The sequence below is a fragment of the Agarivorans sp. DSG3-1 genome, from assembly GCF_046774965.1.
Classification (GTDB): domain Bacteria; phylum Pseudomonadota; class Gammaproteobacteria; order Enterobacterales; family Celerinatantimonadaceae; genus Agarivorans.
Window position 1 is genome coordinate 3454495 of record NZ_CP177241.1, and the last position, 57142, is coordinate 3511636.

Annotated in this window: 59 protein-coding genes and 1 tRNA gene (1 of these 60 cut by a window edge); 42 read left to right on the top strand and 18 right to left on the bottom strand. The window is 43.9% G+C overall.

Annotated elements, in window-relative coordinates:
- Positions 1 to 37 precede the first annotated feature (37 nt).
- The 5 genes from nifK to cowN all read left to right on the top strand — a co-directional run bounded on the left by nifK (position 38) and on the right by cowN (position 3392).
- On the top strand, positions 38 to 1609 hold the full coding sequence (nifK, locus tag ACLD71_RS15950) for a nitrogenase molybdenum-iron protein subunit beta (protein ID WP_411991315.1): 1572 nt from the start codon (positions 38 to 40) through the stop codon (positions 1607 to 1609).
- Positions 1610 to 1663: 54 nt separating this feature from the next.
- Positions 1664 to 1876 (top strand): putative nitrogen fixation protein NifT, encoded by a 213-nt coding sequence (gene nifT, locus ACLD71_RS15955; RefSeq protein WP_411991316.1) that lies wholly within the window; start codon positions 1664 to 1666, stop codon positions 1874 to 1876.
- Between the two features lie 44 nt (positions 1877 to 1920).
- A complete protein-coding gene (locus ACLD71_RS15960; RefSeq protein WP_137673264.1) occupies positions 1921 to 2595 on the top strand; it encodes a NifB/NifX family molybdenum-iron cluster-binding protein in 675 nt (224 codons plus the stop codon).
- The gene (locus tag ACLD71_RS15965) at positions 2583 to 3026 is read left to right on the top strand and encodes a hypothetical protein (protein ID WP_411991317.1); all 444 of its coding nucleotides are present in this window, start codon (positions 2583 to 2585) and stop codon (positions 3024 to 3026) included. Before ACLD71_RS15960 ends, ACLD71_RS15965 begins: the two co-directional genes overlap by 13 nt.
- An 81-nt stretch (positions 3027 to 3107) precedes the next feature.
- Positions 3108 to 3392 (top strand): N(2)-fixation sustaining protein CowN, encoded by a 285-nt coding sequence (gene cowN, locus ACLD71_RS15970; protein ID WP_411991318.1) that lies wholly within the window; start codon positions 3108 to 3110, stop codon positions 3390 to 3392.
- 78 nt (positions 3393 to 3470) lie between these two features.
- On the opposite strand, the gene ACLD71_RS15975 is transcribed toward cowN, so the two are convergent.
- On the bottom strand, positions 3471 to 4676 hold the full coding sequence (locus tag ACLD71_RS15975; RefSeq protein WP_411991319.1) for a multidrug effflux MFS transporter: 1206 nt from the start codon (positions 4674 to 4676) through the stop codon (positions 3471 to 3473).
- A gap of 142 nt (positions 4677 to 4818) precedes the next feature.
- On the opposite strand from ACLD71_RS15975, the gene ACLD71_RS15980 reads away from it, so the two are divergent.
- The 17 genes from ACLD71_RS15980 to ACLD71_RS16060 all read left to right on the top strand — a co-directional run bounded on the left by ACLD71_RS15980 (position 4819) and on the right by ACLD71_RS16060 (position 21778).
- The gene (locus tag ACLD71_RS15980; protein WP_411991320.1) at positions 4819 to 5304 is read left to right on the top strand and encodes a MarR family winged helix-turn-helix transcriptional regulator; all 486 of its coding nucleotides are present in this window, start codon (positions 4819 to 4821) and stop codon (positions 5302 to 5304) included.
- A gap of 537 nt (positions 5305 to 5841) precedes the next feature.
- On the top strand, positions 5842 to 7863 hold the full coding sequence (locus ACLD71_RS15985) for an RICIN domain-containing protein (RefSeq protein ID WP_411991321.1): 2022 nt from the start codon (positions 5842 to 5844) through the stop codon (positions 7861 to 7863).
- Between the two features lie 237 nt (positions 7864 to 8100).
- Positions 8101 to 9504, top strand: coding sequence for a nitrogenase iron-molybdenum cofactor biosynthesis protein NifE (gene nifE / locus ACLD71_RS15990; protein WP_303552800.1), 1404 nt, complete (start codon positions 8101 to 8103; stop codon positions 9502 to 9504).
- Position 9505: 1 nt separating this feature from the next.
- Positions 9506 to 10903, top strand: a complete 1398-nt coding sequence (nifN, locus tag ACLD71_RS15995) for a nitrogenase iron-molybdenum cofactor biosynthesis protein NifN (RefSeq protein WP_411991322.1) — start codon at positions 9506 to 9508, stop codon at positions 10901 to 10903.
- Positions 10904 to 10912: 9 nt separating this feature from the next.
- Positions 10913 to 11383 (top strand): NifB/NifX family molybdenum-iron cluster-binding protein, encoded by a 471-nt coding sequence (locus tag ACLD71_RS16000; RefSeq protein ID WP_137673257.1) that lies wholly within the window; start codon positions 10913 to 10915, stop codon positions 11381 to 11383.
- A gap of 41 nt (positions 11384 to 11424) precedes the next feature.
- Positions 11425 to 11730, top strand: coding sequence for a ferredoxin III, nif-specific (fdxB, locus tag ACLD71_RS16005; RefSeq protein WP_137673256.1), 306 nt, complete (start codon positions 11425 to 11427; stop codon positions 11728 to 11730).
- A gap of 12 nt (positions 11731 to 11742) precedes the next feature.
- On the top strand, positions 11743 to 12219 hold the full coding sequence (locus tag ACLD71_RS16010; RefSeq protein ID WP_303552797.1) for a SoxR reducing system RseC family protein: 477 nt from the start codon (positions 11743 to 11745) through the stop codon (positions 12217 to 12219).
- Between the two features lie 257 nt (positions 12220 to 12476).
- The gene (gene nifU, locus ACLD71_RS16015) at positions 12477 to 13337 is read left to right on the top strand and encodes a Fe-S cluster assembly protein NifU (RefSeq protein ID WP_411991323.1); all 861 of its coding nucleotides are present in this window, start codon (positions 12477 to 12479) and stop codon (positions 13335 to 13337) included.
- Between the two features lie 12 nt (positions 13338 to 13349).
- Positions 13350 to 14585 carry a cysteine desulfurase NifS gene (nifS, locus tag ACLD71_RS16020; protein ID WP_411991324.1) on the top strand — a complete coding sequence of 412 codons (1236 nt, stop codon included), beginning with the start codon at positions 13350 to 13352 and terminating at the stop codon, positions 14583 to 14585.
- A 39-nt stretch (positions 14586 to 14624) separates the two neighbouring features.
- Positions 14625 to 15776 carry a homocitrate synthase gene (nifV, locus tag ACLD71_RS16025; protein ID WP_411991325.1) on the top strand — a complete coding sequence of 384 codons (1152 nt, stop codon included), beginning with the start codon at positions 14625 to 14627 and terminating at the stop codon, positions 15774 to 15776.
- 11 nt (positions 15777 to 15787) lie between these two features.
- Complete coding sequence (locus tag ACLD71_RS16030; protein WP_137673251.1) at positions 15788 to 16069, top strand: nitrogenase-stabilizing/protective protein NifW; 282 nt, start codon at positions 15788 to 15790, stop codon at positions 16067 to 16069.
- Positions 16070 to 16084: 15 nt separating this feature from the next.
- Positions 16085 to 16543: a nitrogen fixation protein NifZ gene (locus ACLD71_RS16035; protein WP_137673250.1), complete on the top strand. Its 459-nt coding sequence runs from the start codon at positions 16085 to 16087 to the stop codon at positions 16541 to 16543.
- The gene (gene nifM / locus ACLD71_RS16040) at positions 16533 to 17420 is read left to right on the top strand and encodes a nitrogen fixation protein NifM (protein ID WP_411991326.1); all 888 of its coding nucleotides are present in this window, start codon (positions 16533 to 16535) and stop codon (positions 17418 to 17420) included. The genes ACLD71_RS16035 and nifM overlap by 11 nt, the downstream gene beginning before the upstream one ends.
- A gap of 296 nt (positions 17421 to 17716) precedes the next feature.
- Positions 17717 to 19762, top strand: coding sequence for a PhoX family protein (locus tag ACLD71_RS16045; protein ID WP_411991327.1), 2046 nt, complete (start codon positions 17717 to 17719; stop codon positions 19760 to 19762).
- Positions 19763 to 19840: 78 nt separating this feature from the next.
- Entirely contained in the window at positions 19841 to 20056 is a 216-nt protein-coding gene (gene tatA, locus ACLD71_RS16050) for a twin-arginine translocase TatA/TatE family subunit (protein WP_303552791.1), read from the top strand.
- Positions 20057 to 20475: 419 nt separating this feature from the next.
- Positions 20476 to 20907 (top strand): hypothetical protein, encoded by a 432-nt coding sequence (locus ACLD71_RS16055; RefSeq protein ID WP_137673246.1) that lies wholly within the window; start codon positions 20476 to 20478, stop codon positions 20905 to 20907.
- Between the two features lie 370 nt (positions 20908 to 21277).
- The gene (locus ACLD71_RS16060; protein ID WP_411991328.1) at positions 21278 to 21778 is read left to right on the top strand and encodes an N-acetyltransferase family protein; all 501 of its coding nucleotides are present in this window, start codon (positions 21278 to 21280) and stop codon (positions 21776 to 21778) included.
- A gap of 39 nt (positions 21779 to 21817) precedes the next feature.
- Here ACLD71_RS16060 and ACLD71_RS16065 read toward each other — a convergent pair whose 3' ends face one another.
- Positions 21818 to 22462, bottom strand: coding sequence for a DUF3157 family protein (locus ACLD71_RS16065; protein ID WP_411991329.1), 645 nt, complete (start codon positions 22460 to 22462; stop codon positions 21818 to 21820).
- 278 nt (positions 22463 to 22740) lie between these two features.
- Between ACLD71_RS16065 and ACLD71_RS16070 the strand changes: the two genes are divergently transcribed.
- The 3 genes from ACLD71_RS16070 to ACLD71_RS16080 all read left to right on the top strand — a co-directional run bounded on the left by ACLD71_RS16070 (position 22741) and on the right by ACLD71_RS16080 (position 24325).
- A complete protein-coding gene (locus ACLD71_RS16070; protein WP_411991330.1) occupies positions 22741 to 23217 on the top strand; it encodes a YcxB family protein in 477 nt (158 codons plus the stop codon).
- 114 nt (positions 23218 to 23331) lie between these two features.
- Positions 23332 to 23775 (top strand): hypothetical protein, encoded by a 444-nt coding sequence (locus ACLD71_RS16075; RefSeq protein WP_411991331.1) that lies wholly within the window; start codon positions 23332 to 23334, stop codon positions 23773 to 23775.
- A 13-nt stretch (positions 23776 to 23788) separates the two neighbouring features.
- Complete coding sequence (locus ACLD71_RS16080; RefSeq protein WP_411991332.1) at positions 23789 to 24325, top strand: GNAT family N-acetyltransferase; 537 nt, start codon at positions 23789 to 23791, stop codon at positions 24323 to 24325.
- Between the two features lie 60 nt (positions 24326 to 24385).
- Here ACLD71_RS16080 and ACLD71_RS16085 read toward each other — a convergent pair whose 3' ends face one another.
- From ACLD71_RS16085 to rsxA, 8 genes are all read right to left on the bottom strand, one after another.
- Positions 24386 to 24925, bottom strand: coding sequence for a flavodoxin (locus ACLD71_RS16085; RefSeq protein WP_137673240.1), 540 nt, complete (start codon positions 24923 to 24925; stop codon positions 24386 to 24388).
- 244 nt (positions 24926 to 25169) lie between these two features.
- Entirely contained in the window at positions 25170 to 25436 is a 267-nt protein-coding gene (locus ACLD71_RS16090) for an RnfH family protein (protein WP_303508955.1), read from the bottom strand.
- 2 nt (positions 25437 to 25438) lie between these two features.
- Entirely contained in the window at positions 25439 to 26122 is a 684-nt protein-coding gene (locus ACLD71_RS16095; protein WP_411991333.1) for an electron transport complex subunit E, read from the bottom strand.
- Between the two features lies 1 nt (position 26123).
- On the bottom strand, positions 26124 to 26732 hold the full coding sequence (locus ACLD71_RS16100) for an RnfABCDGE type electron transport complex subunit G (protein WP_411991334.1): 609 nt from the start codon (positions 26730 to 26732) through the stop codon (positions 26124 to 26126).
- Between the two features lie 2 nt (positions 26733 to 26734).
- On the bottom strand, positions 26735 to 27739 hold the full coding sequence (locus ACLD71_RS16105) for an RnfABCDGE type electron transport complex subunit D (RefSeq protein WP_411991335.1): 1005 nt from the start codon (positions 27737 to 27739) through the stop codon (positions 26735 to 26737).
- Positions 27732 to 29207, bottom strand: a complete 1476-nt coding sequence (gene rsxC / locus ACLD71_RS16110) for an electron transport complex subunit RsxC (protein WP_411991336.1) — start codon at positions 29205 to 29207, stop codon at positions 27732 to 27734. The genes ACLD71_RS16105 and rsxC overlap by 8 nt, the downstream gene beginning before the upstream one ends.
- Before the next feature lie 8 nt (positions 29208 to 29215).
- Positions 29216 to 29740: an RnfABCDGE type electron transport complex subunit B gene (locus ACLD71_RS16115; protein WP_411991337.1), complete on the bottom strand. Its 525-nt coding sequence runs from the start codon at positions 29738 to 29740 to the stop codon at positions 29216 to 29218.
- A gap of 13 nt (positions 29741 to 29753) precedes the next feature.
- Positions 29754 to 30332: an electron transport complex subunit RsxA gene (rsxA, locus tag ACLD71_RS16120; protein WP_411991338.1), complete on the bottom strand. Its 579-nt coding sequence runs from the start codon at positions 30330 to 30332 to the stop codon at positions 29754 to 29756.
- 310 nt (positions 30333 to 30642) lie between these two features.
- On the opposite strand from rsxA, the gene nifL reads away from it, so the two are divergent.
- The 9 genes from nifL (at position 30643) to modC (ending at position 39610) form a co-directional block, all read left to right on the top strand.
- Positions 30643 to 32199, top strand: a complete 1557-nt coding sequence (gene nifL / locus ACLD71_RS16125; protein ID WP_411991339.1) for a nitrogen fixation negative regulator NifL — start codon at positions 30643 to 30645, stop codon at positions 32197 to 32199.
- Positions 32199 to 33746: a nif-specific transcriptional activator NifA gene (gene nifA, locus ACLD71_RS16130; RefSeq protein WP_411991340.1), complete on the top strand. Its 1548-nt coding sequence runs from the start codon at positions 32199 to 32201 to the stop codon at positions 33744 to 33746. The genes nifL and nifA overlap by 1 nt, the downstream gene beginning before the upstream one ends.
- A gap of 147 nt (positions 33747 to 33893) precedes the next feature.
- Positions 33894 to 35198, top strand: coding sequence for a nitrogenase cofactor biosynthesis protein NifB (gene nifB / locus ACLD71_RS16135; RefSeq protein ID WP_411991341.1), 1305 nt, complete (start codon positions 33894 to 33896; stop codon positions 35196 to 35198).
- Positions 35198 to 35464 carry a ferredoxin gene (locus ACLD71_RS16140; RefSeq protein ID WP_411991342.1) on the top strand — a complete coding sequence of 89 codons (267 nt, stop codon included), beginning with the start codon at positions 35198 to 35200 and terminating at the stop codon, positions 35462 to 35464. The genes nifB and ACLD71_RS16140 overlap by 1 nt, the downstream gene beginning before the upstream one ends.
- 8 nt (positions 35465 to 35472) lie before the next feature.
- A complete protein-coding gene (locus ACLD71_RS16145; RefSeq protein ID WP_411991343.1) occupies positions 35473 to 36096 on the top strand; it encodes a nitrogen fixation protein NifQ in 624 nt (207 codons plus the stop codon).
- Positions 36097 to 36578: 482 nt separating this feature from the next.
- Complete coding sequence (locus ACLD71_RS16150) at positions 36579 to 37412, top strand: TOBE domain-containing protein (protein WP_411991344.1); 834 nt, start codon at positions 36579 to 36581, stop codon at positions 37410 to 37412.
- Between the two features lie 18 nt (positions 37413 to 37430).
- Complete coding sequence (modA, locus tag ACLD71_RS16155) at positions 37431 to 38198, top strand: molybdate ABC transporter substrate-binding protein (RefSeq protein ID WP_411991345.1); 768 nt, start codon at positions 37431 to 37433, stop codon at positions 38196 to 38198.
- Positions 38199 to 38225: 27 nt separating this feature from the next.
- On the top strand, positions 38226 to 38906 hold the full coding sequence (modB, locus tag ACLD71_RS16160) for a molybdate ABC transporter permease subunit (RefSeq protein ID WP_411991346.1): 681 nt from the start codon (positions 38226 to 38228) through the stop codon (positions 38904 to 38906).
- Positions 38897 to 39610, top strand: a complete 714-nt coding sequence (modC, locus tag ACLD71_RS16165) for a molybdenum ABC transporter ATP-binding protein (protein WP_137673224.1) — start codon at positions 38897 to 38899, stop codon at positions 39608 to 39610. The genes modB and modC overlap by 10 nt, the downstream gene beginning before the upstream one ends.
- Before the next feature lie 42 nt (positions 39611 to 39652).
- Here the strand turns inward: modC and ACLD71_RS16170 are convergent, their stop codons facing one another.
- The 6 genes from ACLD71_RS16170 to ACLD71_RS16195 form a co-directional block, all read right to left on the bottom strand.
- The gene (locus tag ACLD71_RS16170; protein ID WP_411991347.1) at positions 39653 to 42757 is read right to left on the bottom strand and encodes an efflux RND transporter permease subunit; all 3105 of its coding nucleotides are present in this window, start codon (positions 42755 to 42757) and stop codon (positions 39653 to 39655) included.
- On the bottom strand, positions 42757 to 43869 hold the full coding sequence (locus tag ACLD71_RS16175) for an efflux RND transporter periplasmic adaptor subunit (RefSeq protein WP_411991348.1): 1113 nt from the start codon (positions 43867 to 43869) through the stop codon (positions 42757 to 42759). The genes ACLD71_RS16170 and ACLD71_RS16175 overlap by 1 nt, the downstream gene beginning before the upstream one ends.
- 327 nt (positions 43870 to 44196) lie before the next feature.
- Positions 44197 to 45648 carry a catalase gene (locus ACLD71_RS16180; RefSeq protein ID WP_411991349.1) on the bottom strand — a complete coding sequence of 484 codons (1452 nt, stop codon included), beginning with the start codon at positions 45646 to 45648 and terminating at the stop codon, positions 44197 to 44199.
- A 338-nt stretch (positions 45649 to 45986) separates the two neighbouring features.
- A tRNA-Val gene (locus ACLD71_RS16185) sits at positions 45987 to 46063 on the bottom strand.
- 232 nt (positions 46064 to 46295) lie between these two features.
- A complete protein-coding gene (locus ACLD71_RS16190) occupies positions 46296 to 47294 on the bottom strand; it encodes a DUF3080 family protein (RefSeq protein ID WP_411991350.1) in 999 nt (332 codons plus the stop codon).
- Positions 47291 to 48688, bottom strand: a complete 1398-nt coding sequence (locus ACLD71_RS16195; protein ID WP_411991351.1) for an MATE family efflux transporter — start codon at positions 48686 to 48688, stop codon at positions 47291 to 47293. Before ACLD71_RS16195 ends, ACLD71_RS16190 begins: the two co-directional genes overlap by 4 nt.
- On the opposite strand from ACLD71_RS16195, the gene ACLD71_RS16200 reads away from it, so the two are divergent.
- On the top strand, positions 48687 to 49307 hold the full coding sequence (locus ACLD71_RS16200; RefSeq protein ID WP_137673218.1) for a riboflavin synthase subunit alpha: 621 nt from the start codon (positions 48687 to 48689) through the stop codon (positions 49305 to 49307). The genes ACLD71_RS16195 and ACLD71_RS16200 overlap by 2 nt on opposite strands.
- Here the strand turns inward: ACLD71_RS16200 and ACLD71_RS16205 are convergent.
- Positions 49304 to 49507, bottom strand: coding sequence for a CPXCG motif-containing cysteine-rich protein (locus tag ACLD71_RS16205; protein ID WP_137673217.1), 204 nt, complete (start codon positions 49505 to 49507; stop codon positions 49304 to 49306). The two genes, ACLD71_RS16200 and ACLD71_RS16205, sit on opposite strands and share 4 nt — an antisense overlap.
- A gap of 206 nt (positions 49508 to 49713) precedes the next feature.
- On the opposite strand from ACLD71_RS16205, the gene thrS reads away from it, so the two are divergent.
- From thrS to ihfA, 7 genes are all read left to right on the top strand, one after another.
- On the top strand, positions 49714 to 51639 hold the full coding sequence (gene thrS / locus ACLD71_RS16210; protein WP_411991352.1) for a threonine--tRNA ligase: 1926 nt from the start codon (positions 49714 to 49716) through the stop codon (positions 51637 to 51639).
- Between the two features lie 3 nt (positions 51640 to 51642).
- Positions 51643 to 52185 (top strand): translation initiation factor IF-3, encoded by a 543-nt coding sequence (gene infC, locus ACLD71_RS16215; protein WP_137673215.1) that lies wholly within the window; start codon positions 51643 to 51645, stop codon positions 52183 to 52185.
- A 100-nt stretch (positions 52186 to 52285) separates the two neighbouring features.
- Positions 52286 to 52483 (top strand): 50S ribosomal protein L35, encoded by a 198-nt coding sequence (gene rpmI / locus ACLD71_RS16220; RefSeq protein ID WP_137673214.1) that lies wholly within the window; start codon positions 52286 to 52288, stop codon positions 52481 to 52483.
- Between the two features lie 18 nt (positions 52484 to 52501).
- Positions 52502 to 52855: a 50S ribosomal protein L20 gene (gene rplT / locus ACLD71_RS16225; RefSeq protein ID WP_137673213.1), complete on the top strand. Its 354-nt coding sequence runs from the start codon at positions 52502 to 52504 to the stop codon at positions 52853 to 52855.
- A gap of 178 nt (positions 52856 to 53033) precedes the next feature.
- Entirely contained in the window at positions 53034 to 54014 is a 981-nt protein-coding gene (gene pheS / locus ACLD71_RS16230) for a phenylalanine--tRNA ligase subunit alpha (protein WP_411991353.1), read from the top strand.
- Between the two features lie 12 nt (positions 54015 to 54026).
- Complete coding sequence (gene pheT, locus ACLD71_RS16235; protein WP_411991354.1) at positions 54027 to 56414, top strand: phenylalanine--tRNA ligase subunit beta; 2388 nt, start codon at positions 54027 to 54029, stop codon at positions 56412 to 56414.
- A 2-nt stretch (positions 56415 to 56416) separates the two neighbouring features.
- Positions 56417 to 56710 carry an integration host factor subunit alpha gene (ihfA, locus tag ACLD71_RS16240; RefSeq protein ID WP_016401503.1) on the top strand — a complete coding sequence of 98 codons (294 nt, stop codon included), beginning with the start codon at positions 56417 to 56419 and terminating at the stop codon, positions 56708 to 56710.
- A gap of 58 nt (positions 56711 to 56768) precedes the next feature.
- Here the strand turns inward: ihfA and ACLD71_RS16245 are convergent, their stop codons facing one another.
- Positions 56769 to 57142 carry the 3' portion of an amino acid ABC transporter ATP-binding protein gene (locus ACLD71_RS16245; protein WP_137673210.1) on the bottom strand. It continues 385 nt past the right edge of the window, so only the last 374 of its 759 coding nucleotides appear in the window; its start codon lies beyond the right edge, outside the window; its stop codon occupies positions 56769 to 56771.

Here is a 57142-nt window from a genome sequence, read left to right on the forward strand (position 1 = left end):
GTAGTTCACAGATGAGTGGCGCGAAAGGAGAGAGAAAATGAGTCAACAAGTAGACGATATCAAACCTGGCTACCCCTTGTTCGAACAGCCAGAATATAAAGACATGATGGCGCGCAAGCGTAGCGATCATGAAGAGGGGGCAAGCGACGAAAAAGTGAAAGAGGTGTTTGAGTGGACCACCACTCAAGAATATCAAGATCTAAACTTTTCGCGCAAAACCCTAACCGTAGACCCTGCCAAGGCGTGCCAACCTTTAGGCTCTGTGTTATGTGCTTTAGGTTTTGAGAAAACATTGCCTTATGTGCATGGTTCTCAAGGTTGTGTGGCTTACTTCCGTACTTATTTTAACCGCCATTTTAAAGAACCTGTTGCTTGCGTGTCTGATTCTATGACCGAAGATGCAGCAGTGTTTGGTGGCCAGAAAAACATGTTTGACGGCTTACAAAACTCTTTGGCGTTGTACAAGCCTGAAGTGATTGCCGTATCCACAACCTGTATGGCCGAAGTGATTGGTGATGACTTAAATGCTTTTATTGGTAACGCCAAAAAAGAAGGTTACATTCCTGAAGAACTACCAACACCCTTTGCACATACGCCTAGTTTTGTTGGCAGTCATGTCACTGGTTGGGACGGCATGTTTGAGGGTTTTGCTAAGTACTTCACGGCAAAAGCTATGGACGACAAAAAAGTCGGCAGCAACGGTAAAATTAACTTGGTACCGGGTTTTGAAACCTACTTGGGTAACTACCGCGTTATTCACAAAATGATGCAGCAAATGGGTGTTGATTACAGTTTGTTGTCTGATCCATCAGAAGTATTAGATACCCCAGCCGATGGAGAATATCGCATGTATGCGGGTGGCACACCGCTAGCCGAGCTAGAAGATGCGCCTAACGCTATAACCACCTTACTGTTACAACCTGATCAACTGGTTAAAACCAAAAAGTTTGTTGAGGGAACCTGGAAGCATGAAGTGCCTGCGACCAATATTCCAATGGGCTTAGATTGGACAGATGAGCTATTGATCAAAATATCTGAGCTTACAGGCAAAGAAATTCCTGAAACATTAGCCACCGAGCGTGGCCGTTTAGTAGACATGATGACCGATTCCCATACCTGGTTACACGGGGTGAGCTTCTCTATCTATGGCGATCCTGATTACTTGATGGGCTTAACCAAGTTCCTACAAGAACTAGGCTGTGAAGTTAAACACATTTTGTGTAACAACGCGGCCAAGCGCTGGCGCAAGAAGATGGAAGCACTCATTGCGCAATCGCCATCTACTGCCAATGCTGAGATCCACGTTGGTAAAGACTTGTGGCATTTCCGTTCATTGATGTTCACTAACAAACCAGACTTTATGATTGGTAACTCTTACGGCAAGTTTATTCAGCGCGACACCAAAGCAAAAGGTGAAGAGTTTGAAGTGCCGTTAATTCGCTTAGGCTTTCCGATCTTCGATCGCCACCATTTACACCGCAACACAACATTAGGTTACGAAGGCGGTATGTACATGTTGACGACCCTAGTCAACGAGGTGCTGGCCAAGCTAGATCTTGATACCAGTGAAATGGGTAAAACAGATTATGGCTTTGACCTAGTCCGATAAGCTCCACTACCGAGCCTGGCTGGGAGTTATTCCCAGCCAGCTTAAGGAACAGCAATGCCTAATTTAATCATAAGTCGCGAATCATCTGGAGCGCTACAAGCCTATATTGCCAAAAAGGACCTAGAGCTTCCCATTAACTCATTGCAGTTTGATCATGTTGATCAATGGGGTGGGGAGGTAGAGCTAGGCGACGGCAGTAAATTCTATATCGAACCGGTTAGTCCAGCGCCGAGCTTGCCCAAAACATTTAGAGCTAGGCGAGCTTAATGTGAGCTAGTGAGGTAAGACCCCATAAATCAAGGAAGCAGTTTATGAAACAGCCAATGAGTGATAAGCTGGCCTTGCGGCTGGCAATGGCATCTAAAGCGGTGCCGGAAATAGGCTTAAAACAGTTTATTAGTTTGCTGGTAAAGCAATGTAGCGAACCGCTAACCGAAAAGAAACTGCGAACGTTAAGCCCAAAAGTATTACGTGGAGTACTGGAAGATTCTCGATTAACCATAGAGCGTGGCCAAGTTAATCAAGTACACGCAATATTAACCTCAGATCAAATAAGCCAAATGCAGGCACCCAGCGTGCCTGCGGCAAAAGAGCTAGCAGGGCCAGTGGTGCAACTGGCTGTTAGCTCCAATAACTTAGAACAAATAGATGGTCATTTTGGTTCTTGCTTACGTTTTTTGGTCTATCAAATTAACGCAAGCGGTTATCAGTTAGTCGATGTACGCCCAGTAGCGGAAAACCTCAGTGGCGATGCGCGTACCTCTTATCTCATTGAGTTAATAAAAGATTGCCAATTGTTAGCGACTTTGTCGATAGGTGGACCGGCTGCAGCCCGAGTCAGCCGCGCTGATATCTTGCCGTTAAAACAACTCACGCCACAACCTAGCCAAGATATCCTTCAGCGCTTACAAAGTGTAATGGATACCCCTCCGCGTTGGTTAGCGCGACTATTAGAAAAGCAGGAGGTGGAATTATGTCTACCTTAGAACCCGATGTACCGCATGCGACTAAACAATGTAATTGTAAAGGCGATGGTAAGCTTCACCGACCTCAACAAGCGGGGACTTGCCAATGTGGTAATGACAATCCGTCTACCGCGAAACTAAAACACAATCGTTGTAGCTGTAGCGATAAAACCCAACAAGCGGATGAAGTTCTGAGTCAACGTTTGATTGATACCTTTATTGCCAAATTAGCTAACCAACACGACTACCAGCAGCAACTTGCTTGTTTTAAAAAGCATCATCCGAGTATACGAATTATTGAATGCAGTGAAGACGATATGGCAGAACGTGAACCATTTATGAGTGCCAGCTATTTTGATCTGTTCTTAATGGCGAACGGAACGAGTTGTGCGCGATTGACTAATAGTGTGGATCTAGCCATAGGCTTCGTTGTTGCCCTGCATGAAGAGTAATTAAGGACACACTTTCAATTGAATTTACTAAAGCTGCCTAGTGATAACTGCTAGGCGGCTTTTTAGTGAGGCGGCTTAACCATGAACAATACCAGTACCGACCGTTATGTTTCATTTTGCAACATTCGTTGTGATGAAAATGCAGATCGTTTAATCACCCTTTTAGACCAGCATTTAGCAGCTGAGCATGGTGGCAAGCTTTGGCAAGACTACTTTAAAGGTAAAAGGGCAGAACAACTAAAAATGAAGCGTGACAACCTTAACTTTATTGGTAACCAAACGAATCCTTTATACGAATATTTTGCGCTTTGCGATGATAAGCAGGCCAGCGAGCTACTCTATACCATTGAACAAGAATGCTGTTAGCTTAGGCGTTATTACAAATCTCTAGAGAAAGCCAAATACAGCTAGGTATTTGGCTTTGTGGTGATTTGTCGGATCAGCTTAGCCGACTCCATGCTTTAGTTGATGGTGTAAGTCATGGGCATTTAAGGCATTAGCTTTTAAGGCCGACAGCAAGGCAATTAGCGCTGAACCTGCAATGAAGAGAACCATCGGCCACAAGCTATTTGTCGAAAGCATTGCCGCGATAGCGCTGATAGCAGCGCCAGCAAAAAATTGCGTTGCGCCTAGAACCGCCTGCGCTGTCCCAGCTCCTTTAGCAAAATGTTTTAAGAAACACGCATTAGCATTAGACATGGTTCCGCCAGTAGCCGCCATTACAATGATAAAACCACTTGCGGCAAACCAAAGATTTGTAGGCGCAATAATTAGCGCGCTAATTAACACCACACCACCAAACAACTGAAGGGCTAAAAAGCTCACCAGCATATGCTCTGGTTCCGCATGGTTAAGTCGATAAGAGTTATAGCGGTTAACCATCACTACTCCCACTACGTTTGCAATAAATAGTATTGAGAACAGCTCTTCTGAAATTCCAAAGGTGACAATGTATGCAAAAGGCGCATTTGTGATAAAAGTCATCAAAACGCCATAAGCGAACGCTTGTGCTATTAAGTATCCTAAAGCCTGCTTGTTCTTTAATACATCCAAAAAACTTATTGAACTCGCATGAGGGGCTGTGCTTCTAACTTGTTTGGGCATAACAAATATCGCCCATATCGCAACTACACAAGCAAATATGCCAGAGCTTATGAAAATCCAATGCCAGTTAGAAATTTGAAGGATCAAGGTACCAATTGAAGGAGCGATAGAGGGAGCAATCATCATGATCAGCATAACCAATGAGAACAGCTTTGCGGCTTCTTTACCTTCAGCGTTGTCCCGTATAACAGCCGGCACTCCGACCACTGCAACGCCCCCGCCAATCGACTGAAGTATTCGCCATAACCAGAATAGCTCCAGGCTGTTAGCTAATGCCAAAAATACACTGCATAGTGCAAAAATCAATAATCCCGCTACCATCACCGGCTTTCGCCCGTATTTATCGGATAAGGGCCCACCAACAAGCTGGCCTAAGGCCATACCAAAAACGTAAATGCTGACAGTTATCGCCACTAACGAGGTATTTACGTCAAAATTGTTAGCAATAATTGGAATAGCGGGCAAATAACTATCAATGGCGTAGGGCGTCATTGCAAATACCGATGCCAGCAATAAAATCAGCTTTTTAGAAATCTTGTGTTGCATAATCTTCTCAAATTTACCTTTCTAGAAAGATACTAGCTAGAAATTACCTTTCCAGCTAGTACCTTTCTAGAAAGATACTAGCTAGAAATTACCTTTCCAGCAAGATATATTGTTAATATCGCTTAGCGTTAGAGAATTCAAATTGAAGCACCAAGAAAGCATCGACAGTATTTTGCGTTCAACCCAGTTAAACTGGCCAGAAGCCTACGAGACCATTTCCCCAGCTGTATTACGTATGGTTCGTGTTCATCATGGCTTTAATCAAACCTTGGAGAGTGTAATAGGGCAATACCAGTTGCAGGTGGCAGACTTTGGCATTCTGGTCACTCTTCGCCGTTATCCCGCTCCTTATTGTCTGTCGCCAACCACCTTGTACTCAGCGATGTTATTTAGCTCTGGTGGGTTAACTAAAGTGTTAAACAGAGTCGCCCAAGCGGGGTTAATCGAGCGCGTAGATAACCCTGAAGATAAACGTAGCAAGCTAGTACAATTGACCGCTGCCGGTAAGACCTTGATTGACAAAGTAGTCTTAGAGTTACACCTGCAACAACAACATCGTATGGCGGTGTTAACTAGCGACGAGCAGCGACAACTAAATCATTTACTCAGTAAATTGGGTGGCCGTTAACCTGTTAATTTACTGTCAAAACCCAAGCTCTTTTTAATTACGCTTTGTACCGGTTCCTCTGGTTATGTTAAGTAATACCTTTGCCGATACAAAGCCAATAGCCGACCATTTGTGAGGGAAACCTCTACTATCTTAGCTTTAAGACTTCGAGCTAGAGACGTTTAGCGAAGTCTATTTCTAGTAAATCCTAGCTTCTACCTTATTAATTAAAAATTTAATTTAAAAATATTTTTGTTAACTAAGTTTGTAATACTTATTGGTTATTTTAATTCTAAAATTTATTTACTTGGATATGAAAATGTTTACTTTGTGATCTGTCCATTGCAAATACTATAGCTGTTCATTATGTAGTATTTTTAGTTTTCTGTTTTTTCTTGGTTTTAATATGTTTACATTTTTCTATGAGTTGTTGTTGAAATAATTTTATCTTGTTATTTAGTTTCTCGTATGAATTAATAATTGGTTTAATCGACTCCATTGTTGGCCTGTATTGTTTTCAATACTTTAATGGATTAACTAATATAAAATGGGAACAACATGATTTTTAGAAACAAGATATCTCTGGGTGTCACCATGGCGTTTGTTATGTCAGCCCCCTTGTCGGCAGCTACGGTTAGCGACGCTGAATACCGTAATATTGAGGTTCGCCATAGCGGTAAATGTATCGATTTGTCTGCCGGTAACACGGCTAACTTTGCCCCTTTTGCTCAATGGACTTGTGGTGAAAATAATGCCAACCAACGATTAGCTTTTGTTAACCAAGGTAATGGTTTTTACAGCATAAAAACTAAGGCCAGTAGTAAGTGCTTAGAAGTTAAAAATGGTGATGTAAGTAATGGCGCTGATATTCAACAGTTAGATTGCCAAGTAAGCGATGAAAAACAATATTGGTCGTTGCTAGACATGAATAATGGCTGGTTTAAATTAAAAAACCAACAAACAGAAAAATGTTTAGATGTAGCAGGTGCCTATACTGAAAACGGTGATGAATTTCATCAGTGGGAATGTTTAGCCGATCATCCTAATCAAGAATTTCGATTTATTTATGATGTAGACAATGGCGACAACGCTAATCCTGAAGACGTTGTTGGCACTATAAATATCCAAGCCGAAGATTTTGTCAGTCAGGGTGGCACTTTTGACGATAACCAGCAAACACCGGTCAGTAAATATACCGTCGCTGGGCAAGGTGCTATTAACTACATAAACAGCGGTGATTTTGTCGATTACGAGGTTAATGTAGACAAAGCCGGTATGTACTTAGTGAGTTTTAATGTTGCTACCGCCATCACCGAAAACTCAGGCATTGAGTTACTGGTAATGGAAGGTGGAGCATGGCGTTCTTATGTTCAAGCTCAAGTACCAGCCAACGGTTGGGATAACTTTTCACCACTTACTGCTAATACCGAAGTAGCGTTACCAGCGGGTATTCAACAAGTGCGTATTCACGCACTTGGTACAAATGATTGGCAATGGAACTTAGAATCTTTCAAATTGGTTTGGCAGGGTGAGTTAACTGGGCCCACAGAGCCTCCATTATTAGATGACGACGGTGACGGCGTTCTAAATGCTAACGATTTATGCCCAAATACGGGGCTTAATGAAGCCGTAGACCAAAATGGATGTTCACCATCACAGTTAGATGACGATAACGACGGTGTGAATAATGCCATCGATCTTTGTCCAAATACGCCACCTGGAACCTCGGTAGATAACAGCGGTTGCGAAGTTTCTTCACCAAACGTCATCGACGTAAATACAGCCGATGCTACTTTACCTAGTTTTGTGTCTTTTAATAACACAACTCCACAAGGTAAACGTTGGGAAAAAGTAGATAACTTATCTGATGAGTTTGAATTTTGGAATGGTGCTAAGTGGTTAAAAACCAATTGGAACTATGGAAATACACCAGTCAACATGCTGAACAAGAATTCAGGTGTGGCCAACGGTAACTTGTGGATCCAAGCAACCTTAAATGCCGACAGCCCTAACCAGTGGTTTGAATCATCTAGAGTACGCTCGGTAGCTAAAATCAAGTTCCCGATGTATACCGAAAGCCGGATAAAAGTGGCTAACATTTCGGCCTACTCAACATTCTGGTTAAACAATGGTGATATTAACAATCGCGATGAGATTGATATCATCGAAATCAACCCTGTTCCTACCTGTAACTGTCAGCCAGACTTTCCTTGGAAAATGAACTCGCAATACTTTATTGCTAAAAACGGCTCAACAGAGCGTAATCATGGTAACTCTGATAACCGTACCGATCTATCGGATCAAAATACCTTGCAAGGTGTTTTATGGACCGAGGATTATCATGTATTTGGCGCATGGTGGAAAGATGAGCATACCGTACAGTTTTACCTAAACGGTGAACCAGTAAACAAGGTAACCACCCAGCAACCATTCACGCTTGAGCAATTCATTATTTGGGATTTATGGAGCCAGGATTCAAGTTGGGTAGGGGGTCTTCCTCAAAAAGATGACCTATTAAACAACGACAATAACATTATGAAAGTTGACTGGATCCGTACCTGGAAATTAGTCAACGATTAATCCTTTGGCTTAAACAACATTCATAGTTTTAAAGGGCTTACCTTCACGGGTAAGCCCTTTTTTGTTGGTGATTAAGGTGTACGAGATACCTATACATTGTGTTGTTTGGCAGTATTTTGTTGTGTTTGCTACAAGAGAATATTCATATATATCAACACCTAAGGCTTTGGAATGTCTGTTGCAACTAGATCTGCTGAGTGCTTTAACAAGCAAAGTTGCAAGTGATGAGGAGTAAGCATGAAGCGAAGTGATATTGCTGAATTATTAGATGAGCCAGCTTGTGAGCATAACCAAGGAGAAAAAAGCGGCTGTGCTAGGCCGGTGCCTGGTGCAACTGCGGGTGGTTGCAGTTTTGATGGAGCCCAAATAAGCCTGCTACCGATAGCCGACGTTGCCCATATTGTTCATGGGCCTATAGCTTGTGCTGGGAACAGTTGGAATAACCGAGGTACTCGCGCCTCTGGTCGCAACTTGTTTCGATTAGGGTTTACCACAGATTTAAACGAACAAGACGTGATAATGGGTCGAGCAGAAAAACGGTTACTTCACGCTATAAAAACCGTTATCGAGAAACATCAGCCACCAGCTGTGTTTGTTTACGTTACTTGTGTTCCTGCCTTAGAAGGTAATGACGTTCACGCGATATGCAAACTGGCTCAGCAGCGCTGGGAACTTCCCGTTGTTGCAGTAGATGCAGCCGGTTTTTACGGGAGTAAAAACCTAGGCAACCGCATTGCGGGAGAGGTAATGGTAAAACAGGTTGTGGGAAGTGCTGAGCCTCCAGCAAAACCCTTAATGCGCCACGATCCAACACGCCAAGTAAACGATATTGTGCTGATAGGTGAATACAATATTGCTGGAGAATTTTGGCACGTATCACCCTTACTAGAACGTTTAGGGTATCGGGTATTAAGCTGTATGTCAGGAGATACCCGCTTCCACGAAATTCAAACCATGCACCGAGCCGACGCGGCCATGGTGGTGTGCTCTCGCGCGCAAATAAACGTCGCACGTATGTTAGAAGAACGCTGGGACATTCCCTGGTTCGAAGGCAGTTTTTATGGCGTAGAGGATACATCAGCAGCATTAAGAAGCTTCGCTAAATTGATTAATGATCCGCAAGTGATCCGCGAAACAGAGGTATTGATAGCTGAGCAGGAAATTGCCATCCGCAAGAAACTGCAGCCTTATATTAATCGCTTAACTGGTACTAAGGCCCTGCTGTATACCGGCGGAGTAAAGTCGTGGTCGATAGTCTCAGCATTACAAGAGCTAGGCGTTAGCGTAGTGGCTACAGGGACCAAAAAATCCACTGCTGAAGACAAAGCCCGTATTAAACAAATAATGGGTGATGAAGCCTTAATGTTAGACGAAGGCGGTGCAAGAAACCTATTAGACATTGCTAGCCAGCAACAGGCCGACTTATTAATAGCAGGTGGGCGAAACATGTATACCGCGCTTAAAGCGCGCTTACCGTTCCTCGACATTAACCAAGAGCGTGAACACGCCTACGCAGGCTACGAGGGCATGCTTACTTTTGCTAAAGAACTGTGCCGAACTTTAGAAAGTCCAATTTGGCCGCTGGTTGCTAGCACTGCGCCGTGGCAGCAAAAAGTACGATTAAGCAGCGAGGAGCAATAATATGAGCAAAGATAACCATCACATCGCTATAAATCGCAGCGCCTTAGTAGAACAACCGTTAAAAACCAGTGCGGCTACCGGAGCAACCTTAGCCTGTATGGGATTAAGCAATGCCATTCCTTTAATGCATGGCTCCCAGGGATGTGGGGCGTTCGCTAAGGTTTACTTGATACAACATTATCGCGAACCCATACCGCTACAAAACACCGCCATAGACCACATTGCTGCAGTAATGGGAGGCGACGACAACTTAAACAAAGCATTGGCACTGTTATGTGAAAAACATCAGCCTCAATTAATTATGGTGGTGACTACAGGCTTAACGGAGATGCAAGGCTGCGACGTAGCCAGAGTTATTCGTGAATTTAAAGCTAGCCATCCGCAGTATTTAAAAAGCAGACTGGTTTCTGTATCAACCCCTGATTTTAGCGGCTCGATGCAAAGTGGTTTTGCACATGCTGTTGAAGCTTGCGTGCAACAGTTAATTGTAGAGCCTACAGTTGATAGCAAATCTACGGTTGCAGCACAGCCACAACTTAATGTGTTTTGCTCAGTGGCCTTAACCAGCGCAGATTGTGAGTTAATTGAACGGTATTGTTCAGCGTTTGGATTTAACGCGGTGTTACTCCCGAATTTAAGTGATTCCTTAGATGGCCACTTGGCCGATGAAGATTTTTCTAACACCAGTACTGGCGGTACCGGGGTAAATCAAATTACCAGCATGGTAAATAGCGTAGCGAGTTTGGTGATTGGCGAATCTCTATTACCCGCGGCAAAATTGTTACAAGAACACTATGCGGTGCCTTATCACTCATTAGGTCTGGTTATGGGCCTAGAGAAGAGTGACAAACTGGTGATGTTGCTGTCTGCGCTATCCAATCAAGCAGTGCCCGATTGGATAAATCGTCAACGTAAACGGCTGCAAGACGCCATGTTAGATTGCCACTTTCTGTTATCGGCTAGCCAAGTGTCTATGGCCTTAGAGCCCGACGCAGCAGCAGGTTACGCAACATTGTTAGCCGAGAATGGTGCAGTGTTAAACAAACTTGTCACAACCCTCAATGTGCCAGAACTTAAAGCGATTAAGGCAAATAACGTGGTAGTAGGGGATCTATCAGACCTTACCAATGTTATTGCCGATAGTGAGTTTGTTATAGGCAATACCCATTGCGCCAATTTATGCGAGCCCTCCACACCGGTATTACGAGCAGGCTTCCCTTGCCATGATCAGTTTGGTAATAGCGATGCGCTGCAAGTGGGATACGAAGGTGCCAGAAATCGCTTATTTGCCATGGCTAATTTACTAAAAGCCAATCATCAAGACGAAGTACCTGCTCATGTAAGTGCTTACCGTTTTGAACCAGAAAGTTGTGTTAAACATCCACTGCCCATTTCCTAAGGTGCTGCTATGAATGCGATGGAAAGAAAGCTTTCAATTATCGAAGACGGCCAACAACGCGAGCACTGTTTTAAAGTGGCTTTTGCCAGTGAGAGTAAACACAAGGTAGACCAACATTTTGGTAGTGCACATACCTTTTTGATTTACGGTTTTGGTGAGCAACATATTCAACTTATTGAAGCGCTGCAGTTTGAAGTGACTAAACCTGGTCACGACGCTGGGCGCTTGAGCCAACGCATCGAAGCCCTTAAAGGCTGTGCAGCCGTATTCAGTAACGCTTGTGGCCAACGAGCAATAGAAAAACTTAAGCAATCGGGTATCAGTAGTTTAATGGTAGATAGCGATATAGAGCTTAGTGTTTTGTTGGGAGAAATTCACTTGCAGTTTGTTCATCAACCGATGGCGTGGATGCAAAACAAACAGACTGATTCAGCCGAACAAACCCAACGTTTAAACGAACTATTAGATGAGCCTTGGTAACAAGGTAATGGAATGTAAATTAACTAAAAAAGGAAAGAGTAATGAGCGATAAAAACTTTATGGGGCTCACCAGAGACGGATCACCTTGGGAACCGCAGTTTGTTACGGCATTAGATCAAGACGCATGTATTGGTTGCGGGCGATGCTACAAAGTTTGCCCACGTGATGTGTTTGATTTGGTTGAGCGAGAAATAGACGAAGATGACGAAGCCTATGACGATTATGACGACGATGTAGTGATGGTGATGGAGCTGAAAAACGCCGGTGATTGTATTGGCTGTGCAGCTTGCTCTACCGTATGTGCTAAAAATTGCCACACCCATACACCCGCTAGCGCTTTGGTCTAGGAAGCAGATCTTATGGCACAAGTAAGCTTAAATGTGGTTAGCGTGTCAGGTGATAAAGTTGTTTTAGAAGGACAGCGGCAAAGTGCCTGTTCTTCTTGTGCGAGTAAAAATAGCTGTGTCACTGTGAACAGTGACACAGCTACCTTGCTACGGGCAGAACTTACCAGCCTAGCGCACTATAAGGTTGGGCAGCAAGTAGACATGAATTGCCACGACAGCTTTTTACTAAAAGCCATTATGGTGATGTTTGCTCCTGCTTTATGTGGTTTGCTTGGTTTTGCTTTATTGGCTAACTATTTGTTTGCGGCCTCTCATCCTCATACGGTCGAATACATTAATTTAGGGGCCGCTCTATTGGGTTTTGTCTCTGGCTTACTGTTAAGTCGGTATTTTGCCCAGCCGCTTATTGGGCAGCTTAATCAGCAGTTGTCATTAAGGCCTACAACATCCTGTAGCAAATCTAACAAGCCATCCGATAATGTGATTTAACTCACACTAAAAATATTTATCCCCAGTTGATAAATCAATATTTATCAGTAGGTTACGCTCGTTGGTTGATTGGGTATCTCACTTGCAATACCTAATGTAGGTAATAACCCGTTGTGATTGAGTTTGCGGCCCTTGAGCAAGAAACGCTGTGTTCTAGGTTCCCAATGGCTTATCAACACTCAGTCTAGGGCAGTAATGTTGTCTTATCACAGCGGGTTACTACCACTACCAATTAACTCATCATTGTGGGGTAGCGTATGTGGAACTATTCAGAAAAAGTAAAACAGCATTTCTTTCAACCCAAAAATGCTAAAGCAGTCGATCATGCAAACGCCATTGGTGACGTGGGTTCAATTTCCTGCGGAGACGCCTTGCGTCTTAGTCTTAAAGTAAACCCCGATAGTGATGTGATTGAAGATGCCGGATTTCAAACTTTTGGCTGTGGCAGCGCGATTGCCTCTTCGTCGGCATTAACCGAGATGATCATTGGTCAAACCATCGATCAAGCAATGCGTATTTCCAATCAAGATATCGTTGATTTTTTAGATGGTTTACCGCCAGAGAAAATGCATTGCTCAGTCATGGGAATGGAAGCATTGCATGCTGCGGTAGCGCAATATCGTGGAGAAGAAGTTGCCGAGGAGCATGAAGAAGGTGAACTCATTTGTAAGTGTTTTGCCATAGACGACGCGCTAATTAAACGCGTGGTGAGCCAAAACAAACTTGAAACCTTAGATGAAGTAATCAACTACACCAAGGCTGGCGGCGCCTGCGCAGCTTGCCACGAGAAAATTGAATGGGTACTCGAAGAATGTTTAGGTGCGCCATTGGCAGATCCCATTGTCACGCCAGCTAGCCCGAGCAAAGTTAATACCATTGTTGGCAAGATACGTCTTATTGAACAAGCCCTAGAGCAAGTAAGGCCGCAACTTCAAGCAGACGGTGGTGATGTGCAATTGTCTGACGTAGAAGATGACATGGTGTTTGTTTCACTCACCGGCGCTTGTAACGGTTGTGGTCTATCGAGTGCCACCCTGGCCATGATCGAGCAAAAGATCAGTACCGTATTAGGCGAAACCATCACTGTATATCCAACTGGCGCAGCCAGCTTAGCTTAAGGAAATAACACTATGAGCAACCTAACTACGCTAAACAAAGCCACTCCGCTGGCCTACTTGGATAACAACGCCACCACTCAAGTAGATGCCAAAGTACTGGAACAAATGCTGCCTTATTTAAGTGAGTTTTATGGTAACCCTTCTTCTATCCATCAGTTTGGTGAGCAAGTAGGTAAAGCGATAGAGCATGCAAGGCAACAAGTGCAAGCCTTGATTGGCGCTAGCTTTAGTAGCGAGGTTATCTTCACCTCGTGTGCCACAGAAGCCAGCGCAACAGCCATTATGTCGGCCATTGAAGCCTTTCCTAATCGAAAAGAGATCATTACCTCAGTGATTGAACACCCAGCCACGTTAGAGCTGTGCCAAAACCTTGAGCGTAAAGGTTATACGGTGCATTGGATAAAAGTAGATGCGCGTGGTCGATTAGACATGGAAGCGTACAAACAAGCGCTGAGTAGCGAAGTCGCTGTAGCCAGTTTTATGTGGGCAAACAACGAAACTGGGAGTCTGTTCCCAATTCGAGGCATGGCAGAGTTAGCAAAACAGCATGGTATTTTATTTCACACCGACGCAGTGCAGGTCGCTGGCAAGTTACCTATTCAAGTCGCTGACAGCGGTGTAGATCTGCTGTCTATCTCTGGGCACAAGTTCCATGCACCGAAAGGAGTGGGCGCCTTGTACCTGCGCCGTGGCGCTAAATTCCGACCATTACTGCGTGGCGGCCATCAGGAGCGTGGTCGTAGAGCAGGTACAGAAAATAGCAGTGGCATTGTTGGTTTGGGTAAAGCAGCAGAATTAGCCATGCAATCTATTGAACAAGATTCTGCGCGAATCAAGATGATGCGCGACCGCTTGGAAATGGGGCTGTTAGCGCGGATTCCACATTGTTTCGTGACCGGCGACCCTCGTCATCGTGTGCCTAATACCAGCAACATCGCTTTCGAGTTTGTTGAGGGCGAATCCATTTTATTGATGCTGGATCAACACGGCATTGCAGCGTCTTCAGGGTCTGCCTGTACTTCAGGTTCACTAGAGCCATCGCATGTTATGCGCGCAATGGATATTCCTTATACAGCAGCACACGGTGCCATTCGTTTTTCGCTGTCTCGCTTTACGAGTGAAGAAATGATTGACCAAGTGCTGGCAGTGTTACCAGGCATCGTGGAAAAATTACGGATGCTTTCGCCTTATTGGGATACCGCAAGCAATCAACCCGCAGAGCAAAGTTTTAGCCCTGTTTACGCTTAATCCTCGAGTAGTCAGCGAACGATAAAGGGGGAGGGAACCATGTTAATTATAAACGACACCACTTTGCGTGACGGTGAACAAACAGCGGGCGTGGCTTTTAGCGCCCAAGAAAAACTAAACATAGCCAGTAGTTTACAAGCTGCTGGTGTTGCAGAGTTAGAAGTAGGCGTACCGGCAATGAGCAGCGCCGAACGCGAGGTAATAAGTTCCATTTGCCAGCAGCTAAACACCAGTAAAACCATGGGCTGGAGCCGGCTTAATCAGCATGATATCTCACTCGCTGCTGGCCTAGGTTTAGACTATCTAGACATCTCTATTCCTGCTTCTAATCAGCAACGTGAGTCTAAGTTGGCGCTTAGCAAAGTACAGTTATTTAGCTTGTTAGAACGCGGTATTGCTCAAGCCTTAGACCTAGGTATTAAGGTATGCGTGGGGATGGAAGATGCCTCTCGGGCTACCATAGACGAGCTTCAAACCATTGCTGAGCTGGCGCAAAAATCCGGTGCATCGCGGCTTCGTTTCGCTGACACCTTGGGGGTACTGGACCCGTTTGCCACTGAAGTGTTTATTAGCGCCCTGAAACAAAGCAGTGATTTACAAATTGAGATGCATGCCCATAACGATTTGGGTATGGCTACCGCCAATACGCTTGCGGCTATTAAAGCGGGCGTTGACTCGGTGAATACCACCGTTATTGGCTTAGGTGAACGAGCTGGCAATGCAGCCCTAGAAGAAGTTTTAATGGCGCTGAATGTTACGCATTTGGCAGGCCAGCGAACTATTCCCGAAATAGACTTAAAACAGCTTCCTAAAATATGTGAACTAGTGGCTCAAGCCTCTGGTCGCAGTGTGGCGGTAAGCAAAAGCATTATTGGTCAACATGTTTTTACCCACGAGTCAGGAATACACGTAGACGGTCTACTAAAAGATCCGCAAAACTACCAAGGTTTTTCGCCCGCGTTATTGGGCCGTAACCACACCGTGGTATTAGGCAAACATTCTGGATTTTCGGCCATTGAATCGGTTTATCAATCACTCGGCATCGCCTTAACTAAGCCCCAGTGTATGGCCCTAAAATCACTATTGGTGAATTGGGCAGAAAGGCATAAACGTAGCCCCAGTTCCCAAGAGTTATTCGGGTTTTATCTACAATGTGTTAAGCCGCAGCTTTCACAAGCACTTTGTGTTTAAAGGAGTAGGCCATGTTAGTTCACGCAATAGAAGATCCAAAGTTGCAGCAGCAAATAGCTAATTTAAGCAGTGCAGAGTCGTTTCTCGAATTTTTTAAGGTGAGTTATCAACCCAACTTACTACAAGTAAAAAGGGTGGTGTATTTACGCTTGCTTGGCCAAGTGCTTTCCGAGCAACAATGTAGCAATTTTAACGAATTTAAAGCGGCGGTGGCCAAAGCTTACTGCTTGTTAGAAAAAGGCGTGGTGTTGGCGCATGCTGCACCCGCTTGTAAAACGTGTAGCGGCTGTTAAACAGTGAGGTAGCAGATGAATACAGCAAAATTTGGTTACGGATGCAAAGTGAGAGTGGTTGAGAATATTCGCAACGACGGAAGTTTCCCTGGCTGCAAAAAAGGTGCGTTATTAGTACGTCGTGGTGCTTGCGGGTACGTTCGACAATCGGGTTACCATTTACAAAATAACCTTATCTATCAGGTGCAGTTTATTAATCGTGGATTAACCATTGGCTGTAAAGAGGCCGAGTTAATTGATGCCGAATTGGTATGGCAGCCTAATCAATTTGAATATGGTGATAAAGCCGCGCTAAGCCTTTCTTTATCGCAAGAAGGTGAAATTGTGGCCAATAAAGGCAGTATTGTTGATGTATTAGCAGTAAGGCGTAAAGCTAAAACTAGCCCAAGTTATCGAATTCAAATTGGCGAACTCGATGTAGAGGTACCAGAGCGCGCATTGGTAAGCCTTGAGGAGGCCGCTTATGTTGGATAGCGTAGACCTTACTGCAGATAGTCCGTTAACTAGTTCAATAGACAGCCCTCAAGCTTATCTTTGTATGAAAACCAGCATTTCTTTGTTTGAACTAAATCCAGATCAATTAAGCCCAAAACAGGTCGCCGAGTTGCAAAGGGTAGTAAGTAAATCCTTTCATATTCAGCAAAAAGTGCTTGCCTCTAAAGAAGCAAAACTGGTGCATGTTGATGATGCGCAGCTAAACAAAGGTTTAGCGCTTATCAAACAAAATTTTGAATCCGCTGAAGCATTTAATAAAGCGCTACTGGCTAATCAGCTAAGTGAGCCAAGGCTGCGAGACGCGCTACGTTTAGAACTTAGTTGTGAAGCTGTGCTGGCGTATGTCAGTAAAAATGTCGCGCCCGTTAGCGAAGCGCAAGCCCTAGCGTTTTATCAGCAGTACCCTGAAAAATTTCTACAAGTAGAACGGCGAGCGGCCCATCATATTCTGATTACTGTTAATGAGCAGTTTAAAGAGAATGCGCCAACTCAAGCTAAGTCACGTATTTATCAGTTGGCGAAGCAAGTGAATAGTGACAATTTTGAACAGTTAGCCGAGCGGCACTCTGAATGTCCAACCGCGGTAAGTGGTGGCAAGCTGGGTTTAGTCGCACGAGACCAGTTATTACCTCAGCTAGACGAAGCCCTGTTTAATATGGACGAAGCGAGTTTTAGTCAGCCTATTTTTACGGGTATGGGTTACCACTTGTTATGGTGCAAACAAATCATGGGTGAACACAAAATACCCTTTGAAGAAGCAAAATCAAAAATTGAAGAGGCGCTTCTTGGGCAAGCGCAAAAACAGCAACAGCGTCAGTGGTTGGTTAAAACGTGTCAAGGGTCTTCTTTTAACTAATGAGTATTTAAGTCAATAGGCACAAAATTTTGATGATTACTTGGGTATTACTTCAGTAAGCTTTCTAGAGATAAATGTTGAGTATTGTCTATAAAAGCGAAATATTATCCTGGAAATTAATACTATTTTTTTAGAGATAGATGAAACGGCGATTACTGGTTTATTAGTATACTTGTTAATTACTTAGCGCTTAGCAAAGTCACAAAATAATCCATACAAACTTAACGTAAATGTAACATTGTGGAATTAGCTTAATCCGAACAATAAATGAGAGTACTTAACTAGGATATAGCTAAATGAGCAAGGAAACATTTAACCCAACGCGTTTTAACAAAAGTAAAAACCCAAGCTTTGATGAAGTGCTAGATGTGCACCTCTCACGCCGTAAAATCTTAAAAGGCGGCTTAGGCTTAGGCGCAATGGCTACCTTTGGTGCTTTTGGTTTAGCTGGCTGTAACTCTTCTAGCAGCAGTGCTGTTGGCGGTGGTGATACACCTAGCGCAACGCTAAACTTCAACTCAATCGCTGGTTCTAAAATCGATGCTGTAAGCGTACCAGAAGGTTACACTGCACAAATTCTTGCACCTTGGGGCCAACCAATAAATGCCACTGCGTCGGCTTGGCAAGATGACGGTAGCAACGATGCAATAGACCAAAATAATGCGATGGGCATGCACCACGACGGTTTGCACTTCTTCCCGCTAAACGACGCCAGTACCGACGGCTTGTTGTGCGTAAACCACGAGTACATTGATCAAAACGCGCTACACCCCACTGGTACAGATGCTGATGCCGATGGCATTCGCAGCAGCATAGACCAAGTACGCAAGGAAATTGCTGCTCATGGCGTTAGTGTTATTCGCATTCAATTGCAAGATAATGGTCAATGGATGATGCTAGAATCCGACCCGTTAAACCGCCGCTATACCGGCGCTACTGTTATGGATATTTCTGGCCCATTAGCCCACTCAAGCAAACTAGCTACGCCATTTTCGCCAGACGGAAGCCAAGCTCGTGGCACGCTAAACAACTGTGGTAATGGCTACACACCATGGGGCACTTACTTAACCTGTGAAGAAAACTGGCCTGGGTACTTTATTAACACTGGCACTACCACTGATGAGCAAGACCGCATAGGTTTAGACACATCTGGCACCACCCGTTATGGCTGGGAGACACTGGCTGGTAACGCTGCTGAGCGTGTAGACGAGTTTGCCCGTTTTGACGTAACACCTACTGGCGCAACGGCGATGGACGATTATCGCAACGAAGCCAACGGCCACGGTTACATTGTAGAAATTGACCCCTACACAGCAAACTCACGCGCCGTAAAACGTACTGCTTTAGGCCGTTTCCGCCACGAAGGTTGTACCTTTGGAACACTTGAAGTTGGTAAACCCATTGTATTTTACTCAGGCCACGACTCGCGCTTTGAGTACATGTACAAATTTGTGTCTGAGAAAATGTGGGATGCAGCCGATGCAGACCCAACAGATCGCCTAGCGGTAGGTGACAAATACATGGACCAAGGCACACTTTACGTTGCCAAGTTTGACGCTGACGGCGTAGGCCATTGGTTACCTCTTACCTTAGAGAGCGCGACCACTGCTGGCGGCACATTGGCCGACTCGTTTGCAGCACTGGAAGACATTATTTTAAACACCGCTGGCGCTGCTGATTTAGTTGGCGCAACTCCAATGGATCGCCCAGAATGGTGTGCCGTAGACCCAATTACTGGTTCTGTTTATTTAACACTAACCAACAATACTCGACGTGACGACACCACCGGTACAAACCCTGCTAATCCGCGCTTAAACAACAAATTTGGCCATGTAATTCGTTGGGACGAAGGTGACGCAGCGACCGACTTTAGCTGGGACATCTTTGTATTTGGTTCACCAGCAGACGGTGACGCAGACACCAACCTATCTGGATTGGGTGAGTTTAATCAATTTGCTAGCCCAGACGGTTTGGCATTTGATAAGCGCGGCATTATGTGGATTCAAACAGATAACGGTGCAGACGAAGTTAAAAACTACACCAACGATCAAATGCTGGCAGTAGTGCCTTCTGCGATAAAAGACGCCGACGGTAATGCTGATACCATTAACAGCGAAAACCAAGGTGAATTGCGCCGCTTCTTTGTAGGACCAAACGGTTGTGAAGTTACAGGCTTTACCATAAGCCCTGACTACACCACTATGTTTGTGTGTGTTCAACACCCAAGTAACTGGCCTTACAGCACCAACGCAGCAGAAGAAACACCGGTTGGTGTTGATTTGCGCCCGCGTGCATCAGTAGTGGCGATTCGTAAAAACGACGGTAGTGCTCTAGGCGTTTAAGTTACCCGGTAAACGTTAAAACAGGCTCTATCTGAGCCTGTTTGTTGTTTAAGAGCAAGAAAACAAAAAGGAGTGAGCATGGGTTTAGGTGGAATTAGTGTTTGGCAACTGGTTATAGTGGCCGTAATTGTTGCTTTATTGTTTGGTACTAAGCGCTTACGCGGTTTGGGCGGCGATTTAGGCACTACTATTAAAGGCTTTAAACAAGCTATGAGCGAAGACAATAAGGGTAAAACTACTCCAGAAACCGGTTTACGAGTTGAAACTGGCGGCAGCAAAAACCTAAGTAAATAACCGTGTTTGGTTTTTGGGAGCTAATGCTAATAGCCATAATGGGTTTAGCCTTGCTAGGCCCACAGCGATTACCTCAGGCATTGCGTAGCGGTTTTAGCATAAACAGCTTAAACGCTCAATAAATTAGATATCTATAACTCTTGAGAAGAAGCTCACCTTAAGTTGTATTCATCAGTCGCTAATGTCGCCACTAGAACCTACTCATAAAGTGACAGCTACCGCAGTTAGCAATAGACAACATTCAGCAACAGACTCCCACAAATAATCTTAGCTGTTTCATAGGCTGTGTTTTGGGCGAACCTGCTTCTCACTTTTTGGTACTTTTTGAGCTGTTTTGTCAGCCTTGTTACGCTTGAACTGATCCAACCAGATAATGATGCTATTGTATGATGTAACTATCAAGAGGAATGAGGTGACTAATGTATAAAAAGCTAATCATATTAACTCTCACAATGTTTAGTTTATCAGGATGTGTGTCTACGGCACCAACAGCAGAAGATGAGTTTGAGCTAATCGTTAAAACCAACGGCTACTATTCGTCTGAAGGTTACTCAACCAAAGTTGTTGACCAAAAATTGGTAAAGAAAAAACTGTTTTATACGCTTACGTTTGACGATCTTTCCACCAACATGCTTACTTATTTGACCACCAGCACTCCTTTAGCAAATGGCAAAGTAAGCGCCAATGCTGTGGTGAGTAAAGTTAGCAGCAAATACACGGTAGCTTACGACAAGCTCAATGGTGGATATGAAATACGCTTTTACGAAAACAAAGCTGACATGAACACCGACTACATTCTGCACGCTAATGAGCTAGGCGAAATTGAAGACTTTAGGTTCATTGTTAAGTAGCCACTAACACCAGGGTAATACCATCTAAGCTGTTTGCCATTACCAATTAGCGATTGTTAAAGGGCCTAGAAACTTAGGCCTCAAAAGCTAATCCAATAGCCAAGTAAGCCTAATATTCCGCTAAGCTCCTTCTTCTTCAGCCCTATATTCACATTTATGATAATTCTATCAATTTGATAGGTAGAACACTTATTCACCAATTAGTTAGTGCTATTGTTTGGTCTAAGTAAGCCGTATGGAAACTCTTGTTAAACAAATGAGTTTTCGGGTTTTCTTATAGCGGATTTTGATACGTATAATTGCTATGCGGCTTGGGCTAGTTTTGAGCCTTAAAGCTTTTGTTTAACACTCGCAATTTGAGAAGGACATCATGGAGCGCAAAGTAAGGGAAGCACTGTTAGGTGATGTAGCCGCTATTGCTGCTATTCATGTTAACGCTTGGAAGTCTGCTTTTAAGGGCTTAATGCCAAAAGGCTATATTGATAAGTACACGGTTCAGTTAAGGCAACGTGAATGGCTCCAAGCCATTAGTACCGGCGTTGAACATGTATTGGTGGCATTAGACAATAACCAGATTGTTGGTTTCTTATCTTATAGCGAAGCTAAGTCTTCTGCTGCAATTCTCGAACTTCATAAACTCTACCTTTGTCCTAGCGTTTACCGAAAGGGAATAGGGCAACTATTAATGGCGCAACTAGCGTTAAAAGCGAAAGCAAAAGACATAGAGGAAATGAACCTTTATGTGCTGGATACAAATAAGGTAGCGATTACCTTCTATCGTAAACTTGGATTTGAGTTTTCGGCTAATAGCCTTACCGACACTTTTGAAGGTGAAACTATTACCGATCTGCAAATGGTTAAGCGACTTTAAGCTTAAAGCAAGCGCCATTAGCACAGGGTTGAAACAGTATTAGCGTGATTCCATATTGGTGATTTTCAGGCTTAATAATTGTTTATCCCACTGGGTTTTATCTACCCCCTCAAACCAAAGAATCTCACTGGTGCGTGACTGCTCTTTGCGCAAATAGGTGTCTGGCATCCTAAAAATAGCTTGCCAAACTTTTACTTCTTGCTGGGTTAATACGGTACCAGAGTCGGCATATAAACTGACTTCAAGCAATATTTGTACGTAGTTTTTGGTGCCTGTGTTGACCAGTTGGAAATGCTGACCAAGCCGGTCTTTATCATCCCATTGGCTGTTGAGTAGGCTTATTTTTACGCCATTCTTTGCAGTAGACTTTAGTAACTCAGCTTGATTGATCGCTATGTCACTTAAACGCTCAGGTGAATGAGAAGACTCTGAATTAGCCAATGGTGTTTCTGAGGCTGCTACAGCAACCGGTAATACAGCATTGCTTGTTTCAACTGAGGCAGTTGTTTCACTTTGCGTGTTTAACAGCAGGTATTGCCAGGTAAAGTCGTCATTCAACTGTACTTGAGCGCCATTTTGTAAGGTAACTATTTCTAAAGTTTTAGGTTCAAATTGCTCAGCTAGGCTGGGCATTACCCAACACAAGCCACAGATTGCAGCGAAAACGTTTAACTTTTTCAGCATTGTGTTTTGTCCTTCAAACAAAATGGTTTTAGCATAAACAAGCATCGCCAAAATTAACACTGCAGTGGTTATTGCTATGGCGTTTTGTGGTGTAGCTATTTGTTACTTGTTCAATGAGTAATTGCCCACCACCATTGGTTTAGCGTTTCCCTTGTGTCGTTAAAACAGTAAAATAGCCCATTAGCAAGTAGCACTTACAGCTTAAGATTAACGATGACTAATAATCCATTCAACCATTAAGTGTTACTAACAATACTCAACATTTATAAGTGAGTTTTATGCAGGCGTTTACCACTCAATTTACTTTATCTCGCGCTTATCTTGCAGAGTGCTTTGATCAAACTCTACCCTATGGAAAAAATGCCAAGCCCAATTATACGCTTCCTGTAGTGTTTTTTGTTTTGGGCATGGGGTTGCTAGCGTTTATTGAAGACTCAGGCACGGTCGGATTTATGCTAATTGTTTTAGCGGTTATGGAAGTGCTACATATTCGGTTTCGCCGTGCATGGTGGCTAACCCGCCAAATGTGGGGCAGAAGTGCCGACAGTGAAGTAAAGTTGAGCCTTGACGAGAACGGCATCAACACGCAAAACCCCTATACAAAAACGTCAGTGTTGTGGAGTGACATTCAGCGGGTGATTGAAACAGAGTTGGGCTTAATTTTGGTGGCTAAGTCTGGCGGCCAACAGTATTTGTCTAAATCGTTGTTTTCTGACGCGGTGATCAGCGAAATTCTTGCCATTAGTAATGAGTAGCTAAGACGAATTAAACCAATACAAGGTGCTAGTTTTAACACCGCCTAAAAATCAGTTTTAAGATAAACAGTTACGATACGCTAGGCTTACATAACTTTAAGTAAAGGGTTATTTATGAATACCTTTCTTTTAGCGGCAGGAACACTCAGTGCTATAGCCGCCCTTATGCACGTGGGTTGTATTGTTTTTGGTGCATCGTGGTATCGCTTTTTCGGCGCGGGTGAAAAAATGGCGCTTCTGGCAGAGCAAAAAAGTATTAAACCTGCCTTAATCACCTGCGGTATTGTTGCTGTTCTTTCGGTTTGGGCGCTCTATGCTTTTTCTGCCGCAACGCTATCATTCGCTTTACCTTATCCGCGCATTGTTTTAGTACTGATTACATTGGTCTATTCAGTTCGCGGATTGGCTGGCTTGTTGTTGATTAAAAAGCCTATGGGCAATACACCAAGGTTTTGGTTGTGGAGTTCTGTAATTTGTTTGCTTATAGGAATGATTCACCTAGTGGGATTGAGCCAGCAATGGCCTAATCTGAAAGCCATTTTCCTCTTCGATAATTAAGGTAGGTGCAACAATGTTGTTCGAATTATTTAACGCTAATCAATCACCAGCGGTGATTCAACTTTTTATTGAGGTATTCTCTGATTCAGAAGGAAAAGAAGAGGGGCAACTAATTGGCCATTTGGTCACTGACATCGTGGCTAATACCAAAGCAGAAGACTTGATTGGTTTTGTTGCTCAAGAAGACAACGAGATCGTCGCCAGCATATTTTTTAGCCGCTTAGTGCTTCCCAATAAGCAAGCTGGTTTTATTTTATCACCGGTGGCAGTGGCTACTCGCCAGCAAGGAAAAGGCGTGGGGCAGAAGCTAATTAAAGCCGGCATCAAACATTTACGTGCTTTAGGCGGTGAGGTGTTAGTCACCTATGGCGATCCAAGTTTTTACTCAAAGGTGGGTTTTAGTCAGATTAGCCAAGATATGATTAAAGCACCTTTAGTATTGAGTCATCCCGAAGGTTGGCTAGCTCAGTCTTTGAGTGAAGTTCCACTAGCGCCAATCACTGGGGAAACAGCGTGTATTGAGGCTTTAAATCACCAGAAATATTGGTAGTAAAGCATGAAATAGAAAGGGCACATTAGTATGTGCCCTAGGTACTGGTTTTATAGGGTGCTACACACCAAACTCTGCTTTAATTTGTTCTAACCAACCGCTAATACGTTCTGGGTGTAACTCGCTCTGATTATCGTTATCTAACACTAGGCCAGCAAACTTACCGTTCTCTAGTAACGCAGATGAATCGTCAAACTCATAACCCTCGGCTGGCCATTCGCCAACAACATCGGCGCCCGTTTCTAGAATCGCATCGTACAATTCACCCAAGCCATCAACAAACTCGCCTGCGTAGTTCACTTGATCGCCTAAACCGTATAATGCCACCTTAATACCTGCAAAGTCTGCTACGTCTAGTTGTGGCATAAACTCATCCCAACTTTCTGTTTGGCAATCGGCTGCTAAACCAGGTAGCTGGCCTTCACCTAGGGTTGGTGTACCTAAAATAAGCATTTTGTAAGAGGATAGGGTGTCTATGTCTACACGATTAATGTTAAGCGGCTTGTCGCTAAGTTCCGCCCCCAATTGTTGATGGATCTGCTTAGCGATTTTTCGAGTAGTACCGGTGTCAGTACCAAAAAATATGCCTATCTCTGCCATGATCGTACTCCTTAATATGCTGGCTTATCGTTAGTGTTGCAATAAGTAAACCAACCCTTTAATTCATAATTTACAGTGACTTACGATTTCACTTTATTTTGTTACACAGACGATTGTTGTAAAGGTGACAGGGTTTGGCATGTAGATTGTGCTATTTATTACTTAGTGAGTTTGTTCTGGTTTCCAGTATCGATAACGAAAAAACACTGCGGGTACAGTGTTTGATGGAAATAAATGTAGCCTTTTAGTCATCTTCGTCGTCATCATCTTCAACGGGAGGGCTCCAAGTAATCGGTCGATAAATTTCTACTCTATCCCCTGCAACTAGTTGGCTCTCTAAGGTAACGAATTTACCAAACACACCTACCTTTTGCTTTTCTAGTTGGATCTCGGGGCACAAATCTAAAATACCTGATTGATGTAAAGCGTTAATCACGCTGCTTTCATTCACTACATCTACATTTATGCACAGTTGCTGCTGTGGGGTGGCATAAGCAATACTCACTAACATCACTACGCTCCTTCTGATTGTGCTGTAGGGCTTAGCTCGGGCGTAGCCATAGACTGTAGTTTTTGTTGAATAAGCCTATGCACGCTAAGTAAAATGCCTAATACAATAAAACCACCTGGCGGCAGTATCACTAACAGCAAGCCTCGGTAGTCAGGTATTACGGTAAACTCTATCGCCCTAAATGCTGCACCCAATAGAATATGAGCATCGGCGAACAGCGTTCCTGAGCCAATTATTTCTCTAATACCGCCCAAGAATACCAATACCCAAGTAAATCCAATGCCCATGGCTAAGCCGTCGACCACAGCAGGTAACGGTGCTTGGCGACTAGCGAATGATTCAACTCGACCTAAAATGGCACAGTTAGTCACGATTAATGGGATGAACAAGCCAAGCACTTTGTGTAGCGGATGAACCCAAGCATTAAGTACCATGTCGGTTATGGTGACTAAGGTTGCTATCATCAAAATGTTGATTGGGATCCGCACTGCGCGGCTAACATAATCTTTAGTTAAGGCGCTAATTAAGTTAGCTAATACCATAACAACTAAACTGGCCAGTCCTAAACCTAAGCCGTTTGTAGCGCTGGACGTTACGGCTAACAAGGGACACAAGGCTAAACATTGGCCCAGCACAACGTTGTTATTCCATAATCCGTCGGCAATTATGCGTTTGTATTGGCTCATGCTAGCTTCCTTGTTTAGTATTTAAATCTAACAGTGATTGATGCACTGCGTTTACCACAGCGCGCGGTGTGATGGTTGCGCCAGTAAATTGATCAAACTCACCACCATCTTTTTTTACCGCCCAGCCTTTGCTTGTAGTATTAGCTAAGCTTTTGTCGTTAAAACTTAATATCCAAGGGTTTTTGGCAAGTTCTATTTTGTCACCCAAGCCTGGTGTTTCGCTGTGGTTGAGTACTCTCACTCCGGTAATGCTTAATTCAGCGTTTACCCCAACTAAAAGGTTTATTGGGCCGGCATAGCCTTTGGCACTTAGTTGCACAACATAACCACTGGCCTGTTGTTGCTTATCTAAGGCGTTGTAAACAGTGTATGTGCGGTCATCAATGTTGAAGCTATGCTCGGTGGCGAGCAGAGAATTACTGTAATTTTGCTGCGGCATGACTAAGTCGATAGCTGCAAGTTTATCTTCGTTCACTCGCTGGGCGATGGCGGGTTCAGTAATGATGTTCAAGCCGAGCAGTAAAGCGCTTGAAATACCTACCGCAAAAGCTAAAGAGAGTGACTGATAGATACTACTGTTAATGTGTTTTTCTACGCAGGGTAAGGCCATTGTTACACTCCTTTATTGCGTCTAAATAGCGATTGAGCACCAAATATTTTTGGCCGAAGATAGTGGTCTATCACCGGAGTACAGGCATTCATTATTAGCACGGCAAAGGCCACGCCCTCGGGGTAACTACCAACGCTACGAATCAACCAGATCAACATACCGCAACCAGCACCAAACAAGAGTTGTCCGCGCGGACTGGTGGGGGATGTGACCATGTCAGTAGCAATAAAAAACGCCGCTAGCATTGCTCCGCCCGACAATAGATGAGAGATACCAGAAGCGTAATCATTAGGGCTTAGCATGTGAGCGATGGTCGCGGGAACAAATAATCCACCGATTAAGGCCAGTGGGATATAGGGCCGAATAATGCCTCGCCAGATCAAAAACACACCGCCTAGTGCAATCAGTAGAGCACTCGTTTCACCTAGGCTGCCTGCATGTTTTCCCAAGGCTAGATCTTGCCAATTAGTCAGCTGATTGAGATCAGCTAAAGGTGTTGCAGCGCTAATTCCATCAATGCCTAACCACGCTTGATTTAACATGATTCCTTGAGCCCCGATATCTGGAACTGAGATGGCTTGCCAGTTAGTGAGTTCAACGGGAAAACAAATCAGCAGCATTACGCGCCCTAGCATCGCGGGATTAAAGGGGTTATGCCCAAGACCACCATAAACTTGTTTGCCTAAAGTAATGGCAAAACAGCAACCAAAACTTGCTATCCACCATGGGGTACTTGCAGGAAGGCTCATTGCCAGCAACAAAGCCGTTAACAAGGCTGATCCATCTAAGGCCGCTAGGCTGCGTTTACCTTGTAATTGCAAACAAGCAAGCTCTGCGATTAAAGCGCTTATAACACAGGAAGCCAATACAGTGAGTGCCGGTAAACCAAATAGGTAAACGCCATAGAGCGCGGCGGGAAGCAGCGCCAACACCACTAAATACATAATATTTGTCGTAGAGGTACCCGAATGAGTATGTGGTGCGGCAATGGGATTGATTTTACTCATTAGTTTCTCCTTGGCTGACTCGAGCGCGAGCAGGGCGTTTACGTTTAGATGCTTTGGCTGCCTTTTTAGCTGCGGCTTCTTTGGCTAAGCGCTGCTGACGCGCCTCGGTTAGCTGGCGAGCTAAATTGGATTTTTGCATCATGCTACGTTGGGCATTGATATTAGATTTTGCATGCTGAAAATATTGAACCAGTGGAATACTAGAGGGGCATATATAGCTGCATGCTCCGCATAACAAACAGGAATCTAGGCCAAACTGCTGGGCACCCTGCCAATCATCGTGGTTACTATGAGCTGCCATTTGGAAGGGCATAAGCCCCATGGGGCACACCTTTACGCAGTTGCCGCAACGCACACAATCTTGGCTATTACGATGATTGATTTTGTCTTCGCTTAGCGCTAGCAAACCGCCAATACTTTTATCTATGGGCACAAACGGAGAAGGCAGCACTTGGCCCATCATCGGCCCACCTGCAATCATCCGCTTGGCTTCTACTTTTAGCCCGCCACATTCTGCAATTACCTGCGATACTAGGCTGCCAATGGGCACGGTAATGTTGGCCGGCGATTCAATTGCATCACCAGATACTGTGATCACGCGTTCGATCAAGGGGCGTTTGAATCGCACTGCTTGATAGATCGCTTTAGCCGTAGCAACGTTATGCACCAAAATACCTTGGGCAGTGCTGAGTTGGCCCGGTGGGATGGCTATGCCAGTGGCCGCTTTTATTAAATGCCGTTCTGACCCCATCGGATAAAGACTAGGGACGACTTTTATGCTGAAATTGCTAAAGTCTTCGCTAGCTGCATTTATCGCAGCGATAGCGTCAGGCTTGTTATCCTCGATAGCGATGATGGCTTTGTTTGCGCCAATGGCTTTAAGTATGATGTTGATACCCGCGATGATCTCTGCGGCATGCTCTTGCATTAAGCGGTCGTCGCAGGTTAAGTAGGGTTCACATTCACCGCCGTTAATCAGTAGCGTGTGCACCTTGGCTTTGCGCGCCAAACGGAGTTTAATTCCGCTGGGAAAACCAGCACCGCCTAAACCCACTACGCCTGCATCAAGTACCCGTTTTACTAATTGTTCATGGTCTAATTTTTGATAATCGCTTGGCGGGAAATCTTCTCCCCATTGTTTTTCGCCATTACAGGTAATGACCAAGGTTTGGCTTTTAATTCCTGCGGGGTGGCTACTTAGGTAAGGTTTTATATCTACTACTTTGCCGTTTACCGGCGAATGCAAAGGTACTGTCATGTCGTTACTGCCTTTAGCAATAAGCTGACCTTTAAATACTTCATCACCTACCGATACTAAGCAACTCAGCATAGACCCATTTCGTTGCTGCATGCCGAGGTAAACCCGGTCAGGAGTAAAGCTTCGGCTAATGCTTTGTTGCTGCGTTAACTCTTTGTACTCTTTGGGATGTACCCCGCCACTAAAAGGCTTGGGTTTTAAATTGAACATGGCTACTCCTAAGCGATTTTGGGTTTTGGCCATTGCCATGTGTTTAGCTGTATGGTTTGTGCTTGCATGGTTAAACAACCTTGAGGACAGGCTTTTTCACACAGCTTACATCCGGTACAAACTTGGCTTATTACCGTATGCATTTGTTTAGTTGCGCCTACAATGGCGTCAAAGGGACAGGCTTTAAAACAGCGGGTGCAACCGCTGCAGTTTGACTCGTCAATCACCGCCACTAGGGGAACGGCATCCGGGTTATTGCTTACTTCCACACCCAGTAAACCAGCAATACTGGTCGCTAATCCGTTACCGCCCGGCGGGCAACTGGTGGGGGACAGTCGGCCATCTACCATGGCTTCGGCTGCTTGGCGACAACCTGGCTCACCGCATTGGCCGCATTGACCTCCCGGTAACATGGCTTCTAGTTCATCCACCCTTGGGTCACCTTCAACCTTGAGCGCTTTAGACGCCCAGCCCAATAAGGCGCCTAAGGATGCGCCAATCAGAATTAGTACAACAATAGATACAATAATCATGGTAATACTCCTACTAACCCACCATGCCGCTAAACCCTATAAAGGCCATTGATAACAATCCTGCAGTAATAAAGGCGATAGGTAAGCCAGCGAAGGCAGCAGGTACTTTGGCGAGCTTTAAACGCTGTCTTAAACCTGCAAACAACACTATGACCAAACTAAAACCGGCGGCAGAGCCAAAGGCGTAACACAGGGTTTCAAGAAAATTCATGTTGTTTTGCACCACGAGTAGCGCCACCCCTAACACCGCGCAGTTTGTGGTAATAAGCGGTAAAAAAATCCCTAGGGCTTGATAAAGTTCTGGGCTGTTTTTTTGAATCAGCAACTCGGTGAGTTGCACAACTGCAGCAATCACCAGAATCAGAACTAGAATTCGCATTACCTGAATACCTAGAGGGGCTAGTAGCAAGGATTCAATAAGCCATGCAGCTACTGCGGCTAAACACAGCACAAAGGTAGTGGCTAAGCCCATACCTAAGGCGCTATCTATTTTGTTTGAGACACCCATGAATGGGCACAAACCTAAAAACTTTCCTAACACCACGTTGTTTACCACTGCGGTGCTAATAAAAATAAGTAGGTAGTCAGCCATTGTGTACTTCCTAAACTTGAGGATGGTTAACAATGCAATTGCAGGCTGTGTACCAAGTTGGTGAATTGCTCCGATATAGGGAGAGAAGCCTAGCTATTCATGGCCTTAGATAAAAACGATTCACATTTACCCGGGGCTTAAAGTGGTGATAAATACGACAATAATTACTGATAATTTACTTAAATTTGTTGTAAATCAAACAAAGTATTTCTAACTGAGCCCCGTGGCATGGCGATTTAGTTTCGGGAATACCGCTTGCATTGTGTGTTTATGTTCAGCAGTTAACTCAGCAATGCAAAGGATTGATTGGATGATGAATGAACTTAAATCAACCATGGAGCAAGCTTTTCAAGACTTGGCTCCCGTGAGTAAGAACGAGATCCTTGAACAGTGCTTTCAGATCTTAGAACAAATGCCAATGGCCATGTCGATAAGCGATTTAAAGGCGAACTTCCTATTCGTAAACAAACGCTTTTCTCAAGTAACTGGTTATTCGCCAAATGATTTGCTTGGCTGCAATCACTCTTTACTCAGTTTTAAAACCACTCCGCTAGACGTTTACCAAGAACTTTGGTCTTGCATAAGCACTGGTGGCAGTTGGCAGGGGCGGCTAATTAATCGCAAGAAAAATGGTCAGCGCTATTTAGCCGAACTATCTATTACCGGCTTATGCGATTCATCCGGAAACATCACTCATTACATGAGTGTGCATCAAGATATTAGTGAGCGGCACCAACACCAAACTAAGGCCGCTAATCAAAAAGCTATGGTTGAGGCTGTACTAAACACTGCACCAGTGGCAATAGCCTTAGTCGACGAATCCCACCAAGTGGTATTAGACAACTTGGCTTACAAAACCTTGCGCAGTGATTTTTCGCAAGAGCCGGTAAGTGTTGCGTTAACGCAACTAGGGCAGCGGATAAACAATGCTCATCATCAAACAGAAGAACCCTTTACCGAGGGACAAAACTTCAATATTGAAGTCGGCAAAGGAAAGCGTAAGCGCTGGTTCTCTTGCTGTTTGTCGTCTGTAAAAATAAGCGGTGCTGAGGTTGATGACTACTTTGTACCAAAGCGAGACCGCTATTTGGTGATCACCTTAAGTGAAGTAAGCCGTGAGCGTCGCCGCCAAGAGCAACAACGTTTAGCAGAGTTACAACGCTCTACCGCTGAATCAGAAGCGTTGCACAGTATGCAGGAAGCCTTGCATGCGGCTATTCACCAGATTCAGGGCCCGATAAACATGATTGATTCAGCACTGCAGATGTTTTGTGGTGGGGCTAATAGTTGTGCACGAACCAATGCGATGCAAGCTGGCTTAGAAGCGGGTCATGCTGCCATTGATCAATTACAAAGTGCCTTACCGGAAAAGCCGCAAGAAGCTGTACAGTCGGTAAACGTTAATCAGTTGGTGCATGAGGTGACTGAAATGAGTAACCAACGGTTGTTGTCTCGCAGTATCACCATGCAACTGAGCTTAAACGGTACGTTACCCCCCTTAAGTGGCCAGCCATCTCGATTACGGGTGGCTATAAAACAGCTTATTGATAACGCCATAGAAGCCATTGATTTAGCTAAGAAAACACGCCGTGAAATTGTATGCAGTACGCAACTGGTTGATGAAGATATTGAAATAACCGTTGAAGACAGTGGTCCAGGTATAAAAAAAGAGCTGCAACTCAAGGTTTTTGAACCTTTTTACAGCACCAAGCCCCTCAATAATAACGGTTGTAGGGGCGTGGGCTTGAGCATTGTGCAGCAAGTGGTGAGTGAGCATAGTGGCACGGTTCAATATCAATCAACCTCTTTAGGCGGCTGTAAAGCCCGCATCGTTCTTCCTCTACGTAGTATTAAGCGAGGTGAATAATGGAATATTCAACAAAACGCGAGTCACATATAGCAGAGAGTCACTTAGCCGCGTTGTACGACGTAAGCAGTGTGTTAACTAACAGTTTGGATTACCAACAAAGTGTCAGTAAAGTGCTGCAAGTACTGCACGACAAAGCCATGTTACAGCATGCCATGTTAGCGTTGATTGCTGAAAACGAACAAATGCTCAACATAGACTCTGTACATACGCCAAACCACGCTGGTGATAATGTGGCCAAGAATGTTCGGTATCGCCCCGGCGAAGGCATAGTGGGAACGGTACTAACTAAAAAACAACCTATTGTATTAAGCAAAGTGTCTAACGATTTACGCTTTGCCGACAAACTGGATCTTTACGCGCTAGATTTACCTTTTATAGCTGTGCCGATTAAAAAAGCTAATGAGGTACTGGGTGTATTAGCGGCCCAACCGCAAATAGACGATCCGCAAAAGCTCTCGTCGTTTACCCGTTTTCTTGAAATGACCGCGAACCTAATTGCTAAAAGTGTGTTGCTGGCGAAAGACGTGGCAGTACAAACCAATCAGCTAGAAGCTGAACGGGATAGGTTACGCAGAAAAGTCCGTAGCAACTACAGCATGGACAACATTGTTGGCCACTCACGGGTGATGCGACGCGTATTTGAGCAGATCCGTTTGGTATCTAAATGGGACAGCACAGTCTTAATTCGTGGGGAGTCGGGCACTGGTAAAGAGTTAATTGCTAACGCCATTCATTACAACTCGCCACGTGCAACAGGGCCATTTATAAAACTCAACTGCGCGGCGCTGCCCGACAACTTATTAGAGTCTGAGCTATTTGGTCACGAAAAAGGTGCGTTTACAGGGGCGGTAAAACAACGTAAAGGCCGTTTTGAAATGGCCGACGGTGGCACTTTATTTTTAGATGAGATTGGCGAAATCTCAGCTGCTTTTCAAGCTAAATTGCTTCGAGTATTACAAGAAGGGGAATTTGAGCGAGTGGGTAGCACTCAAACCATTAACGTGAATGTACGGATACTAGCGGCTACTAACCGTAACTTGGAAGAGGAAGTGAGGCAGGAACGCTTTCGCGAAGACTTGTATTATCGCCTGAACGTAATGCCTATGTTCCCGCCACCATTACGCGACCGTATCGAAGACTTACCCGATTTAGCGGAGTTTTTGATAGAAAAATTGGCTAAACAACAGCGCCGTGAACTGTCCTTAACCGACAGCGCCATAAGAATGATGATGGCCTACGACTGGCCAGGCAATGTGCGGCAACTGGAAAACTTGTTAGAACGGGCATCGGTAATGAGTGAGAGTGGGGTGATAGACCAAGACCTTATTGTACTAGATGGCTTAGATGGGCCTAAATTTAGCCCGCGAACCCCAGTAGATAAGCCCACTATAGATAACTCTGAGATGGATGAACGGGAAAGGGTTATTGCAGCATTAGAACAAGCCGGTTGGGTGCAAGCAAAAGCCGCGCGTTTACTCAATATGACCCCGAGGCAAATTGCATATCGGATTCAAGTGATGAACATTAACGTTCGCCAAATGTAAGTTGATTGGCTGTCGTATTTACTACAAATACGACAGCCAATGCTTTTTCCTAAAGTTTTATTACTCATAACTATTTGTATTTTATGCATTTAATTATTGGAATAAGCTTTGCAACGTAAACAATAAAGTATCTAACAAGGAAGCTTTATGACTTTACAACACTTAAGGCAGAGCCAAACCAAACAGCCTGTAAGCGCTGAAGCTCAAGCCGCTTTAGTAGCAAAGCATCCTTGCTTTTCTAAAGAGGGTCACCGTTATGCAAGAATGCACTTACCGGTAGCGCCAGCCTGTAATATTCAGTGTAATTACTGCAACAGAAAGTTTGATTGCAGCAACGAAACCCGTCCTGGCGTAGTGTCTAAGTTACTATCTCCCGCTATGGCAGCACGACGTTTTGAAAAAGTAAAACAACATGTACCAGAGACTCAGGTTGTTGGAATAGCCGGGCCGGGAGATCCTTTGGCCAACCCAAACGCAACCCTCGCCAGCTTGAAGGCTATCTCCAAAATAGACGAAGACGTGCATTTGTGCGTATCAACAAACGGTTTAGCGTTGGTTGATCAGCTTGATGCATTGCTTGCCTCTGGCGTAAAACATCTCACTATTACCATTAATTGTATCGACGCTGATATAGGGCAAAAAATCTATCCTTGGGTGTACTTTAATCAACAACGCTTACGCGGACGCAAAGCTGCTCAAACCCTGATAGATAGGCAATTATTGGGCTTAGAGGCTGCCATAAAGGCGGGTATGTTAGTTAAAGTAAATACCGTGTTGATCCCAGGGATCAATGATTTCCATATTGATTCTTTAGCTAAAGAATTAGGTCGATTTGGGGCGTTTATCCATAACATTATGCCGCTTATTTCCGACCCCGCCCACGGTACTTACTTTGGTTTAATGGGGCAGCGTGAACCGAGCAAACAGGAATTAGATTTAGCCCGCCAAAGTGCCGGTCAAAGTATGGCGCAAATGACTCACTGCCAACAATGCAGAGCCGATGCAGTAGGCAAACTGGGTCAAGACATCGACCTTGCCGCAATTGAACAAGGTAGCGCTGTAGCCAATTCAACACTTCGAGTAGCAGTGGCGACCAGTAGTAACCAACTAATTGACCAGCATTTTGGTCACGCAACTCAGTTTTTAAGCTATTTGGTAAGCGCAGAGAGTATTGAACAACAAAGCGTTGATTGGCAGCAATACTGTTCCGGCAGTGATCAGTGTGCTGACGACAAGCAACAAGACTTAAACCAGCTTAGCCAGTTCAATACCGTATTGTGCAGCAGAATTGGTCACACACCTTTGCAAGAGCTGTCTGACTTGGGCGTAGAGGTGAATACCAAATATGCCTTGCGAGAGATTAAAGAGGCTTTGTTAGAGATACAACAATCGCTTATTAATCAAGTAAAGCCTGCCAAGCGAACTGTATGTAACGCCGGGGAGTGTAGCTAATGTCAGTATCTATTACTAAAGCCTGTATAGCATGTTTTGCGTGTAAAGAAGTGTGCCCTCAAAAGGCCATCTCAAGTGGCCAATCGGCCTTTTCTGTGATTACCCATCGCTGTAACGAATGCAGCGATAACCCTAATGGACCGCAGTGCGCGCATATATGCCCAGTTGAAACGGCGATTGTCGACAACAAAGGCCAGGCGCTTAACCCTCCCGGTTCACTAACGGGTTTGCCCCAAGATCTTAACGTGATCGCCTTATCAAACTAGGAGCGCTTATGGAACAACAAGTGTTTGATTCAACGAATGGTTTAATAGGTAACGACTGGATGCAAGCCTTAACTAAAGTCTGTTATCCAATGTCTTTGCATAACCGCAATTGGTTTAAACAAATTATTAGCGCACAGCTGAGTGGTGAAGCAGCCTTGCCCTACGGAGTAGGCTTAGACAACTCGTGCTATTTAGATTTAAAACGCGCCATCAATAATAGCGAGATCGAAAATCTAGAATTGCTATGGAAGCAACCGTTCAAGGAGAGCTTGCGAAAACGCGCTAACGTACTGAGTGAGGTATGTAGCCTGCGCGCCCAGGAACGCAACGAACTAATAGCAGTGTTGGTGGAGCACGCTAATCACAAAGCACCTTACGCCTTGCAAATGGCCATTATTGTGGCTACCGCGTGTTTGTCTCAATCCCACCTTTGGCGAAGTTTAGGCCTAAAACATAGAGACGAACTAGGCGCTTTGTTGAAGTACAATTTTCCTGAGTTACACGCAATGAACACCAACAACATGCGGTGGAAACGCTTCTTTTATCGCTATTTGTGTCAGCAGGGCGGTGATTTTGTTTGTAGAGCGCCAAGTTGTGCTCAATGCCCGACCTATAGCGAATGCTTTGTTTAATTAAACGCCTCTATGTTGCTTATGAGGTTTGATATTTAGCATAGAGCGTTTGGATACTAAATAGTTTGCTCGCTAACTCTAAGTGTCTATCGCTCGGCTAATCTTTCAATCTTTTCTTACATTAAAGAGGGATTTTGGTCCTCCAACTACTCACATCTAACACCTCTTATGTTTAGCCTGTCATTACTGGTTAGCTAAACTCTGTACTTCCAATAATCAGTTCAAATTCAATCTATTACAAAGATTAATACCCTTACCGGTAAACAGTATATTTGGTTCGTTGTATAGCTAACAATACAGCGCTTTTTGTTGTTTCCACGACATAAGTTAACAAGATAGGTAGTTCCTCATCGCCCGTTTCTATGGGCTTTCAGGCCGATTCTGGCTTTGGCGCTGGATTTGCAATCAACCTTATACAAGCCCTCTAAACTATTGCTCAAGGCATTTAGCCAAGCAGTAGTTAGCGTTATATAGGTAAGACTATGACGGTGAATCAATTAAAAAACGCGGTGCCCTTAATGGGCAAAATAAAACTATGTAGTGAGTTAGGCCCCTTCCTCAGCGACAAACGAATAAAACTACTAGAAGCGGTGGTGGAACATGGCTCATTAAGCGCTGCGGCTAAATCTATTCCTATGTCTTACAAAGCGGCATGGGACGCCTTAGATGCCATAAATAATCTGTCTGAAAAGCCGCTGGTCGTTAAGCAAAGTGGTGGCAAACATGGCGGAGGCACCCAATTAACCGACTATGGATTAAGCCTACTTAGTTTATACAAAGCGCTAGAACTCGAATATCAACAGGCGTTTGAGCAGTTAAAACCTACCTTGCAACAACCTAGTGCCGAGCAACTCAATGTGGCTGATTTTCGCTTATTAATGCGTCGAATGAGTTTACGTAGTAGCGCACGAAATCAATTACTTGGTCAGGTAGTGATGATAGATAAAAAAGCGGTGAACAGCTTTGTGAAGGTAGCAATTAGCCAGCACCTTACGGTAAATGCAGTGCTAAGTAACGAGTCTGTAGAACTTTTGAATTTGAGTTTTGGTAGTCAAGTCTTGTGCCTCATAAAAGCGTCACAAGTCAGTTTGCATCGAGGCGCCGAGGTCGCAAAAAATAACGTTAACCAGTTTGTTGGACGCGTTAGCAGAATTAACGAGGGAGAAGATAAGTTAGATATTACTGTGCAACTGGCAGAACAAAAAACTTTGTCGGCGATTGTATCTAGCGCGTCTGCCGCACAGCTAAACATCAACGAAGCCAGTCAGGTAGCGTTATCGTTTAATGCTTCGTCGGTAATTATTTGTAGTTATTAATCTAAAAGGACGTTTGTAATGAAAAAATCTATAACTAAGTATTTCCCCCAAGCGGCGCTTGCGGTGATGTTTTTATTTAGTTCTGATTTTGTTGAAGCCGCAGAAGTAAAAGTAGCGGTGGCAGCAAATTTTTATAAACCAGTGCTAGCCATTGCCGATCAATACCAACAAGAAACGGGGCATCAAGTTAGCGTATCAGCAGGCTCTACAGGCAAGCTATACGCCCAAATAAAAAATGGCGCACCATTTGAAGTATTTTTAGCCGCAGACCAAAAACGCCCAAGTTTATTAGTTGAACAAGGTTTGGCAAAAGCCAGCAGTCAATTTACCTACGCTAAAGGCACGCTAGTACTGTGGTCAAGTAAACCTGAGCTAGTGGATGCTAGGGGTGAAGTATTAAACAGTGAAATAAAACACCTTGCTATTTGTAACCCTAAAACTGCGCCTTACGGAGCGGCGGCGGTAAGCGCTTTGCAGCATTTAGGTATCTACCAGCAGTTGCAAAGCAAATTTGTTGAAGGGCAATCAGTTGGGCAGACCTATCAGCAGATCAGTTCCGGCGCAGTGGATTTAGGCTTTGTCGCATTATCTCAGGTGCTTGTAGATAGTAAGTTAAGTCGCGGATCAATGTGGCTGGTACCAAGCAAGTTGTATGCTCCGATAAAACAAGACGCAGTATTACTTAATAAGGGCGATAGCAACCCGGCCGCTCAAGAGTTTATTGATTACTTACGTGAGAATCAAATCACCGCTTTAATTAAAGGTTTTGGTTACGAAGTCGAGTAACAAGCCGCTGAGGCAAAGGAGCTTTATATGCCTGATTTAGTCGTCGTTTATCTTACTCTTAAACTCGCGAGTGTGGTTACGCTAATTTTGTTAATCGTGGCTACTCCACTAGCGTGGTGGATGTCGCAAACTCAGTCTCCATATAAGTCGATAGTAGGCGCTATGTTTGCTTTGCCTTTAGTGCTTCCTCCAACGGTATTAGGTTTTTACTTATTGCTATTGCTTGGGCCAAATGGCGCATTGGGCGTATTGTCTGAGTTTGTTGGCATAGGAGCGTTGCCTTTTACTTTCACTGGAATAGTGATTGCCTGTGTGGTGCATACTTTGCCATTTGTGGTTCAACCTATGCAAAATGCTTTTGAAGCAATAGGGAAACGACCATTGGAAGTCGCAAAAACGCTTCGAGCCAGCCCAAGCCTGGTATTTTGGAAGGTGGCATTTCCATTAGCTCGACCAGGTTTTTTTGCCGCTGCTATTCTCGGTTTCTGCCATACCATCGGTGAATTTGGTGTGGTGTTGATGATTGGCGGAAATATCGCCGGCGAAACCCGTGTTATGTCGATTGATATTTATAACCACGTAGAAGCGCTTGAATACAGCCAAGCTCATTGGTTAGCGGGTGGCATGTTGGTGTTTTCTTTTGTTGCCTTACTGCTGATATATAGCCTAAATGATTTCGTCAAAAGGAGGCTTACTCAATGTGCTTAGAGTTATCTTTAGATTCGCAGCGAGGTGATTTTAGTTTAAACATAGATATTACCTTACCGCCTTCCGGGGTGTCGGTACTGTTTGGGCCCTCAGGTTCAGGAAAAACCTCTTGTTTAAGAGCAATGGCGGGCTTAGACCGTTTCGCAGGTGGTTATTTTTCGCTTAACGGAGAGGTGTGGCAAGATGATAAAAACAACATTTGGCTTGATTGTTATCAACGTGAAATTGGCTATGTGTTTCAAGAAGCGAGCTTGTTTCCTCATTTAAATGTAGAGAAAAACCTGCTATTTGGTTATCGCTTAGTGCAGCCGGATAAACGCCAAGTAAGCATTAGTGATACCTGTGAGTTACTTAGTATTTCTCACTTACTTAAACGCCGAGTTACTTCTTTATCTGGTGGAGAGAGGCAACGTGTTGCCATTGCAAGAGCGCTATTAAGCTCACCAAAATTGTTACTCATGGACGAGCCCTTATCAGCGTTAGACGCAAAACTTAAGCAAGAGATCATTCCTTATCTAGAGCAATTACATCGGCAATTATCGATACCAGTTGTTTACGTTAGTCATGACATAGAGGAAGTGAAACAACTGGCCGATTACATGATTTTGTTAGAAAAAGGCCAAGTGGTGAGTCAAGCTTATGTGAGCAATTTTCAGCTAAACATAGAACCTGCGGTTACTCAGCATTATCTAAAAGCCGTATAAAAAAGGCCAATGCCAGATGGCATTGGCCTAATTGCCTATTCACTATGGTTGGCTAGTCTGATCGTTTGCTATTTCTTGTTCTAATAGCTGAGTAACATGCCCTGGCGAATGGGTTGAGCGAGCCAGCAGTTGATACATCGCGGGTATAACCAACAAGCTAACTACCGAAGCGAAGGCCATACCAAATAACACCACTGTGCCTACTGAAATTCGACTTTCGGCCCCAGCACCAGTAGAGATAATTAGCGGTACCGCGCCAGCTACGGTAGTAAACGCAGTCATCATAATAGGGCGTAAGCGTCGCGATGCTGCTTCTACAATCGCTTGGTTAAACTCGATGCCGCGGTCGCGAAGTTGGTTGGCATACTCAACAATTAAAATGCCGTTTTTGGTCACCATGCCTATTAGCATAATCATCGCGATTTGACTGTAAATGTTCAGGCTTTCGCTCATGAAGTACATGCCTGCTAAGCCACCAAATACGCCCATGGGTACCGTTAGCATTACCACCATAGGGTTGATAAAGCTTTCAAATTGGGCGGCTAATACCAAATAGGCAACCAACAGCGCTAATGCAAATATGATTAGGGTACTGCTTTGGTTTTCTTTGTAGTCTTTTGATTCGCCGCTAAAATCGATAGAAATGTCGCTAGGCAGTTCATCTATTGCAAGTTGTTCTAAATAATCTAAGGCCTCACCTAGGGTATAACCTTGATTAACCGTACCTGAAATAGTCACCGCGCGTTGTTTGTTTAAACGACTAAGTCTACCGGCTGAAGCCACTTCTTCTAGTTGCGTTACGCTGTCTAAGGTAATTAAGCTGCCGTTAGCTGCACGTAAGTAAATTTTGCTGAGATCTGTCGCGCTGTTAAAGCCTTCTTCGCCGCCACGTAAGTAAACGTCGTATTCTTCGCCACGATCTACAAAGGTCGTTTCACTGCGACCGCCCAGCATTATTTCTAAGGTGTCTGATATTTCGCTTACACTTACGCCCAGTTCAGCGGCACGTTGGCGATCAATCTTCACAATAAGTTCTGGTGTTTTTTCTGAATAGTTAGTGTCTATAGTGCTAATTATTGGATGAGACTCGGCGTGTTCTAAAATCACCTGTCCCCAATGATTTAATTCTTCAAAGCTAGAACCGGCCAATACAAACTGTATCGGATCGTCAGATTTACCTCTAAACCCTGGCTGCATAGGCCGTATCGAGATATCAGCAATGTTGGATAAGGTTTTACGCATTAGATTCACCACGTCACCTGCGTTTTGCTCTCGCTCAGCCCAGTCTTCTAACTGCACAATAATAAAAGCCGTGTTATCTCCCGCCCGTCCACCAAAAGCGGGGGTTTGCATATTAAAGGATTTAATCAAGCCTTGGCCGACCAAAGGCATGATTTGCTGCTCGACTTGGTCAATGTTTTTGGTCATGCGGTCGTAGCTGGTGCCTTCAGCACCTTTTACCATAATAAACACCACGCCTCGGTCTTCTACCGGTGCAAGTTGCGACGGAATTCCTTGCATAAAAGCGATACTACCTAGCACACACAACACAATGGCAGTGGGGCCAGCAGTGCGAGTGGCTATGATTTTTCGTAATAACCTTTGATAAGCTGGGATCAGTTTTGCAAAGGCTTTATCCATATAAGCACTTATGCGACTTGGTTTAGCATTTAAGCTTAATAGTTTGCTACTGAGCACGGGGGTGAGAGTTAATGCGATTAGCGAAGAAAAAATAACCGCTACCGATAACAGCACCGAAAACTCGGTAAACATTTTACCTACCATCCCGTCCATATAAGCGATAGGTAGAAAAACCATCACCAAAACAAGGGTTGTAGCAATAACGGCAAAACCTACCTCGCGCGTTCCTCGATAAGCTGCCAACAAGGGTGGAGTACCTTGCTCTATGTGGTGGTAGATGTTTTCCACCACCACAATGGCGTCATCCACCACCAAGCCAATCGCTAAAATCAGTGCCATTAAAGTAATGAGGTTGATGGAAAAGCCAAAACTTTGTGCGGCAATAAACGCAGCAATTAACGACACCGGTACAGTAATTGCCGGGATAATGGTGATTTTTGCTTGGCCAAGGAATATATACAGAACCAGCACCACAAGCGCACCCGTGATCATGAGGGTTTGGTAAACTTCGTCTATCGCCTGGTCAATAAACACCGTTGAATCGTAGTCTACCTTAAGCTCTGTTCCGTCTGGCACAAAGCGTTGTAGTCGTTCTACTTCTTTGGTGACTTTAGTGGCCACTTCTAAAGGGTTGGCATCTAATTGAGTAACAATGCCTAGGCTTAGGTTTAAAATACCGTCACTTTTAAAGGTGGAGTTTTCATTCTCTGCACCGATAAATACACTGGCTACGTCTTTCAGATAAACGTGTGTTCCGTCTTCGCTAGTGCGGATCCGTAAGTAATCAAAGTCCTCTGGTTCAGCGTATAAGCGTTCAGTTCGCACCGACATTACCGTGGTGTCGTTACGAATTTCGCCACCGGGTAGCTCTAAGTTCTCACGATTAAGCGCCGCGACAATGTCACTTGGTGTGACTTGTCGACCAGCCATAAGGGTAGGGTCGAGTTTTACGTACATTACCTTATAAAGTGCGCCGGTTAAATCCACTGAACTCACACCGCTAATTAAGTTAAAGCGGTCAATCAATACCCGTTCTGCATAATCGGTTAGCTCGGTACGATCCATTATGCTGGAGTTTAAATTGATATATATCGAGGCTTCGCCCGAGCCGTTATCCTTAGATACTACAGGGTCGGTAATGTCGTCTGGCAAACTACGTTTGGCTCGTTCCACTGCGTCACGAACATCGCTCACGCCTTCGGTTAATGGCCAACCAAGCAAAAACGTTACGGTGACTCGCGACATTCCGTTTCGAGATACAGAGTCAATTTGGTCAATACCACTTATGCCAGACAGCTGGTCTTCAATAACCGAGGTAATTTGGCTATCGATAATGGTGGCAGATACGCCTTCATAGCCAGTAGAAATGGTAACCACCGGGTTTTCTACATCTGGCATTTCCCGAACTGCCAATTGGCTAAACGATACTAGACCGAATACACACAGTAAAAGGCTAAGTACAATTGCTACTACTGGGCGCTTAACCGAAACATCAGATAACCACATTAAATCGCTTCCTGTTCATCATGAGTTATCGATTCGCTAGACGGTTTAGCATTCTCATTCTTGGCGATTTGCTGCTCTACGTTTCTTACCTTTGCTCCATCTCTTATATTAACCAAGCCTTGTATAACAATGTTGTCGTGCAAGCTGATACCTTGGTCGATGAGTACAAAATTGTTAATACGTGCACCGAGTTGAACTTCAGTACGATGTGCAATGTGTTGCTCATCTACCACATAAACGTAGCGCTTAGTGCCTGAATACTCGATAGCTTGCACCGGGACCATCGCTTGGGTAGCTGGCGGTAAGGTAAGCGTTGCTCGCATCATCATGCCGGGCTTTAATTGGTCACTGGTGTTGTCAAATGCGACTCGAACCTTAAGATTCAGCGTATCGCTGTCTACCCTTGGGTCGATAACATCGATGCTGCCAGTAAAATTTTGCTGAGACCATGCAGGTGTAGAGGCTTGAATAATCATGCCCTTTTCTAATAGAGACAAGTACTGGTCTGGTACGTTTAAATCTAGCTGCAGGTCTTGTAGGTTATCTAAGTTTAATAGGCTTTGATTCGCACTCACTAAAGCGCCTTTGCTTATATCGACTAAGCCGATCACACCAGAGAATGGAGCGGTTAAGCTGTGATCATCTAAGTCTGACTGTGCTGATGTTACCCGTGCCTTGGCGATGATCACGCTAGCGAACTGGGCGTCAAAGCTAGTTTGCGATACGGCTTTACGTTTTAGCAGTTGCTCAAATTCGTGTAGCTTACGCTGTTCATCGGCTAAGTAGGCTTTAGCTTCATCTAATAGTGCTTTAGCTTTAATACTATTTAGCTCTATCAGTACCTCGCCTTGTTTAACCCGTTGATTTGAACTTACGTTAATTTTTTCGATTTTGCCGGTTACCTCGGCAGCTATTGATACTGATTGTCGTGCACTTAAGGTTCCAATCAAGCTGAGTTCTTGAGACAAACTATGTTGTTGTACGTCTTCTGTTGTCACTAGCGTAGGTGCAGCGCGACGAGGTGCATTATTCGAATTAGATTGCTGGTTGATAAAAATTAACGCCAGCATGCTAACGATTAGAACTGGCGGTACCACAAAACGTAAATACATGAGAATCCATACAGCATAGAAAGTAACCCTATTTTACGTTTTGTTGTTTCAGCTCGCGTAAAGCGAATGTAAAGAAATGCAAAGCTTTATCTTTACACTATTCCACATATGTCCCTTAAATCTTGTGTTTATGCTAATAATGACACCTAAATCGATGAAAAAGGCAGAGGCGGGTTCAGTAGCATTAAATGAGGATGTTGGAAGATGCAAATCAAGCCTAAGACTAAAATGTTCTAACCATTGCTTGCGATAAAAACCTAAGCACTAAAAAGAATTAGAGCTTGGGCACTCATAGCAACCTCTCGGTTACTATGAGGTTTGGTAGGCTTATTGTTGGTATTCGCTCTCTACTATCTCTAATTGTTCAGCAATTCCCTTGGCATACGCCGGGTCGGCTAAGTAGCAGTGTTTTAAATGGCGCAATTGGATTTCTTTAGGCACGCCACTTAAGTTTCTTGCTGTGTTATCAAACAAAATGGCTTGTTTGTCAGCCGACATTAAGCGGAATAAATCCCCTGGCTGGCTAAAGTAGTCATCATCTTCTCTATGATCCCAGTGTGCTGCTGCACCACCTAGGCGTAGCGGCGGCTCTGAAAAATCAGGCTGCTCTGCCCATTCGCCCTGATCATTAGGTTCATAACCCAGAGTACCACCGTGATTGCCATCAACGCGCATGGCACCATCTCGATGGTAACTATGCACCGGACAACGAGGTGCGTTTACTGGAATGCTGTGATGATTAACCCCTAAACGGTAGCGCTGTGCATCACCGTAGGAAAACAGTCGACCTTGTAACATCTTATCTGGAGAAAAGCTGATACCAGGTACTACGCTCGCTGGATTAAACGCCGATTGTTCTACTTCTGCAAAAAAGTTCTCAGGGTTTCGGTTAAGCTCTAATTCGCCAACTTCAATCAGCGGATAGTCTTTGTGTGGCCAAATTTTTGTTAAGTCGAACGGATTGTAAGGTACCTTAGCCGCGTCATCTTCTGGCATCACTTGAATTTTTAAGGTCCACTTTGGAAAGGCTTTGTTATCGATACTTTCAAGTAAGTCTCTATGGTGACTTTCTCTATCTTTTCCTATTAAGGTTTCCGCTTCTGCGTCTGATAAGTTTTCAATGCCTTGTTGTGATTTAAAGTGGAACTTAACCCAGAAACGCTCATTGTTACTGTTGATTAAACTAAAGGTATGACTACCGAAACCATGCATGTGGCGGTAGGTAGCGGGGATGCCGCGATCACTCATTACGATGGTTATTTGGTGAAGCGCTTCAGGTAACGAGGTCCAAAAATCCCAGTTATTTTTAGCACTACGCATATTGGTTCTTGGGTCGCGCTTAACTGCATGATTTAGATCGGGAAATTTTAGCGGATCACGTAGAAAAAATACTGGGGTATTGTTACCCACTAAATCCCAGTTGCCTTCTTCGGTATAAAACTTAATGGCAAAGCCGCGAATATCTCGTTCGGCGTCGGCTGCACCGCGTTCACCCGCTACGGTTGTAAAGCGAGTAAACAGCTCAGTTTTTTTACCTACTTCGGAAAACAATTTGGCTTTTGTGTACTGAGTAATATCATTAGTCACTGTAAAAGTGCCGTAAGCTCCTGAACCCTTAGCGTGCATGCGCCTCTCAGGAATAACTTCACGATCAAAATGCGCCAGTTTTTCTAAAAACCAAACATCTTGAAGCAGTTGTGGCCCTCTCTTTCCAGCAGTTTCTACGTTCTGGTTATGAGCAACCGGACAGCCGGCGGCTGTAGTTAACTTTTTACTCATGTTGATACCTTCTATGGTGACAATGTAGTCCTGAAAAATTGAATCTCATTAAGTCCTAAAAGAGTATGGACTCTCGTTCTTTTTTAAGCGACTCAGGCAGGGCACTACAATGTCATTTACATAGATTTACATATATTTGTGTGACAAATATATGTTCTTATATAACGTGTTTTACGGAGCGGGTTTTAATGATTTAAATCAAAGACGTTCAAGGTAAAAAAGTTTAAAAGATAAGTGAAGTGCCGCTGGATAGGGGCGTTAACAATAGATTAAAACGCAAACGAATAATCTGCTGGCTTAGGGAAGTTAAAGAGTAAGAAAATTGATGCTTAGAGAAGTGGTATTCGCGAGTGGATTTGAACCACCGACCCCTACCATGTCAAGGTAGTGCTCTAACCAACTGAGCTACGCGAATATCTTAGGTGTTGGCTGTAATTGAGAGTGATTTGAAAGCCGCTCCGCTTTACAGCGAGTGCAATACTAGGGGAGAGCGTATCGTCAGTCAATAGTTGTAGATTTCGTTTGCTCAATAAGTGGCCTTTACAGCGCACAATTTAACTAAATGAGGCGTAAAAGGCTGAATAAGCGTAAGCAAATGGAGCCCTTATCGCTTTAAAGCCTCGGCTTAGGCTTATGTGTAAGACTTGTTAAGCCTTACAGCTATCTAAAATCAATTGCCATTGTTTAACGTGCTGTCGATTACTCTCTTGAAAATCTAAATGGATTTTTTTTGTAGTCATTAATAAAAACGAACTTTTCTGTGAGTGGTAAAGGGCCGTTAAGGGCGGGAGTAATAGTCGAACGCTTTGATCAAGTTCAGCCAGATAGCCTTGTACTTTTTCCATATAGACTTTGTGCAGAATATTTTTGAGAACGATGCCGTTTTTGCGGTCATTTTTACAGTTGAACTCGCGCTTTTCTAACGCTGTAGAAACCTCATTGAGCCACAAGCTAGAACGTTGCATTTCTTGTAACAAGGCAAAAATACTAGGTCCCTTAGCAAACGACTCACCTAGTGCCAATAGTCCTTCATGGTCGAGGTTCTGATCTTCTATGAGTTGTTGATGTAATTTGTTTAAGTAACTTAAATTGTTGGCTAGGGATTGATAAGCGGAGTAGGGCTGTTGACGCAGTGCGTGGTCGCTCTGCCACAAGTAACGTAAACTCTGCTCGTTAACTAAATAGTTGTCCCAATATAGATCCAGCGATTGTATTTTTTTATTGAGAATCACTGTTAGCGTGTCTTCTAGCTTTGGTTCTAGTTGCTTGTCTTGAATACATGCTGCTAAGCCTTGGATGATTTTTGTGTGCCAAACTAGCTGGTAATCCGCTGCAGCGTGTTTACCTAAACTGGAGTTTCCATCAAAAACAACTTGGTCTAAGCCACATTGTTTTAAGCCGACACTGTCTAGCAGCGAAAGTTGTAACACTGGCTCTGGTTGTTGGTAATCACGCCAACTAAAAGGAGTTAATGATCTGGTTGTTTGGGGGGCAGTAATATTGATGTTCAAGACGCGATTTAAACGAGCGCTATAATCCCCAAAGAGCTGGTCACTACGTGGGGCTAACCAATTAAGCAGGGAGTAAATGCAGGCAACTAGAATGACACTAGCTGCCAGCAAGTAAAAGAAGTTAGCCCTACTCATGCTTCCTTGTTGATTAGGTGCAGCTTGTGCGGATTGTTAGTGGCCCACACTAGCCTTGAGAACAAGCCAATCGCGCAGGCGGTTAACGCGAGTACTATTGCTATCCAAAAACCTATCACACCCATTGGCTCGCTTGTAAGGTAGTCGGTAAAAGTAAGTATAGAACCTACACCTAAGCCTATTGGCCAAAAGCTAATCAGCGTAACTATTAAGATGAAACGGGTATCTTGGTAACCCCGCAGCGCGCCAGCACAGCATACCTGTAATGAATCGGACAACTGATAAGTTGCCGCTAGCAAAAATAAAGGAGCAGCAATAGCAGCAACAGCGGTGTTATTGGTATACCAACTAATAATGTCATGACGAAATAACACCGTAGCTGTGGCAATAAACAACGTAGCGATAATAGACAAAATAACTCCGCTGTAGGCACTGATTTGTGCTTTATCTAACGACTTTTCGCCCATGTAATTACCCACTCGTATAGTTAAGGCAATGCCAATGCTTAAGGGCAACATAAACACCATAGAGGTAAAGTTTAGGGCGATTTGGTGTGCTGCAACAATGTCGGCACCAAGCGGAGATAGCAACAGAGCAATCATCGAAAACAAGGTCACCTCAAAGAATATAGCGCCACCAATTGGTAAGCCAAGTTTGAATATTCGCGAGATAATTGCCCAATCAATACCAGAACCCTGCTCAAACAATTTTAACGGCAGCAAAGTTGTACTTCGCTTGGCGTAAATAAGCATAGCAATCGCCATAAACCAATTCACCATTGCGGTTGCAACACCACAGCCAGCGCCACCTAGTTTTGGCATGCCAAGCAAACCATTAATAAACACATAATTAATGGGAATATTTAAGGCCAAGCCAGCAATACCGATGAGCATAATGGCTTTAATATTTGAACACGCCTCGTTGACACCGCGTAATACCTGATACAAGGCAAAAGCTGGCAAGCCAAAGCTAACAAAAAACAAATATTGTTTGGTTAAACCCACCAATTGCGGTTCTACATCCATCACATTGAAAACGTTTGGTGCAAACCACAAGATCACCCAAGCAGTAGCGGCGAGTATTAAAGAAATAAATAAGGCTTGGCGAAAAATGTTTCCGCCTTTAAACGCTTGTTTAGCGCCTATTTGATAAGCCACCAATGGTGTAACCGCCATCAATATGCCTTGTAATAACAAAATGATGGGGTTAAAAAAACTGGCAGCAACTGCAACAGCGGCTAAATCAGTAGGGCTTACCGAGCCAGCCATAATTGTGTCAACAAAACTCATTCCAGTTATGGTAAGTTGAGCCACGACAATAGGCCCTGCCAAACGTAAAATGGCAAAACACTCTTTTGAAAAACGTTGTTTAAAACCCAGGAAAAAATACTTCATGTTCACCGGAATAGTTCAAAGTAAAAGAAAAGTTGTCAAAGTCGAACGAGCGCCAGGCTTAATGAAGCTCTGGGTCGATTTAGTGGATATCGAAGGCTTAAACATAGGCGCTAGTGTTGCGATAAACGGGACCTGTTTAACCGCAGTCAGCATTAGCGAACAAGGCGTTCAATTCGACTTGATACAAGAAACGCTAAGTCTAACAAACTTAGACCTTATTAAAGAAGGGGATTTAGTAAATATTGAACGTGCTGCCAAGGTAGGTGACGAAATCGGTGGCCACCTAGTGTCGGGGCATATTCATACCACCGCCACCATATTAGACATGCAGTACTCAGAGAATAACTTAGCAATTCATCTTTCGTTAGCTAACGAATGGAAAGACTACGTGATTTATAAAGGGTTTATCTGCATAGATGGTGCAAGTTTAACGGTAGGCAAGTTAAGCGACCAAGGATTTTGGTTGCACATTATTCCAGAAACGCTGCGAGTCACTACTTTGGGTGATAAAGCGGTTAAAGATTTAGTGAACATAGAAATAGACAGTTCAACGCAAACTGCCATAGATACCATTAAACAACTCGCAAAAGCTGGAGATTTAAAACGATGGCTTAGCTAAAAGAATTGCTCGTCATCTGCATCTACGTAAGCCAATAGCTTGTCGTTGCTCTCGTCTATATGTAGGCGACAATGAATGGGATTACAACAAACACGGCAATCTTCGTAGAAGTCTTGGTCACCATTACTCGCATCCATAATTAGTGGGGTATGGTGGCCACAGGTAGGGCAAGAAATCATTTTTTCGACATAGTTTTTCATAACAACTACTCCAATATGTCCACCGTTTAATTATGGTTCAAATTCCTTGGTTCGACGAGTCTTCTAATCAATAAAGTATAAGCTATTGAAGTTATTTGTTCAGACCTTTAATATTGCCGCTCTTTTAAGTGCCTTAGGTACTCAATTTTATCGACTAAATCATGTGATGTTGCGTAGGCATCACCACTGTATGTGCAAGGATAAATATGCCAGTTATTACTCTCCCTGACGGTAGCCAACGTCAATTCGAAAACCCAGTATCAACCATGGATATCGCCGCTGATATCGGCCCAGGTTTAGCTAAAGCCTGCATAGCCGGCCGTGTAAACGGCGAGCGAGTTGATGCATGTGAACTCATTACCGATGACGCACAAGTAGCGATTATCACCGCTAAAGATGAAGATGGTTTAGAAATCATTCGTCACTCTTGTGCGCATTTATTAGGCCACGCTATTAAGCAAATGTGGCCTGAAACCAAAATGGCAATTGGCCCTACCATTGATAACGGCTTTTATTACGACATCGATTTAGAGCATTCGCTAACTCAAGAAGACATCGACAATCTTGAGAAGAAAATGAAAGCACTGGCTAAGACAAATTACGATGTGATTAAAAAAACGGTGCCTTTAGCTGAAGCTAAAAAGGTTTTTGAACAACGTGAAGAACCTTACAAGCTAGAAATTATTGAAGGCATTGACGCAAGTGCAACGCCAGGCTTGTACCACCACGAAGAATACATTGATATGTGTCGTGGTCCGCACGTACCTAACATGAAATTCTGTCACCACTTTAAGTTAATGAAAGTGGCTGGTGCATACTGGCGCGGCGATAGCAAAAACAAAATGCTACAACGTGTATATGGCACTGCATGGGCAGACAAAAAGCAACTAGCGGCGTATTTGAAACGTTTAGAAGAAGCAGCAAAGCGTGACCACCGTAAAATTGGTAAACAATTAGATCTTTACCACATGCAAGAAGAAGCGCCGGGTATGGTGTTCTGGCATGATTCTGGTTGGACTATTTTCCGCCAACTAGAAACTTACGTGCGCGAACAACTTACTAAGTACGAATACCAAGAAGTAAAAGCGCCGCAGATTATGGATCGTAGCTTATGGGAGAAATCTGGTCACTGGGACAAGTATGCCGACGGCATGTTTACCACCCAATCAGAAAGCCGCGAGTATGCGGTTAAACCGATGAACTGTCCGGGTCACATCCAAATCTTTAATCAAGGCTTGAAATCGTACCGCGATTTACCGTTGCGTATGGCCGAGTTTGGCTCTTGTCACCGTAACGAACCATCAGGCTCTTTACACGGTTTGATGCGAGTTCGTGGCTTTACCCAAGATGATGCGCATATCTTCTGTACTGAAAATCAAATTCAAGACGAAGTCGCATCGTGTATCGACATGGTATACGAAACATATAAGACTTTTGGTTTTGAAGAAATAGAAGTAAAACTGTCTACTCGCCCAGAACAGCGAGTAGGGGATGATGAAACGTGGGATAAATCTGAAAAAGCCTTAGCCGATGCGCTAACGTCTAAAGGTATTGAGTTTTCTTACTTACCCGGCGAAGGGGCTTTCTACGGACCTAAAATTGAATTCACTTTGCACGACTGCTTAGACAGAGCATGGCAATGTGGTACGGTTCAATTAGATTTCTCTATGCCTGGTCGTTTATCTGCCTCTTTTGTTGGCGAAGATAACGAACGCCATGTTCCGGTAATGATTCACCGCGCAATTTTAGGTTCATTAGAGCGATTCATTGGTATTTTGACTGAAGAATACTCAGGCTTTTTCCCAACTTGGTTAGCACCTCGCCAAGTGGTTGTGATGAATATTACCGATAAACAGGCCGATTTTGTCCATCAAGTAGTAAAAAAATTAAATAAACAGGGCATTAGAGCCATTGCGGACTTGAGAAATGAGAAGATAGGCTTTAAAATCCGCGAACATACTCTAAAGCGTATTCCTTACTTACTGGTTGTCGGCGATAAAGAAGTCGAAAGTAATGAGGTTGCGGTTAGAACTCGTAAGGGTGACGATCTAGGTAAATTTGCTGTTGATAAGTTTGTAGAGCAAATTAAACAAGAAATCGCCAATCGTGACAATAATTGTATTGAGGTATAAATTATAAAAACCGGAAGACGTGGTCAGCAACAAGCTGCAAGAGCACATAAGATAAATGAAGAAATTCAAGCTCAAGAATTACGCCTTACAGGCATAGACGGCGAAGCCCTAGGCATTGTTAGCTTGAATGAAGCGCTAGATATAGCCGGCGAGTCTGGTGTAGATCTAGTAGAAATTAGTCCTAATGCTGAACCACCTGTTTGTCGGGTCATGGACTACGGTAAGTTCATTTACGAAAAGAGTAAATCTGTAAAAGAACAGAAGAAGAAGCAAAAACAGATTCAGGTTAAGGAAATAAAATTCCGACCTGGAACTGACGAAGGCGACTATCAGGTAAAACTACGCAACCTGGTTCGTTTTCTAGAAGAGGGTAATAAAGCTAAAGTAACGCTACGTTTCCGTGGTCGTGAAATGGCACACCAAAGTTTAGGCTTTGATCTACTAAACCGCATTAAAGGTGATTTAGAAGAACTAGCAGTTGTGGAAGCTTTTCCGAAAATGGAAGGTCGCCAAGCTGTGATGGTGTTAGGCCCTAAAAAGAAGTAACTAAGGCATCCAAGTAACAAACAGCTTACTTTAACCAGTAAGCTGTTTTTGTTCGCCTTTAGTTATATGTTGTTAATCTCGCAATGCGGAGTGCATGTAAATGCCAAAAATGAAATCGAACAAAGGCGCTGCTAAGCGCTTTAGAAAAACTGCTTCTGGTGGTTTTAAATACAAACAAGCTGGTCTTCGTCACATCCTGACTAAGCGCCGTACTAAGGTAAAACGTCACCTTCGTCCGAAGGGTATGATTGCTGCGTCTGATATCGCATCAATTGTTCGCATGTTGCCGTACGCATAAGTTTAGAGGAAATTAAGAATGGCCAGAGTTAAACGCGGTGTACAAGCACGTGCACGTCATAAGAAAGTCTTAAAACAAGCCAAAGGTTACTACGGAGCACGTTCACGTGTTTATCGCGTAGCCTTCCAAGCGGTAATCAAAGCGGGTCAATACGCTTACCGTGACCGTCGTCAGCGTAAGCGTCAATTCCGTCAGTTATGGATTGCACGTATTAATGCTGCTTCACGTCAAAATGGTTTGTCTTACAGCCGTTTGATTGACGGACTTAAAAAAGCATCTATCGAAATCGATCGTAAGATCCTAGCTGATATTGCTGTTTTTGATAAAGCAGCATTTACAGTATTGGTAGAAAAAGCAAAAGCTGCTTTGTAAGTTTTATCAAGTTTGTAAAAGGGGAGCTTAGGCTCCCTTTTTTTATTGCAAAAAAATACCCATACTACCTACCTTTTCCCGGAACAAGTCTAGCTATAAGCAGTTCATTAAAGTACTATTTCCGGTCTTATTTAAAACGAAAATCAGCCTTCCCCCATTGGCGGAATATGAGGAAATCATGCTAGATCTTGATGCGCTAATCAATCAGGCTAAGACTCACATTGAAGCGGCTTCAGCGATTAACGAACTCGATGCCGTTCGCGTGGAATACTTAGGTAAAAAAGGACTAATGACTAAACAGCTGCAAGGACTTGGCAAATTAACGCCAGAAGAACGTCCTCAAGCTGGTCAGCTTATTAATCAGGCCAAACAAGTTATCCAAGACGCGTTAAATTCAAAACGTGAATTGCTAGTACAGCAAGAACTTAATGCAAAGCTATCGGCCGAAACCGTTGATATTACTTTGCCCGGTCGCAGTGATGAACTAGGTGGTCTACACCCAGTGACTCGCACTATTGAACGCATTCAAACGTTCTTCGGAGAGTTAGGCTTTCAAGTTAAATCTGGGCCAGAAATCGAAGATGGCTTTCATAACTTTGATGCATTAAATATTCCTGAGCATCATCCTGCTCGCGCCGACCACGATACGTTCTATTTTAATCCTGATTTAGTATTGCGTACCCAAACTTCGGGTGTGCAAATTCGTACCATGGAAACTGAAAAGCCACCGATTAGAATTATTTCTCCTGGCCGCGTTTACCGAAACGATTACGATCAAACTCACACTCCAATGTTCCACCAGGTGGAAGGTTTGATGGTTGATAAAAACGTAAATTTCACAGAGTTAAAGGGCGTGTTGTATGACTTCCTGCAAAACTTCTTTGAAGATGACTTACAAGTACGTTTTCGACCGTCTTATTTTCCGTTTACAGAAACCTCTGCAGAGGTGGATGTTCTAGGTAAAAACGGTTGGTTAGAAGTGCTTGGTTGCGGCATGGTACACCCAAATGTATTACGTGCAGTAAACATTGATCCTGAAGAATACACCGGCTTTGCCTTTGGTATGGGTGTAGAGCGTTTAACTATGTTGCGTTACGGCGTTAACGATTTACGTTCATTCTTCGAAAACGATTTACGTTTCTTAAAACAATTTAATTAAGGGTTAGTTAACATGAAATTTAGTGAATCATGGCTAAGAGAATGGGTTAACCCTAGCATTTCACGCGATGAGTTGTCTGAGCAAATCACCATGGCTGGCCTAGAAGTTGACGGCATTGAAGCCGTAGCGTCTAGTTTTAACGGCGTTGTTATTGGTGAAGTGGTTGAGTGTGGTCAACATCCTGATGCTGACAAATTACGCGTAACCAAAATCAATGTTGGTGGCGACGAGCTATTAGACATTGTTTGTGGTGCCCCAAATTGCCGCCAAGGCTTAAAAGTAGCGGTAGCTCAAGTTGGCGCAGTATTACCCGGCGATTTCCAAATCAAAAAAGCGAAACTGCGTGGTCAACCTTCTCACGGTATGCTTTGTGCCTACAGTGAACTAGGCATCAGTGATGAGTCCGACGGTATTATGGAGCTTCCAAGTGACGCGCCAATTGGTACTGATTTGCGTGATTACCTACAGTTAGATGACGTAACTATTGAAGTTGATTTAACACCCAACCGTGCCGATTGTTTAAGCCTTCGTGGTTTGGCTCGCGAAGTAGGCGTGCTAAATCAAATGGACGTTGCAGAGCCACAATGGCAAAACGCTGTAGTAAGTATTGAAGATACGTTTACGGTGAACGTTGAAGCGACAGAGCAATGTCCACGTTACTTGGGACGCGTGATAAAAGGTGTCGATGTAAAAGCAACAACACCTCTTTGGATGCAAGAACGTTTGCGCCGCAGTGGGATTCGATCTATCGATCCAGTAGTAGATGTGACTAACTATGTACTGGTAGAGCAAGGTCAACCAATGCATGCTTTTGATCTTGCAAAGCTAAACGGTTCAGTTGATGTGCGTTTAGCAAATGACGGCGAAAAGCTGGTATTACTAGATGGTAACGAAGTTGAGTTAAAAGATAATACTCTTACTATTTGTGACCAGAGCGGTCCAATTGCAATGGCAGGTATCTTTGGTGGTGAGAAAACCGGTGTTACTGAAAGTAGCAGCGACATCTTTTTGGAGTGTGCGTTCTTTAGCAAACTAGCTATTACTGGTCGTGCCCGACAATATGGTTTACACACTGACTCATCTCACCGTTACGAACGTGGGGTCGATTTCCAATTGCAAACTCAAGCAATGGAACGTGCTACACAGTTATTGGTCGAGATTTGTGGTGGCGAGGTAGGCCCAATTGTTGAGTCTGGTGATGAAGCTAAGCTTCCACAAGCGGCAACCATTACTTTGCGCCATGCGCGTTTAGAAAAAGTGATTGGTTACTCGTTTGCCAAAGATCAAGTTAGCGAAATCCTTACTCGTTTAGGTATGACTGTTACCGAAACGGAACAAGGCTGGCAGGCAACTGCACCGAGTTACCGTTTTGATATGGCGATTGAAGAAGACCTAATTGAAGAGGTTGCGCGAATTTTCGGATATAACAACATTCCAAATGTTTCGCCTGTGGCATCTTTAAAAATGAGTCAACACAAAGAAGTTGAGTTACCAGCAAGCAAGTTGCGCCAGTTGTTGTGTGGTCGTGGTTATCAAGAAGCGGTTACTTACAGTTTTGTTGACCCTAAACGCCAGCAACTATTGCACCCACAACAAGATGCTATGATTTTACCGCACCCAATTTCTGTGGAAATGTCGGCAATGCGTTTAAGTTTGTGGACAGGCTTGTTAGATACCGTGTCTTACAACCAAAAACGCCAGCAAGCTCGGGTTCGTGTATTTGAGTCGGGTTTACGTTTTGTTCCTGATACAAACGCTGAAAACAATGTAAGCCAAACAGCAATGTTGGCTGGCGTGATTAGTGGCACAGCGAATCAAGAAGCTTGGAATAGCACAGAGCGAGAATTAGATTTCTTTGATATCAAAGGTGATGTTGAAGCGTTAATTCAACAAACCACTGATGCTGATTCATTTAGCTTTGAAGCTGTAAATATTCCTGCATTACATCCTGGCCAATCTGCAAGCATATTGCGTCATGGTAAACATGTTGGGTATGTAGGTGCATTGCATCCACAACATCTAAAAGCCTTTGGCTTAAGTGGTAAAGTATTTGTATTTGAGCTAGAACTTGCAGCGGTTACCCAACGTAACTTACCAGATGCTAAGCCTGTTTCTAAGTTCCCAGCTAACCGACGCGACCTTGCTTTATTAGTATCAGAACAAGTTAATGCAGGAGATTTATTAAATTGCATTAAGAAAGTTGGCGGAAATCAATTAGTTGGCGTAAACTTATTCGATGTATACAAAGGGAAAGGCATTGCAGACGATATGCAAAGTATTGCGATTAGCTTAACGCTGCAAGAACAAAGCCGAACCCTTGAAGAAAAAGAGATTGCCGCTACAGTTGATACCATTGTAGAGGCGTTACGTTCAGAGTTTGACGCATCCTTGAGGGACTAGTTATGGCATTAACTAAAGCTGACCTGGCAGAAAATTTATTTGAAAACTTAGGCTTTAGCAAAAGAGAGTCTAAAGAAGTTGTAGAAGCGTTTTTTGAAGAAATACGGGTGGCTTTGGAAAGTGGGGAGCAAGTCAAAATTTCAGGTTTTGGAAACTTTGATCTAAGGGAGAAAAATCAACGCCCTGGTCGTAACCCGAAAACTGGTGAAGATATCCCCATCTCTGCGCGTCGAGTAGTCACCTTTCGTCCTGGGCAAAAGCTCAAGAGTAGGGTAGAGAACGCCGAACCAAAATAATGTTCAGTTAATAAAAAAGGAAGCCAATTGGCTTCCTTTCTTTTTATCTGTTTACTAACTAGTGATTTAAGATCTGGCTTAAGAATAGTTTAGTACGATCAGATTTTGGGTTCTCAAAGAACTGAACTGGTTCGTTCTCTTCAATAATTTCCCCTCTGTCCATAAAGATAACCCGATCTGCAACCTGCTTAGCAAAGCCCATTTCGTGGGTTACACAAAGCATGGTCATCCCTTCATTCGCTAACTCCACCATTACATCTAACACTTCTCTTACCATTTCAGGATCAAGAGCAGAAGTTGGCTCATCAAACAACATGATAGATGGGTTCATACATAAACTGCGAGCAATCGCTACACGCTGCTGTTGACCACCAGAGAGTTGACCTGGGTACTTGTCAGCTTGTTCTGGAATTTTAACTCGCTCTAAGTATT

Coding starts and splice junctions, on each gene's coding strand:
- thrS (WP_411991352.1), top strand. CDS start 49,714: ATGCCAGTTATTACTCTCCCTGACGGTAGCCAACGTCAATTCGAAAAC.
- modB (WP_411991346.1), top strand. CDS start 38,226: ATGCCTGATTTAGTCGTCGTTTATCTTACTCTTAAACTCGCGAGTGTG.
- ACLD71_RS16090 (WP_303508955.1), bottom strand. CDS start 25,436: ATGTTAGTGAGTATTGCTTATGCCACCCCACAGCAGCAACTGTGCATA.
- nifB (WP_411991341.1), top strand. CDS start 33,894: ATGACTTTACAACACTTAAGGCAGAGCCAAACCAAACAGCCTGTAAGC.
- modC (WP_137673224.1), top strand. CDS start 38,897: ATGTGCTTAGAGTTATCTTTAGATTCGCAGCGAGGTGATTTTAGTTTA.
- nifT (WP_411991316.1), top strand. CDS start 1,664: ATGCCTAATTTAATCATAAGTCGCGAATCATCTGGAGCGCTACAAGCC.
- ACLD71_RS16140 (WP_411991342.1), top strand. CDS start 35,198: ATGTCAGTATCTATTACTAAAGCCTGTATAGCATGTTTTGCGTGTAAA.
- ACLD71_RS16150 (WP_411991344.1), top strand. CDS start 36,579: ATGACGGTGAATCAATTAAAAAACGCGGTGCCCTTAATGGGCAAAATA.
- ACLD71_RS16100 (WP_411991334.1), bottom strand. CDS start 26,732: ATGGCCTTACCCTGCGTAGAAAAACACATTAACAGTAGTATCTATCAG.
- ACLD71_RS16180 (WP_411991349.1), bottom strand. CDS start 45,648: ATGAGTAAAAAGTTAACTACAGCCGCCGGCTGTCCGGTTGCTCATAAC.
- nifA (WP_411991340.1), top strand. CDS start 32,199: ATGGAATATTCAACAAAACGCGAGTCACATATAGCAGAGAGTCACTTA.
- ACLD71_RS16115 (WP_411991337.1), bottom strand. CDS start 29,740: ATGATTATTGTATCTATTGTTGTACTAATTCTGATTGGCGCATCCTTA.
- ACLD71_RS15975 (WP_411991319.1), bottom strand. CDS start 4,676: ATGCAACACAAGATTTCTAAAAAGCTGATTTTATTGCTGGCATCGGTA.
- ACLD71_RS16075 (WP_411991331.1), top strand. CDS start 23,332: ATGAATACCTTTCTTTTAGCGGCAGGAACACTCAGTGCTATAGCCGCC.
- ACLD71_RS16055 (WP_137673246.1), top strand. CDS start 20,476: ATGTATAAAAAGCTAATCATATTAACTCTCACAATGTTTAGTTTATCA.
- pheS (WP_411991353.1), top strand. CDS start 53,034: ATGCTAGATCTTGATGCGCTAATCAATCAGGCTAAGACTCACATTGAA.
- ACLD71_RS15960 (WP_137673264.1), top strand. CDS start 1,921: ATGAAACAGCCAATGAGTGATAAGCTGGCCTTGCGGCTGGCAATGGCA.
- ACLD71_RS16195 (WP_411991351.1), bottom strand. CDS start 48,688: ATGAAGTATTTTTTCCTGGGTTTTAAACAACGTTTTTCAAAAGAGTGT.
- ACLD71_RS16095 (WP_411991333.1), bottom strand. CDS start 26,122: ATGAGCCAATACAAACGCATAATTGCCGACGGATTATGGAATAACAAC.
- ACLD71_RS16035 (WP_137673250.1), top strand. CDS start 16,085: ATGAATACAGCAAAATTTGGTTACGGATGCAAAGTGAGAGTGGTTGAG.
- modA (WP_411991345.1), top strand. CDS start 37,431: ATGAAAAAATCTATAACTAAGTATTTCCCCCAAGCGGCGCTTGCGGTG.
- ACLD71_RS16060 (WP_411991328.1), top strand. CDS start 21,278: ATGGAGCGCAAAGTAAGGGAAGCACTGTTAGGTGATGTAGCCGCTATT.
- nifM (WP_411991326.1), top strand. CDS start 16,533: ATGTTGGATAGCGTAGACCTTACTGCAGATAGTCCGTTAACTAGTTCA.
- ACLD71_RS16205 (WP_137673217.1), bottom strand. CDS start 49,507: ATGAAAAACTATGTCGAAAAAATGATTTCTTGCCCTACCTGTGGCCAC.
- nifN (WP_411991322.1), top strand. CDS start 9,506: ATGAGCAAAGATAACCATCACATCGCTATAAATCGCAGCGCCTTAGTA.
- ACLD71_RS15965 (WP_411991317.1), top strand. CDS start 2,583: ATGTCTACCTTAGAACCCGATGTACCGCATGCGACTAAACAATGTAAT.
- ACLD71_RS16070 (WP_411991330.1), top strand. CDS start 22,741: ATGCAGGCGTTTACCACTCAATTTACTTTATCTCGCGCTTATCTTGCA.
- ACLD71_RS16000 (WP_137673257.1), top strand. CDS start 10,913: ATGAATGCGATGGAAAGAAAGCTTTCAATTATCGAAGACGGCCAACAA.
- cowN (WP_411991318.1), top strand. CDS start 3,108: ATGAACAATACCAGTACCGACCGTTATGTTTCATTTTGCAACATTCGT.
- ACLD71_RS16170 (WP_411991347.1), bottom strand. CDS start 42,757: ATGTGGTTATCTGATGTTTCGGTTAAGCGCCCAGTAGTAGCAATTGTA.
- ACLD71_RS16080 (WP_411991332.1), top strand. CDS start 23,789: ATGTTGTTCGAATTATTTAACGCTAATCAATCACCAGCGGTGATTCAA.
- nifU (WP_411991323.1), top strand. CDS start 12,477: ATGTGGAACTATTCAGAAAAAGTAAAACAGCATTTCTTTCAACCCAAA.
- ACLD71_RS16145 (WP_411991343.1), top strand. CDS start 35,473: ATGGAACAACAAGTGTTTGATTCAACGAATGGTTTAATAGGTAACGAC.
- nifK (WP_411991315.1), top strand. CDS start 38: ATGAGTCAACAAGTAGACGATATCAAACCTGGCTACCCCTTGTTCGAA.
- tatA (WP_303552791.1), top strand. CDS start 19,841: ATGGGTTTAGGTGGAATTAGTGTTTGGCAACTGGTTATAGTGGCCGTA.
- rsxA (WP_411991338.1), bottom strand. CDS start 30,332: ATGGCTGACTACCTACTTATTTTTATTAGCACCGCAGTGGTAAACAAC.
- ACLD71_RS16190 (WP_411991350.1), bottom strand. CDS start 47,294: ATGAGTAGGGCTAACTTCTTTTACTTGCTGGCAGCTAGTGTCATTCTA.
- ACLD71_RS16085 (WP_137673240.1), bottom strand. CDS start 24,925: ATGGCAGAGATAGGCATATTTTTTGGTACTGACACCGGTACTACTCGA.
- rplT (WP_137673213.1), top strand. CDS start 52,502: ATGGCCAGAGTTAAACGCGGTGTACAAGCACGTGCACGTCATAAGAAA.
- pheT (WP_411991354.1), top strand. CDS start 54,027: ATGAAATTTAGTGAATCATGGCTAAGAGAATGGGTTAACCCTAGCATT.
- nifE (WP_303552800.1), top strand. CDS start 8,101: ATGAAGCGAAGTGATATTGCTGAATTATTAGATGAGCCAGCTTGTGAG.
- ACLD71_RS16045 (WP_411991327.1), top strand. CDS start 17,717: ATGAGCAAGGAAACATTTAACCCAACGCGTTTTAACAAAAGTAAAAAC.
- ACLD71_RS16065 (WP_411991329.1), bottom strand. CDS start 22,462: ATGCTGAAAAAGTTAAACGTTTTCGCTGCAATCTGTGGCTTGTGTTGG.
- nifS (WP_411991324.1), top strand. CDS start 13,350: ATGAGCAACCTAACTACGCTAAACAAAGCCACTCCGCTGGCCTACTTG.
- ACLD71_RS16010 (WP_303552797.1), top strand. CDS start 11,743: ATGGCACAAGTAAGCTTAAATGTGGTTAGCGTGTCAGGTGATAAAGTT.
- ACLD71_RS16030 (WP_137673251.1), top strand. CDS start 15,788: ATGTTAGTTCACGCAATAGAAGATCCAAAGTTGCAGCAGCAAATAGCT.
- fdxB (WP_137673256.1), top strand. CDS start 11,425: ATGAGCGATAAAAACTTTATGGGGCTCACCAGAGACGGATCACCTTGG.
- ACLD71_RS16175 (WP_411991348.1), bottom strand. CDS start 43,869: ATGTATTTACGTTTTGTGGTACCGCCAGTTCTAATCGTTAGCATGCTG.
- nifL (WP_411991339.1), top strand. CDS start 30,643: ATGATGAATGAACTTAAATCAACCATGGAGCAAGCTTTTCAAGACTTG.
- rsxC (WP_411991336.1), bottom strand. CDS start 29,207: ATGTTCAATTTAAAACCCAAGCCTTTTAGTGGCGGGGTACATCCCAAA.
- ACLD71_RS15985 (WP_411991321.1), top strand. CDS start 5,842: ATGATTTTTAGAAACAAGATATCTCTGGGTGTCACCATGGCGTTTGTT.
- ACLD71_RS16105 (WP_411991335.1), bottom strand. CDS start 27,739: ATGAGTAAAATCAATCCCATTGCCGCACCACATACTCATTCGGGTACC.
- ACLD71_RS16200 (WP_137673218.1), top strand. CDS start 48,687: ATGTTCACCGGAATAGTTCAAAGTAAAAGAAAAGTTGTCAAAGTCGAA.
- nifV (WP_411991325.1), top strand. CDS start 14,625: ATGTTAATTATAAACGACACCACTTTGCGTGACGGTGAACAAACAGCG.
- ihfA (WP_016401503.1), top strand. CDS start 56,417: ATGGCATTAACTAAAGCTGACCTGGCAGAAAATTTATTTGAAAACTTA.
- rpmI (WP_137673214.1), top strand. CDS start 52,286: ATGCCAAAAATGAAATCGAACAAAGGCGCTGCTAAGCGCTTTAGAAAA.